Annotated in this window: 49 protein-coding genes (2 of these 49 running past the window's edge); 20 read left to right on the plus strand and 29 right to left on the minus strand. The window is 68.3% G+C overall.

Annotated elements, in window-relative coordinates; all coding sequences use genetic code 11:
- From IU452_RS04795 to IU452_RS04820, 6 genes are all read left to right on the plus strand, one after another.
- Positions 1–863 carry the 3' portion of a PucR family transcriptional regulator gene (locus IU452_RS04795; RefSeq protein WP_195107667.1) on the plus strand. It extends 325 nt beyond the left edge of the window, so 863 of the gene's 1,188 nt are visible here — the last part of the coding sequence; its start codon lies beyond the left edge, outside the window; its stop codon occupies positions 861–863.
- Positions 860–1,834 (plus strand): acyl-ACP desaturase, encoded by a 975-nt coding sequence (locus tag IU452_RS04800; protein ID WP_195107668.1) that lies wholly within the window; start codon positions 860–862, stop codon positions 1,832–1,834. Before IU452_RS04795 ends, IU452_RS04800 begins: the two co-directional genes overlap by 4 nt.
- On the plus strand, positions 1,831–2,856 hold the full coding sequence (locus IU452_RS04805) for an alpha/beta hydrolase (protein ID WP_195107669.1): 1,026 nt from the start codon (positions 1,831–1,833) through the stop codon (positions 2,854–2,856). The genes IU452_RS04800 and IU452_RS04805 overlap by 4 nt, the downstream gene beginning before the upstream one ends.
- 372 nt (positions 2,857–3,228) lie before the next feature.
- A complete protein-coding gene (locus IU452_RS04810; protein WP_195107670.1) occupies positions 3,229–4,455 on the plus strand; it encodes an esterase/lipase family protein in 1,227 nt (408 codons plus the stop codon).
- Positions 4,456–4,658: 203 nt separating this feature from the next.
- The gene (locus tag IU452_RS04815) at positions 4,659–5,783 is read left to right on the plus strand and encodes an esterase/lipase family protein (protein WP_195107671.1); all 1,125 of its coding nucleotides are present in this window, start codon (positions 4,659–4,661) and stop codon (positions 5,781–5,783) included.
- A 233-nt stretch (positions 5,784–6,016) separates the two neighbouring features.
- Positions 6,017–7,402, plus strand: coding sequence for an ABC1 kinase family protein (locus IU452_RS04820; protein ID WP_195107672.1), 1,386 nt, complete (start codon positions 6,017–6,019; stop codon positions 7,400–7,402).
- A gap of 13 nt (positions 7,403–7,415) precedes the next feature.
- Here the strand turns inward: IU452_RS04820 and IU452_RS04825 are convergent, their stop codons facing one another.
- Entirely contained in the window at positions 7,416–8,096 is a 681-nt protein-coding gene (locus IU452_RS04825) for a hypothetical protein (protein WP_195107673.1), read from the minus strand.
- 180 nt (positions 8,097–8,276) lie between these two features.
- Between IU452_RS04825 and IU452_RS04830 the strand changes: the two genes are divergently transcribed.
- From IU452_RS04830 to IU452_RS04840, 3 genes are all read left to right on the plus strand, one after another.
- Complete coding sequence (locus tag IU452_RS04830; RefSeq protein WP_324192444.1) at positions 8,277–8,597, plus strand: ArsR family transcriptional regulator; 321 nt, start codon at positions 8,277–8,279, stop codon at positions 8,595–8,597.
- 104 nt (positions 8,598–8,701) lie between these two features.
- A complete protein-coding gene (locus tag IU452_RS04835; RefSeq protein WP_195107674.1) occupies positions 8,702–10,105 on the plus strand; it encodes an MFS transporter in 1,404 nt (467 codons plus the stop codon).
- 10 nt (positions 10,106–10,115) lie between these two features.
- Positions 10,116–10,538 carry a DUF4440 domain-containing protein gene (locus tag IU452_RS04840; RefSeq protein WP_195107675.1) on the plus strand — a complete coding sequence of 141 codons (423 nt, stop codon included), beginning with the start codon at positions 10,116–10,118 and terminating at the stop codon, positions 10,536–10,538.
- Here IU452_RS04840 and IU452_RS04845 read toward each other — a convergent pair.
- From IU452_RS04845 to IU452_RS04855, 3 genes are read right to left on the minus strand one after another with little or no spacing between them, the layout of a single operon-like run.
- The gene (locus IU452_RS04845) at positions 10,519–11,664 is read right to left on the minus strand and encodes an acyl-CoA dehydrogenase family protein (protein WP_195107676.1); all 1,146 of its coding nucleotides are present in this window, start codon (positions 11,662–11,664) and stop codon (positions 10,519–10,521) included. The genes IU452_RS04840 and IU452_RS04845 overlap by 20 nt on opposite strands.
- A 36-nt stretch (positions 11,665–11,700) precedes the next feature.
- The gene (locus tag IU452_RS04850; protein WP_195107677.1) at positions 11,701–12,768 is read right to left on the minus strand and encodes an AraC family transcriptional regulator; all 1,068 of its coding nucleotides are present in this window, start codon (positions 12,766–12,768) and stop codon (positions 11,701–11,703) included.
- A gap of 49 nt (positions 12,769–12,817) precedes the next feature.
- A complete protein-coding gene (locus IU452_RS04855; RefSeq protein WP_195107678.1) occupies positions 12,818–13,876 on the minus strand; it encodes a chitinase in 1,059 nt (352 codons plus the stop codon).
- 299 nt (positions 13,877–14,175) lie between these two features.
- Between IU452_RS04855 and IU452_RS04860 the strand changes: the two genes are divergently transcribed.
- Positions 14,176–15,276: a trypsin-like serine peptidase gene (locus tag IU452_RS04860; protein WP_195107679.1), complete on the plus strand. Its 1,101-nt coding sequence runs from the start codon at positions 14,176–14,178 to the stop codon at positions 15,274–15,276.
- A 19-nt stretch (positions 15,277–15,295) separates the two neighbouring features.
- On the opposite strand, the gene IU452_RS04865 is transcribed toward IU452_RS04860, so the two are convergent.
- Positions 15,296–15,919, minus strand: a complete 624-nt coding sequence (locus IU452_RS04865) for a TetR/AcrR family transcriptional regulator (RefSeq protein ID WP_195107680.1) — start codon at positions 15,917–15,919, stop codon at positions 15,296–15,298.
- A gap of 77 nt (positions 15,920–15,996) precedes the next feature.
- Here IU452_RS04865 and IU452_RS04870 point away from each other — a divergent pair, with 77 nt between their 5' ends.
- The gene (locus IU452_RS04870) at positions 15,997–16,647 is read left to right on the plus strand and encodes a hypothetical protein (RefSeq protein ID WP_195107681.1); all 651 of its coding nucleotides are present in this window, start codon (positions 15,997–15,999) and stop codon (positions 16,645–16,647) included.
- Positions 16,648–16,656: 9 nt separating this feature from the next.
- Here the strand turns inward: IU452_RS04870 and IU452_RS04875 are convergent, their stop codons facing one another.
- Positions 16,657–16,800 (minus strand): hypothetical protein, encoded by a 144-nt coding sequence (locus IU452_RS04875; RefSeq protein WP_195107682.1) that lies wholly within the window; start codon positions 16,798–16,800, stop codon positions 16,657–16,659.
- 112 nt (positions 16,801–16,912) lie between these two features.
- Here IU452_RS04875 and IU452_RS04880 point away from each other — a divergent pair, with 112 nt between their 5' ends.
- Positions 16,913–17,326, plus strand: a complete 414-nt coding sequence (locus tag IU452_RS04880) for a hypothetical protein (RefSeq protein ID WP_195107683.1) — start codon at positions 16,913–16,915, stop codon at positions 17,324–17,326.
- Positions 17,323–17,520, plus strand: coding sequence for a DUF6186 family protein (locus tag IU452_RS04885; protein ID WP_195107684.1), 198 nt, complete (start codon positions 17,323–17,325; stop codon positions 17,518–17,520). Before IU452_RS04880 ends, IU452_RS04885 begins: the two co-directional genes overlap by 4 nt.
- Here IU452_RS04885 and IU452_RS04890 read toward each other — a convergent pair whose 3' ends face one another.
- The 4 genes from IU452_RS04890 to IU452_RS04905 form a co-directional block, all read right to left on the minus strand.
- Positions 17,521–18,414 (minus strand): sigma-70 family RNA polymerase sigma factor, encoded by an 894-nt coding sequence (locus tag IU452_RS04890; RefSeq protein ID WP_195107685.1) that lies wholly within the window; start codon positions 18,412–18,414, stop codon positions 17,521–17,523. It abuts the gene before it with no gap.
- A gap of 149 nt (positions 18,415–18,563) precedes the next feature.
- Positions 18,564–18,947, minus strand: coding sequence for a DoxX family protein (locus tag IU452_RS04895; RefSeq protein WP_195107686.1), 384 nt, complete (start codon positions 18,945–18,947; stop codon positions 18,564–18,566).
- A complete protein-coding gene (locus IU452_RS04900) occupies positions 18,944–19,429 on the minus strand; it encodes a carboxymuconolactone decarboxylase family protein (RefSeq protein WP_228816655.1) in 486 nt (161 codons plus the stop codon). Before IU452_RS04900 ends, IU452_RS04895 begins: the two co-directional genes overlap by 4 nt.
- Positions 19,430–19,522: 93 nt before the next feature.
- On the minus strand, positions 19,523–20,686 hold the full coding sequence (locus tag IU452_RS04905; RefSeq protein WP_195107687.1) for a serine hydrolase domain-containing protein: 1,164 nt from the start codon (positions 20,684–20,686) through the stop codon (positions 19,523–19,525).
- Positions 20,687–20,953: 267 nt separating this feature from the next.
- On the opposite strand from IU452_RS04905, the gene IU452_RS04910 reads away from it, so the two are divergent.
- Both IU452_RS04910 and IU452_RS04915 read left to right on the plus strand, forming a co-directional pair.
- Positions 20,954–21,955 carry a zinc-binding alcohol dehydrogenase family protein gene (locus IU452_RS04910; RefSeq protein WP_195108256.1) on the plus strand — a complete coding sequence of 334 codons (1,002 nt, stop codon included), beginning with the start codon at positions 20,954–20,956 and terminating at the stop codon, positions 21,953–21,955.
- Between the two features lie 114 nt (positions 21,956–22,069).
- Positions 22,070–22,966, plus strand: coding sequence for an expansin EXLX1 family cellulose-binding protein (locus IU452_RS04915; RefSeq protein ID WP_195107688.1), 897 nt, complete (start codon positions 22,070–22,072; stop codon positions 22,964–22,966).
- Here the strand turns inward: IU452_RS04915 and IU452_RS04920 are convergent.
- The gene (locus IU452_RS04920; protein ID WP_195107689.1) at positions 22,963–23,703 is read right to left on the minus strand and encodes a MerR family transcriptional regulator; all 741 of its coding nucleotides are present in this window, start codon (positions 23,701–23,703) and stop codon (positions 22,963–22,965) included. The genes IU452_RS04915 and IU452_RS04920 overlap by 4 nt on opposite strands.
- 146 nt (positions 23,704–23,849) lie before the next feature.
- Here IU452_RS04920 and IU452_RS04925 point away from each other — a divergent pair, with 146 nt between their 5' ends.
- Both IU452_RS04925 and IU452_RS04930 read left to right on the plus strand, forming a co-directional pair.
- Complete coding sequence (locus tag IU452_RS04925; RefSeq protein WP_195107690.1) at positions 23,850–24,326, plus strand: DUF6194 family protein; 477 nt, start codon at positions 23,850–23,852, stop codon at positions 24,324–24,326.
- Positions 24,327–24,411: 85 nt separating this feature from the next.
- Complete coding sequence (locus IU452_RS04930) at positions 24,412–25,332, plus strand: alpha/beta fold hydrolase (RefSeq protein ID WP_195107691.1); 921 nt, start codon at positions 24,412–24,414, stop codon at positions 25,330–25,332.
- A gap of 3 nt (positions 25,333–25,335) precedes the next feature.
- On the opposite strand, the gene IU452_RS04935 is transcribed toward IU452_RS04930, so the two are convergent.
- Positions 25,336–26,736 carry a WS/DGAT/MGAT family O-acyltransferase gene (locus IU452_RS04935; protein WP_195107692.1) on the minus strand — a complete coding sequence of 467 codons (1,401 nt, stop codon included), beginning with the start codon at positions 26,734–26,736 and terminating at the stop codon, positions 25,336–25,338.
- A 264-nt stretch (positions 26,737–27,000) separates the two neighbouring features.
- On the opposite strand from IU452_RS04935, the gene IU452_RS04940 reads away from it, so the two are divergent.
- Positions 27,001–27,654, plus strand: a complete 654-nt coding sequence (locus IU452_RS04940; protein ID WP_195107693.1) for a cutinase family protein — start codon at positions 27,001–27,003, stop codon at positions 27,652–27,654.
- Between the two features lie 42 nt (positions 27,655–27,696).
- Here the strand turns inward: IU452_RS04940 and IU452_RS04945 are convergent, their stop codons facing one another.
- The 4 genes from IU452_RS04945 to IU452_RS04960 form a co-directional block, all read right to left on the minus strand.
- Positions 27,697–29,394: a bifunctional metallophosphatase/5'-nucleotidase gene (locus tag IU452_RS04945; protein WP_195107694.1), complete on the minus strand. Its 1,698-nt coding sequence runs from the start codon at positions 29,392–29,394 to the stop codon at positions 27,697–27,699.
- A 59-nt stretch (positions 29,395–29,453) separates the two neighbouring features.
- Entirely contained in the window at positions 29,454–30,152 is a 699-nt protein-coding gene (locus IU452_RS04950; RefSeq protein WP_195107695.1) for a polysaccharide deacetylase family protein, read from the minus strand.
- Between the two features lie 116 nt (positions 30,153–30,268).
- Positions 30,269–32,296 carry an SDR family oxidoreductase gene (locus IU452_RS04955; protein WP_195107696.1) on the minus strand — a complete coding sequence of 676 codons (2,028 nt, stop codon included), beginning with the start codon at positions 32,294–32,296 and terminating at the stop codon, positions 30,269–30,271.
- 325 nt (positions 32,297–32,621) lie between these two features.
- Positions 32,622–33,302 carry a heme oxygenase (biliverdin-producing) gene (locus IU452_RS04960; protein ID WP_195107697.1) on the minus strand — a complete coding sequence of 227 codons (681 nt, stop codon included), beginning with the start codon at positions 33,300–33,302 and terminating at the stop codon, positions 32,622–32,624.
- 403 nt (positions 33,303–33,705) lie between these two features.
- Between IU452_RS04960 and IU452_RS04965 the strand changes: the two genes are divergently transcribed.
- Positions 33,706–42,681, plus strand: coding sequence for an amino acid adenylation domain-containing protein (locus tag IU452_RS04965; protein WP_195107698.1), 8,976 nt, complete (start codon positions 33,706–33,708; stop codon positions 42,679–42,681).
- A 44-nt stretch (positions 42,682–42,725) separates the two neighbouring features.
- On the opposite strand, the gene IU452_RS04970 is transcribed toward IU452_RS04965, so the two are convergent.
- The 11 genes from IU452_RS04970 to IU452_RS05020 all read right to left on the minus strand — a co-directional run bounded on the left by IU452_RS04970 (position 42,726) and on the right by IU452_RS05020 (position 55,872).
- Positions 42,726–43,898 (minus strand): glycosyltransferase, encoded by a 1,173-nt coding sequence (locus IU452_RS04970; RefSeq protein WP_195107699.1) that lies wholly within the window; start codon positions 43,896–43,898, stop codon positions 42,726–42,728.
- A gap of 4 nt (positions 43,899–43,902) precedes the next feature.
- Positions 43,903–45,234 carry a glutamate-1-semialdehyde 2,1-aminomutase gene (locus tag IU452_RS04975; protein WP_195107700.1) on the minus strand — a complete coding sequence of 444 codons (1,332 nt, stop codon included), beginning with the start codon at positions 45,232–45,234 and terminating at the stop codon, positions 43,903–43,905.
- Complete coding sequence (locus IU452_RS04980; RefSeq protein ID WP_195107701.1) at positions 45,227–46,561, minus strand: GNAT family N-acetyltransferase; 1,335 nt, start codon at positions 46,559–46,561, stop codon at positions 45,227–45,229. Before IU452_RS04980 ends, IU452_RS04975 begins: the two co-directional genes overlap by 8 nt.
- On the minus strand, positions 46,558–47,916 hold the full coding sequence (locus IU452_RS04985; protein WP_195107702.1) for a glycosyl hydrolase family 28-related protein: 1,359 nt from the start codon (positions 47,914–47,916) through the stop codon (positions 46,558–46,560). The genes IU452_RS04980 and IU452_RS04985 overlap by 4 nt, the downstream gene beginning before the upstream one ends.
- Positions 47,913–49,208 carry a GNVR domain-containing protein gene (locus IU452_RS04990; protein ID WP_195107703.1) on the minus strand — a complete coding sequence of 432 codons (1,296 nt, stop codon included), beginning with the start codon at positions 49,206–49,208 and terminating at the stop codon, positions 47,913–47,915. Before IU452_RS04990 ends, IU452_RS04985 begins: the two co-directional genes overlap by 4 nt.
- Positions 49,199–50,587, minus strand: coding sequence for a hypothetical protein (locus tag IU452_RS04995; RefSeq protein ID WP_195107704.1), 1,389 nt, complete (start codon positions 50,585–50,587; stop codon positions 49,199–49,201). The genes IU452_RS04990 and IU452_RS04995 overlap by 10 nt, the downstream gene beginning before the upstream one ends.
- A gap of 48 nt (positions 50,588–50,635) precedes the next feature.
- Positions 50,636–51,640, minus strand: coding sequence for a CgeB family protein (locus tag IU452_RS05000; RefSeq protein WP_195107705.1), 1,005 nt, complete (start codon positions 51,638–51,640; stop codon positions 50,636–50,638).
- The gene (locus IU452_RS05005; protein ID WP_195107706.1) at positions 51,637–53,004 is read right to left on the minus strand and encodes a lipopolysaccharide biosynthesis protein; all 1,368 of its coding nucleotides are present in this window, start codon (positions 53,002–53,004) and stop codon (positions 51,637–51,639) included. Before IU452_RS05005 ends, IU452_RS05000 begins: the two co-directional genes overlap by 4 nt.
- Positions 52,997–54,142 (minus strand): glycosyltransferase family 4 protein, encoded by a 1,146-nt coding sequence (locus IU452_RS05010; RefSeq protein ID WP_195107707.1) that lies wholly within the window; start codon positions 54,140–54,142, stop codon positions 52,997–52,999. Before IU452_RS05010 ends, IU452_RS05005 begins: the two co-directional genes overlap by 8 nt.
- The gene (locus IU452_RS05015; RefSeq protein WP_195108257.1) at positions 54,139–55,182 is read right to left on the minus strand and encodes a glycosyltransferase family 4 protein; all 1,044 of its coding nucleotides are present in this window, start codon (positions 55,180–55,182) and stop codon (positions 54,139–54,141) included. The genes IU452_RS05010 and IU452_RS05015 overlap by 4 nt, the downstream gene beginning before the upstream one ends.
- A gap of 144 nt (positions 55,183–55,326) precedes the next feature.
- Positions 55,327–55,872 (minus strand): PadR family transcriptional regulator, encoded by a 546-nt coding sequence (locus IU452_RS05020; protein ID WP_195107708.1) that lies wholly within the window; start codon positions 55,870–55,872, stop codon positions 55,327–55,329.
- A 46-nt stretch (positions 55,873–55,918) separates the two neighbouring features.
- Between IU452_RS05020 and IU452_RS05025 the strand changes: the two genes are divergently transcribed.
- A complete protein-coding gene (locus IU452_RS05025) occupies positions 55,919–56,488 on the plus strand; it encodes a peptide deformylase (protein ID WP_195107709.1) in 570 nt (189 codons plus the stop codon).
- 3 nt (positions 56,489–56,491) lie between these two features.
- Here IU452_RS05025 and IU452_RS05030 read toward each other — a convergent pair whose 3' ends face one another.
- Together IU452_RS05030 and IU452_RS05035 are read right to left on the minus strand one after the other, a co-directional pair.
- Positions 56,492–57,271, minus strand: a complete 780-nt coding sequence (locus IU452_RS05030) for an ESX secretion-associated protein EspG (RefSeq protein WP_195107710.1) — start codon at positions 57,269–57,271, stop codon at positions 56,492–56,494.
- A gap of 118 nt (positions 57,272–57,389) precedes the next feature.
- Positions 57,390–57,671: the 3' portion of a DUF4345 domain-containing protein gene (locus IU452_RS05035; RefSeq protein WP_195107711.1), read on the minus strand. The gene runs 129 nt beyond the window's last position; only the last 282 of its 411 coding nucleotides appear in the window; the start codon falls outside the window, past its right edge — the gene reads right to left on this strand; the stop codon is at positions 57,390–57,392.

A 57,671-nucleotide genomic window follows, 5' to 3' on the forward strand; every position in this document is an offset into this window, starting at 1 on the left:
AGGTCCTGCGGCTGCTGGAGACCGTCACGGTCGCCACCTCCTCGGCCTATCTCGATCAGCATCGGCGGGCCGCGCGGCATCATCAGACCGCCGCGCAGACGCTGGTGACGGCGCTGCTGAGCGGTCGCGGGCGCGCCGCGCTGGCGCGGCGCACCGGGATCAGCGTCGCCGCCGCATATCAGGTGGTGGCCCTTGCCGTTCCGCCGCACCCGGGGGAGCGCGACCCCCGCCTCGACGCCGAGGGCGTGGCCCGGCGCAAGCTGCGGCGACTGCAGAGTGCGCTGGCTCCCGTCCTGGGTTCGCGGGCGCTGTCGCTGCTGTCGGTGGACGGCGGCACCGTCCTGGTGCCGGTCGACGATCCGCCCGCGGTGACCGGCGGGCTCACGATGACGGCCGACACCCTCGACGTGTTGTCGGCGGCCGCGTCGGTGCCGCTGACCGCCACGGTGGTCACCGGGCCCACCGAGCGCATCCCCGAACTCGCCGAGCAGGCGCACGACCTGCTCGAGCTGGTGCGTGCCCTGGGCCGCGGCCCGGGACTGTACCGAATGCCGGATGTGGCCATGGAATATCAGATGACCCGGCCCGGACCCGCGCGCGAACATCTGGCCGCGGTTCTCGCCCCGCTGGTATCGCATCCGGACCTGCTGGACACGCTGCGGATGTATCTGGATTGCGGCCTGGACCGTAAGGCGACGGCCCAGCGGATGCGCATCCATCCCAACAGCGTCTCGCATCGGCTGCGGCGCATCGAACGGCTGACCGGCATCGATCCGGCGCATCCGGCCGGGATTTCGCGCGCCAGCCTCGCGCTGCTGGCCCACGACCTGGCAACCGCCTCTCGCACGAAGGAGTACGCGTGACAATCGCCATGACCGATCGGGACATCCTGCGCGAGCTGGAGCCCGTCGCCGAGCGCCACCTCGAGGAGCATCTGCGCAAGGCCAAGACGTGGAACCCCCACGACTACGTGCCCTGGGACGACGGCCGCAATTTCGAGGCCCTCGGCGGAATCGACTGGGAGCCCGGCCAATCGGGCCTGTCGGAGGTGGCGCGGGTGGCGATGGTGACCAATCTGCTGACCGAGGACAATCTGCCCTCCTACCATCGCGAGATCGCCGAAAGCTTCGGCCTGGACGGGGTGTGGGGCACCTGGGTGAACCGCTGGACGGCCGAGGAGAATCGGCATTCCATCGTGATGCGCGACTATCTGGTCGTCACCCGTGCGGTGGATCCCGTTGCGCTGGAACAGGCTCGGATGGCGCATATGACCACCGGCATCGCCAGCCCCGACGGTCCGCAATTTCTGCGCGGGGTCGCGTATGTGACGCTGCAGGAGCTGGCGACGCGCATCAGCCACCGCAACACCGGCACCGCCTGCGCAGAGCCGGTCGCCGAGCGCATGCTGCAGCGCATCGCCACCGACGAGAACCTGCATATGGTGTTCTACCGCAGCGTGTCCGGCGCCGCGCTGGACCTCACACCGAACGAGATGATGCGGGCGATCACCTCGGTGGTGACGCGATTCCAGATGCCGGGGCTGACCCAGCCCAACTTCCGGCGCAATGCGGTGCTACTGGCCAAACACGGCATCTACGATCTGCGCCAGCATCTGGATGTGGTGCTGCGGCCGGTGCTGCGGGCCTGGCAGGTGTTCGACCGCACCGACCTGACCGGTGACGGGGCGCGTGCCCGCGACGAATTGGCCGACTACCTGGACGATCTCGAGACCAAGGCCCGGCGGTTCGAGGAGCAGCGCGAACGGGTGAGGGCCCGGGAAGCCGCACGGGCGGAGGCCGCGGCCCGGCCGAGAACGGGGGTGACGGCGCAATGAGCGCACGCGCCGCATTCGGCGCCGCGGCCGTGGTGGCCGCGACCGCGCTGACGGCGGCGCCGGCGCGTGCGGACGCGCCCGTGCCCGCGGTCCCGCCGGTGATCGACCCGGCCGTGACCCGAACCGAGCTGGCTCGCGCCGAAAGCCGGGGGCCGGGATGGGAGCGGCTGTCTGTGGCCTCGGCCTCGATGCGGCGGGTGATCGCCGTGGACGTGCTGCACGGGTCGGGTGCCGCGCCGCGTCCGACGCTGTACCTGCTGGATGGTGTCGAGGCCGAATCCACCTCCGCCTGGCTCACGAAAGGGCGTGCGGCGGAGTTCTTTTCCGGCAAGCCGGTGGATGTGGTGCTCACCAGCGGCGGGGTCGGCAGCATGTACACCGACTGGGCCCACTACGACCGGACGCTGGGCCTCAACAGGTGGGAGACCTTCCTTATCGACGAACTTCCCCCGATTGTGGAGGCATATCTGCGCTCCGATGGCCGTCGGGCCATCGCGGGGGTCTCGATGGGCGCGCAGGGGGCGATGATGCTGGCCCAGCGCCATCCGGGGCGCTACCTGGCCGTCGCCGGGATCAGCGGATGCTATTCCACCGCAGACGATCTCGGGCAGGCCGTCACCCGCATCACCGTGGGCTCGCGCGGCGGTAATCCCGAGAACCTGTGGGGCCCACCGACCTCGCCGGAGTGGGCCGCACACGACAGCCACCTGGGCGCGGAAGCCTTGCGCGGCACCACGATCCACCTGTCGTCCGCCACCGGCCTGCCGAACCTTACCGACCTGACCGCCATAGCCGCCGCTCCCGACATCCTGGAGGCGCTGCGCGTCGCCGGAGGCGGCGCCGCTCTGGAGGCCGGCGCACGCTCGTGCACCGACCGATTCGCCCAACGCCTGTCCCACCTGGGCATCCCCGCCACCGTCCACTACGAGCCCGCGGGCACCCACGCCTGGCCCGATTTCGCCACCCAACTGCCCGCCGCCTGGACCACCATCTCTGCGGCCCTGGGACTTCCGCGGGAGTGATCACGCGGGCTCATTGCCGAGGCGGTCGCGGGGAACAGCGGCCGGAACGAGGAGATGTGATGGTTATGATCCGATCGATGTCCGTGATTGATTCGTGATCGTCTGCGACTCTGGGTAATTCACCGAAACCGAGTCGGCCCATTGTGATGAATACCGGCAATTCCTGTCGGCGGCATAGAAATCGGACCGGCATCGGCTGAATTGTGTACCTTCATGGCGGAGACATGGCTTTCTCGTGAGATATCGAAGAGTCGAACGGAGTTCGTATACCTCCTCGCGCCCACAGTTCTAGCGTGGCCGCAGTTTCGTGAGCCGGAAATCATTGCCCGGCAGCGAAACTGCGAACACTGTGGTTCTGCAGGAAGGCATGGAATGAGACGACGTACTCGCCGCACGCCGCTGGGCGCCGCGGTTGTCGCCGGGGTCGCATTGCTCACCGTGAGCTTCGCGGGCATCGGCGCGAATGCCGAACCGGATTCGGCATCGAGCAGACAGCAGCAGGAACGGGAACTGGCCGATTACATCGCCCAGGGCCTGAAGAACAAGGCCGCCCGCCCGATCGTCGACAGCGGTAGCGCCGGCACCGGGTCGGCGTGCACCTCCGGCAGTGGCGCAGGCTCGGGCAACGGGTCCGGCGACTGCTACGGCGGTTCCGGTTCGAGCTCGGGCTCGGCGGGCGGTACCTCCTCCGACACGGTGGGCCACGGTCCCGCCCAGAGCGCGTGGCTGGCCGCATTCGGCTACGGCCTGCTCAACCCGGACGTGGCGCCGCCGGGCACCAACGACTGGAACTGCAAGCCGACCGCCGAGCATCCCGAACCCGTGGTGCTGGTGCACGGCACCTGGGAGAACGCCTACGACAACTTCGCGTTCATCAGCCGGCCCATCCACGACGCGGGCTACTGCGTATTCACCTTCAATTACGGCCGGGCAAACCTGCTGCAGGGCGGCGGGCTCGGCTCGATCCTGCCGGGCCGTCACGGCACCGGCTACATCCAGGAATCGTCGAAACAGTTGGCGGCGTTCGTGGATCGGGTGCTCGCGGCCACCGGAGCGGAGAAGGTGAACATCGTCGGCCATTCCCAGGGCGGCACGATGTCGCGGTGGTATCTGAAATTCGACGGCGGCGCCGAGAAGGTGCATCACGAGATCACCTTCGGGGCAACCAATCACGGCACCACCCTGCTCGGCATCGGCGCCCTGGGCCGGGCCATCAACAACTTCGGTATCGATGTGCTCGGCCTGGTCGAGATCTTCGTGGGCCATTCCGGAATTCAGCAGACGGTCGGCTCGGATTTCATCAACCAGCTCAACGCGGGCGGCGACACGGTGCCCGGCGTGGACTACACCGTGGTCGGCACCCGCTACGACCAGGTCACCACGCCGTACGATCTGACGTTCCTGCGCCCGGGTCCCGGCGCGACGGTCCGCAACATCACCCTGCAGGACGGCTGCGAACAGGATGTCTCCGACCACCTGACCATCATGTATTCGCCACGGGCCCTGTCGATCATTCTCAATACGCTCGACCCGGCACAGACCCCGGCCCTGGAGTGCACGTTCAACCCGTGGCTGCTGGGCGGCGGCGGCAAACTCTGACAATTCACGCGCGCCGGGCGGTGACGTACCCCACCGCTCGGCGAACCGTCGCTCGTGGGGCCTGTAGCCGCGCCCGGCGTTTCGTGAAGCTGTGATTAACAATCGCGCGATGACGACCGCGCCTTCCTACCATGTGACGGCAAATTTCCGACCGGAAACGTTCTCCGGTTTCGGTGCGTATGGGTTGTGTAGGAAGGCATGGAATGAGACGAGGTATCCGTCGCCGGTTGTCGAGTGCCGCGGTGGCCGTGGGAGTGGCGGTGCTCGCGGCGAACGCCGGGATCGTCGGCGCGAACGCCGCGCCCGCTCCGGCGGCGAGCACGCAGCAGCTGGTCGACCGGATCGCGAGCGGAGTGCGCAACCCGGCCGCGACCCCGATTGCCGACACCGGCAGCGCCGGTGGCGGGAGCACGGCGGCGGACACCGTGGGTTACGGTCCCGCGCAGAGTGCGTGGCTGGCCGCCCTGGGCTACAGCCTGCTCCACCCCGCCGCGGCGCCGCCGGGCAGCAACGACTGGGGGTGCCGTCCGAGCGCGGCCCATCCGGAACCGGTGGTGCTGGTGCACGGCACGTGGGAGAACGCCTACGACGACTTTGCGTATATGAGCCAGCCCATCCACGACGCGGGCTATTGCGTGTTCACCTTCAACTACGGGGTCGCCAATCTGCTCCAGGGTGGCGGCTTGGGCCCGATCCTGCCCGGCCGCAACGGCACGGGCGATATCCGCGATTCGTCGAAGCAGTTGGCGGCGTTCGTGGACCGGGTCCTGGATGCGACCGGGGCCCGGAAGGTGAACATCGTGGCGCATTCGCAGGCCGGGCCGATGTCGCGGTGGTACCTGAAGTTCGACGGCGGCGCGGACAAGGTGGATCACGAGATCACCTTCGCGGGCACCAACCACGGCACCACCTTGGTCGGTATCGCGTGGCTGGGGCGGCTCATCACCAACCTGGGCATCGATGTGGTCGATCCGGCCGGGCTGTTCGTGGGCCGCTCCTCGGCGCAGCAGACGGTCGGCTCGGATTTCGTCAACCAGCTCAACGCGGGCGGCGACACGGTGCCCGGCGTGGACTACACCGTGGTCGGCACCCGCTACGACCAGGTCTCCACGCCGTTCGATCTGACGTTCCTGCGTCCCGGTCCGGGCGCGACGGTCCGCAACATCACCCTGCAGGACGGCTGCGAGCAGGATCTGTCCGATCACCTGTCGATCATGTACTCGCCGCGGTCGCTCTCGATCGTGCTCAACACCCTCGATCCGGCGCAGACCCCGCAGTTCGTGTGCACCTTCAATCCCTGGCTGTTCGGCGGGGGTGGCCGGCTCTGAGCGACATCCGACCTGCCGGAACGCCACCAACACGGTGATTCGATGCGAGAGTCGTAGACTTTGCGTCGTATACCCGAGGGACGGTAGCGTGCACGCGCGGCGCCCGGGTATGCCGAGTAACCGGCATTTTCGGACATTGGCGTTTCGAACGATAAGGACAAGGCGGTCGGAGCGGTGCAGATTAATTGGTCAGAGGGACGGGCGATCGGCGTCGGCGTCCAGGCAGGTGAGCGGTGACGGCCGCGGCGGTGGATGCCGACGCGCAGGCCGCGCCGACGCCGTTGCGGCCCGCGCTGGAGAAATTCGGCTTCGCCGAATTCCGGCGCACCGCGGTCATCGGCTCGGTGCTCGGCGGGTCGGTGACCCGCCGAGTGCTGTGGGGCGGACTCGGCCGTAAGAAGCGGCGGCGCGCCATGGCCGACGGCATGGTCGACGGCTTCGAGGTGCTGGGCCCGATGTTCGTCAAACTCGGCCAGCTGATCGCGTCCTCGCCGGGGGCGTTCCCGCGCGAGCTGGCCGACGCCTGCCTGCGCTGCCTCGACGATGTGCCGCCGTTCCCGGCCGTGGACGCCCGCGCGATCGTCGAGGCCGATCTGGGTCGCCCGATCGCCGAACTGTTCCGCGAGTTCGACGACGAGCCGCTGTCGGCGGCTTCGGTCGCACAGGTGCACGGCTGCGTGCTCGCCGACGGCCGCCCGGCCGTGGTGAAGGTGCAGCGGCCCGATATCGCCCGCCGCATGATCGTCGATCTGCGGGCGGCGTTCCGGCTGGCGCGCTGGATGGAGAAGCGGTCGGAGAACGCACGGGTCGCCAACGCCGAGGGTGTGGTGCGCGACCTGTACGAGACCACCGTCGCCGAATTGGATTTCCGCAACGAGGCCGACAACCAGACCCGCGCCCGCGCCAACCTGCGCGCCTTCGGTGACAACGCCGGAGTCGTTGTGCCCGAGGTGTATTGGGACTACTGCGGGCCGCGGGTGCTGTGCATGGAACGCATGCGCGGGATGCCGCTGGACCGCTTCGACGACATCCGTGTGGTGCATCCGGACCCGGAACTGCTGATCAGACGACTCGTCAAGGCGTGGGTGGAAAGCGTTGTGGTGCACGGGCTTTTCCACGGCGATGTGCACGCGGGCAACCTGTGGCTGCTCGAGGACGGCCGCGCGGCCATGCTGGATTTCGGCATCGTCGGCAAGATGACACCGCAGTGGCGTGATTTCGTGCGTGCGCTGTTCCACGCCAGCGCCATCGACGGCGATTTCCGGCCCGTCGCCCGCGCACTGCGCGAATTGGATCTGGTGGAGGGCGATTCCGGCGACGACGCCACCATCGGCCGTCAGCTCGCCACCGCCCTGGCCCCGGTGCTGTCGGGCCAGCTGGCCAAGCTCGATATGGGGAAGGTCGCCGCGCGCCTGGTCGAATTCGGCAAGCGCCGTGGGGCTTCCGGCCCCGAGCAGCTGATCCTCATGGGCAAACAACTCGGCTACTTCGAGAGATATGCCGTCGCCCTGGCCCCGGGCTGGCGCCTGGGGCAGGATCTGTACCTGTTCCGCAACGTCTTTCCCGACGAGGTCGCGGCCAAGGCCGCCGCGAACGGCGTCGAATTGCCCGCCGACTGAGCTCCGACTGAGCTCAGCCGACGAATTCGCGATCGCCGTAGCGGAGCGTGGCCGGATTCCACGAGGCGCCCAGGCGGGTGACGAACTGCTCGGTGAGTGGCAGGTCCGCCAGTTCGGCGACCAGGATGAGGGTCTTGTCCTCGGTGATGGAGCCGCCGCCCAGGTGAGTGCGGGCGGTGGGATCGGACAGCAGGGCGTCGTGGAACCGGGCGACGTCGACGCCGGGTACCTCGACGAGAAAGGCGTCGCGGGCGGGGGAGTCGGCGGGCAGTGGTTCGAAGGTGAGGACCGACTCCTGATGGAACCGCGTCCGCACCTGATCGGCGATGCGGTGGAGATCGGCCCCCGCGACGCAGGCCAGGTGGAAGTCCCGGGAGCGCTCGTAGGTCGCCTGCTGACGGGACTCCGACCAGAACACGCCGTCGACGAGTGCGGAACCGACCGGGAGCGAGAGGTTCTGCAGGGCGATGGCGTCGACCTGGAGTTCGAAGGCTTCGAGCCGGTTCTGTAAACGAGCGTCGGTGGGATCGGTGATCGCGTCGGTGTAATCGGTGGCGAACAGTTCGGCGGTGGGCTGCAACGGATTTCCGGCCGCACAGGACTGCGGGCCTGCCTGCGCCTGCGTCGCGCCGGACACCAAGCCCGCCGAAACCACCAGGGCGGCAATGGCTCCGGCCAGCCGCGAACGCACCATGACGACCTCCGCTCTCGTATCACCGTTGCCGACTACGAGATCACATCGCCCTGCTTCGTGCCACCGGAGCGCCCCGGTGTCAGTGATTCGTCGCCGGATGACCAGTGGGGATGTGACTGTGATGCAAGCCACATTTTGAGGCGGTTTGACTCAAATCTACGTATCTGAAAAAGTAGATGCGTGGACGAACTGGACCCGAGCCTCATCTACCGCGCGCTGGCGAATCCGGCGCGCTGCCAGATCATGGAATGGCTGAAGGACCCGGAGCGGCATTTCGACGACACGCGGTATCGGGAGCACGGCCTCGACATCCGCGACGGCGTATGCGTGCAGGACATCCAGACCAAGCTCGGCCTGTCCCAATCGGTGACGTCCACCTATCTCCAGTCGATGCAGCGCGCACAGCTGCTCACCTCGTACCGCTACAGCAAGTGGACCTATTACCGCCGCAACGAGGAAGCCGTGCGCGCCTTCGCGAAATACGTAGCCGAACAACTGTAAGTCCCACGCCTCTGGCGTGCCCTCCTGGGTGACGCCCTCCCATTCCCGGCGTGCTTTTCGCCGGGATCCACTGTCGCCTGCCCTGATTCACTCGAAGGATTTGCATGCAGTACCGCGTCAAGGTGGCCTTCGTCTACCTTCTGGGCTTTTTCATCGATCTGCTCAACATGTTCATCGCCAATATCGCCTATCCGGACATCGGATCGACCTTCCATGCCGGGGTGCGTGAATTGACCTGGGTCGGCAATGCCTATCTGCTCGGGCTCACCGTCGTCATCCCGTTGAGCGTGTGGCTCGCCGCGAGATTCGGTGACAGGCGTGTGATGGTGCTGTCGTTGTCGCTGTTCGCGCTCGCCTCGCTGGCCGCGGGATTCGCCGGTTCGCTGGGCGTCCTCATCGCCGTCCGCTTCGTCCAGGGCGCGGCGGGCGGGCTGCTGATTCCGGTCGGCCAGGCGATGACCTATCGCCACTATCCGGCGTCCGAGCGGGCGGGGCTGGCCTCGATCATCATGTGTGTCGCGCTGATCGTTCCGGCGACCTCGCCGACGCTCGGCGGAATTCTGGTCGACCACATGTCGTGGCGCTGGATCTTCTGGCTGAATATTCCGCTGGCCGTTCTCGATCTGCTGCTCGCCCTGTGGTGGCTGCGCCCCGACGACACCCGCACCGGACACCCGTTCGACACTGCCGGATTCGCGCTGGGCAGCGCTGCGATAGCCGCCCTGCTGGTCGGGCTCTCCGAACTCGGTGACTCCGGCGGCCGGATGCTCGGCGCGGCTCTGCTGGTCGTGGCGGCGGTGACCGGCGCGTTGTTCGTGCGCCGTTCGTCGAATGTCGCTGTGCCCCTGCTGAAGTTGGGCCTGCTGAAGGAGCGGATGCTGGCCACGTCGATGGTGATGTATCACTTCGTGCCCGGAATCTTCACCGGCACCAACGTCATTCTGATCATCTATCTGCAGCAGCGGCTGTCACTGTCGGCGACCGCCACGGGAATGTTGATGATTCCCTGGGCCGTTGCGTCGGCGCTCGCCATTGTGGTCACGCGCGCCGTTTTCAACCGGGTCGGGCCGAAACTGCTGTTCATCGCGGGGATGCTCGCGGAAAGTGTGGGATTGGCGCTGCTGTTCACCGTCGTGTCCTCGGCCGACCGTTTATTGTTGATCGGCGCGTTCGTTCTGATGGGTCTCGGTGGAAGTTTGACCAGCAGTGCCGCGCAGAGTGCCGCATTTCTCGAGACATCCGCCGACGATCTGGGACATGCGAGTGCGCTGTGGAATATCAACCGGCAGGCCAGTTTCGCGGTCGGCGTCGCCGTGGTGGCGCTGGTCTTCGACACCCTGTCGGCGATTCCGGGTATCACCTCGAGCGGCTCCGATTCCGCCTTCCGCTGGAGTTTCATCGCCGCCGCCGTGCTGACCCTGCTCCCCGCGCCGCTGGTGTTGCGGCTCGCCCCATCCTCGTCGTTCCGGCGCGCTCTCGGCCGGAATCCGCAGACCGTTCGATCCTGAAAGGACAATGATGGACAGCCCACAGGTATTCATCGACGAGGTCGTCGACTTCCACGTCGCCGTCACCGACGTATTGTCCGGCGCCGCCCCCGACCGCGACGCCGCAATCTCCGCACTGCTCGACCGGTTCGACCCGGAATTCACCATGATTCCCCCGTCCGGTGCACTCCTGCGAATCGCTGAGCTGCGCAACCTGTTCGAGAACGGCTTCGGCGCCAAACCCGGCCTGCAGATCGACGTCTTCGACATCGAGGTCATCGCCGCCACCGCGCAGGGCGGCCTCGTCGGATACCAAGAGCGCCAACAGGATCCGACGGGCACGACCCTGCGCCGATCCACGGCCTGGTTCGGCCTGGACGGCAACCGGGTGCGGTGGCGCCGTCTGCAGGAGACGTTCAGCCCGCAGGCGGCTCCTACAAGCTCCGTCCGATGATCAGTTTCATGATCTCGTTGGTGCCGCCGTAGATCTTTTGGATCCTGGCGTCGGTGAAGGCTCGGGAGATGGGGTATTCGGCCATGTAGCCGTAGCCGCCGAACAACTGCAGGCATTCGTCGGCGACGCGGCATTGCTGTTCGGTCAGCCACCATTTCGCCTTCGCCGCGGTGGGGACGTCCAGTTCCCCGCGCAGATGTTTGGCCACGCAGTCGTCGAGAAATGCCCACGCCACACTCTTGATCGTGTCGCATTCGGCGAGGACGAACTGCGTGTTCTGGAAGGTGAAGATGGGCTTGCCGAATGCCTCGCGCTGTTTGGTGTACTCGATGGTCATCTCGACGGTCTTCTCGATGGCCGCCGCCGCGGCGACCGCGAGAATCAGCCGTTCCTGCGGCAGCTGCTGCATCAGCTGGATGAAACCCTGACCCTCCGCGGTGCCCAGCAGATTCGACTGCGGGACGCGCACCTCGTCGAAGAACAACTCGCAGGTGTCCTGCCCGTGCTGGCCCACCTTCTCCAGATTGCGCCCGCGCCGGAAGCCCTCCCGGCCGGTCTCCACCGCGATCAGCGAAACACTGTCCGCGCCTTTGCCTTCGGCGGTCTTGGCGGCCACGATCACCAGGTCGCACAGCAGGCCGTTGGAGATGAAGGTCTTGGCGCCGGTGATGACGTAGTCGTCGCCGTCCTTGGTGGCCCGGGTGCGGATACTCTGCAGATCCGAGCCGGTGCCGGGCTCGGTCATGGCGATGGCGGCCACGATCTCACCGGTTGCCATCTTCGGCAGCCAGGCCCGCTTCTGCTCCTCGGTGCCGTAGGAGTTGATGTAGTGGGCGACGATGGTGGAGTGGACCGGATTGCCCAGGCTCGGCGCCATGGCGCGGGTCTGCTCGATCGCCGCCACCGCCTCGTGGGCGAAGGTGCCGCCACCGCCGCCGTACTCCTCCGGAATGCTCAGGCACAGCAGCCCGACCTCACCGGCCTTGTTCCAGATCTCGCGGTCCACGTGATGCTGGCGCGCCCAGCGTTCCTCGTTCGGCGCGCACTGCTTCTCGAAGAACCGGCGGGCCAGCTCGCCCAGCGCGTCCAGGTCCTCGTCCAGCCACGGGGAACGATGCAAAGACACAGCAGAACTCCTCTGTTCGAATGCCTGCCCCCGACGCTACGACCTCCGGCCAGTCGGTCCAATGACCGCACCGCTCGTTTCCTTGACCGGATCGCTCGAGCATGGTTGCCGATAGGAGCCGGGCGGACTGCCCGTCCATCGGCGAAAAGCGCGGGAGAAGGCGCTGGGCTCGGAGAAGCCGAGGCGGCGCGAGAGCGCGGTGACGGTTTCCTCGCCGCGCACCAGGCTGGCGATGGCGGCGTCGCGCAGGATCTGCTCGCGGATCTCCCGCAGCGAGGTGCGCTCCTCGCGCAGCTTGCGGCGCAGCGTCTGCGGGCTCATCGACAGCTCGGCGGCGATATCGTCGACGCCGGGCCAGCCGCCGTGCAGGCCGCGTTCGAGGATGTGGCGCACCTGCGCGGCGGGGGAGACGGCATAGTCGCGCCGCCCGATCAGGCCCGAGGGCGCATCGCGGAGGAAGTCGATCAGATCCTCCTCGGTGCGCACGAGCGGCATGTCCAACGTGGCGGCGTCGAACACCAGCGCGGGCTCGGGCGCCGAAAAAACCACGGGTGCACCGAATATCAGGCCGTAATCATCGAGACCGGAAGGCGGGTACGGCACTTCGACCCGACGCAACCGGATCCGCCCGCCCACGGCCCACCCCAGAAACCGGTGCGCGATCATCAGCATGGTGTCGATGATCAACCCCACCGGATGCCGAATCCCACTGATATCGAACGACACCCGCGCCTCATCCGCGCTCACGGTCAGTCTCAGCGGCGGAAAACCGGGCAGCGATTTCTGAAACCCGATGAACCGTCGAATCGCCGCCCCCACCGTCGCCGCCCCGAGCAGCCCGAAACACACCAACCGGAACGTCCCCCGCGGCATAGGCCGCAACCCCAACCCGAACAACTCGTCATCGGTGGTCCGCCACAACCGCTGCACCATTCGCACCGCCTGGTCCACGGTCACCCGTGCCCGCCCCTGCTCCAGCAACGCAGGCGAAATCCCCGCCTCCTCCAGCATCCCCTCGCCGTCCCACCCCCGCCGCCCCGCCAAGTCGACGATCGCTCGCACCCGCCCGATAGGCAGGGTGAATCCAGCGTCCGTCGCTCCCACGCCCCGACCGTATCAACGCCGCCACCAGCCCGGCGGCGACACCTCGCGGCTAACGGCCTTGGAGTGATTCGACGTTGTCGCCGAAGGTCCAGCCGCGGGAACCGTCCCAGTTGATGGACCAGGTCATCAGGCCCTTCAAGACGTTGCCGGAGCCGGTGCCGTAGTTGTTCCAGGCTTGTGCGACCAGATTCGGGGACATGTAGCCGCCGCCGGCGCCGGGCTGGGCCGGTAGGCCGGGGGCCTGCTTGTCGTAGGGGACGGTGATCGTGGTGCCCTGGATGGTCAGGCCCTTGTTCAGGCAGTCGGTCTGCGCGATGAAACCGCGGACGGTCCCGGCTTGGTAGGAGTCGCCGGAGCAGCCGTACATCTCGCCGTTGTAGTACTGCATGTTGAGCCACCAGAGGCGGCCGTTGTCCGCGTACTTCTTGATGATCGGCAGGTAGGCGCCCCAGATCGAACCGTAGGTGACGCTGCCGCCGGTGACGTAGGCGGTTTCGGGCGCCATGGTCAGGCCGAAGCCCGCGGGCATCTGCGCGAGGACGCCGTCGATGATCCGCACCAGATTGGCCTGCGAGGTCGACAGCCTGGTGATGTCGCCGCTGCCGACGAGGCCGGTCTCCAGGTCGATGTCGATGCCGTCGAAGTTGTACTGCTTCAGGATCGGCACGATGGTCGCGACGAATCGGTCGGCGACCGCAGGGGAGCTGAGGTCGATGCCGGCCGCCGCGCCGCCGATGGACATGAGGATGGTCGCACCGGCCGCCTTGGCCTGACACATCTCCGCCGGGGTCGCGACCTTGACGGTCGGGCTCATCCCGTCCTCCCACCGCGCGGTGCCATCCGACTCGATGACCGGGAACGCCGCGTTGATGACGTTGTAGCCGTGGTCGGCGATGCGGGCGTCGGTGATCGGAATCCAGCCCATGCCCGGGTGGACGCTCGAGTTGTCCCAGTTCTCCCAATAGCCCTGCAGCACTTTGCCTGCCGGGCGCGGTTTGATCGCGCACGCGGTGCTGTCGTTCGGCGCCGCGGCGACCGGCGCCAGCGCAGTGAGGCCCAGCGCGATTCCCAGCACGATCCCTGCCAGACGCCCCCGTCGACCTCTCATGGTCCCGCTCCTATCACCCGAGCCCGACACAACAATCATGCGGCTGAGCGGCATTGTGCGACGGCTGAATCCGCACGCCGACAGGGGGATTCGCGACGGAGTAGGGGGTCGGAATTCGGTCCGGGGCCCTCGGCTGGATTCCGAACGGAGTAGATGATCGGAGTCGCACCGGCACCCGCGTCGACATACCTGTCCGTGCTGGTAATCGGGTAGTGCGGTACTCGTGCGGGAACGGGTGGGGCGGACGGAAACTGAATATCTCACGGTGAGGGTCGGGTGTATCCAGGAGAGGACCAGAGATGACCAACCCGCTCAGCTATGAAGAATTGGAACGCAGAGAGTCGATCGCGGCAGATCCGCCGTCGGATGTGACGATCGAAGTCGTTCTCGCCGAAGCCGAAGCGGTGACCGGCGATGAGGTCAGCGTGCAGCGCGATGAGCGCACGACGCGGGTTGTGGGTCGGGTCGGCGTCGGGGGCTGGCCCGACACCCGCGACCGTCTTCGTCCCGAAGCGGTGCAGTTGACGAGAACCGACCTTGCCGAGCGCGGGCCGGTGAACGAGCTGCCCGGGTACCGCCCCGGAGGCGTCGAGACCGTTTTCCGGCCGCAACGCGCACCGCATGTCTGGCGAGACGTGCCGACCGGAGAGAAGCCGCGCAAGCGGGGCGGCTCGATCTTCGACGCCGACGACCGGTACCTGTTCCAGGACGAATCCTTCCCGTGGCGAACCACCGGCAGAGTCGCCACGGCCGGCGGCTGGGGGTCGGGAACGGTGATCGGGCCACGCCATGTGCTCACCGCGAGCCATGTCGTGGACTGGCGCCGCGATCCCCAAGGCAACATCGGCTGGATCAACTTCACCCCCGCCTACTACGACGGGCGCGGTCCATGGGGCACGTTCTACGCAACGAATGTCGTGTACTGGGTCGAGAACCCCGGCACCATGACCGACGACCAGACCGCGTTCGATTACGCGGTGCTGGTGTTCAGCGAACGCATCGGCGACGTCACCGGTTTCGCGGGTTTCCGGGCCTATGACACCGGCTGGAACGGCGGGTCCTACTGGCAGTCGATCGGTTATCCGGGGGAGCGGGCGAGCGGTGAACGGCCCGCGTACGAGGGCAACGGTGCCGTGCGCACCACCTCGTCACATTCGACGGCCGGGCAGACCGGTTACGTCATGGGCCACGCCAAAGATTTCACTCCCGGCCAGTCCGGCGGCCCCGCATGGGGGTGGTGGGACGGCGAACCCTGGCCGCGCGTGGTCGGTGTCGGCAGCACGATCGGCGACACGGTCGTGAAGCAGTCGTCCACCGTCACCACGTCGAACGACAACGAATACGGCGGCGGCCCAGCCCTCTCCGTCTTGATCGACTGGGCACGCACCAACCATCCGTAACCGTCAGGTCGGGCCGGTGTCAGCCGAGCAGTTCACGGGCGAGGGTTTCGGTCCACCACCGCTCGACCCGGTCCGGTGACCAGCCGCGTTCGACGGTCAGAGTGGTGTAGACGTCGATATTGCACAGCGCGGCGTAGATGTCGACGGCAGTAGGCAACTCGAGGCCCGGGCGGAGGGTTCCCCCGGGCCACGAGGAGAACACCTGAACGCGCGTCCGGTCGGCCACGCGCCTGCCCTGCTCGTACACAGCGGCCAAGTCGGGTTCGGCGCGGCCGGCCTCGCGCACCAGGACGATGAGATCGCCTGCGCGCTCGAACAATCGGCGGTCGTAGCCGACCATCCCGGCGAGTTGACGCTCGGGATCGGAGGTGGCTTCCAGCTCGGCGACCATCCGGGCCGGGTCGGCGGCGAGGTCGGCCGCGTCGACCAGGGCTCGGACCAAGCCCTTCTTGCTCTCGTAGGCCGCGTAGACGGTGGGCACGGACACGCCTGCCTCCCGCGCCACGTCGCGCACCGTCGTCGCCGACCACCCTCGGGAGACGAACAACCGCCGAGCGGCGTCGGCGATCTCGGCGTGCGTCTGCTTGGCCTGCGCCATCCGGCGCAGCGAGTCGTAGCGCCGCCGTCCCGTTCCCGAATCCATCATTGCCTCCTCAGCCTACCGTGCATATATTCATTATAGTTAGCGTAAAACCAAATGAGGAAGATGAGGTGGGCTCGGTGAGCTTCACTACCTGGGCGGGTCTGGGCGGGTTCGGCTTCGTGCTGTTCGCGGTCGCCCTCAACGTCGTCTACGTCCGTGGTGGATTGCCGATTCCGGGTTCGGGCAAGAACTTCGACGCCGGTGTCGAGGCCTACGGTGTCGTCGGTGAGGCGCTGAAGAAGCCATCGGTGGCCGCCCCTGCCGGATGGTTGTTCACCACCGTCTTCGCCGCGGGATTGCTGTCGGTGCTGTGGCGCGGCGGGTCGGGACCGGAGGCGTGGGCGCTGGTCGGTTTCGGGGGAGTCCTGATGCAGAACGCCACGTTCACGTGCATCGAAGCGCTGCGGTTCGGCATGGCCTCGGCCGCCGAGCGCAATCGTGATTCAATGGCGGGGTTGTGGAGCCTGAGCAACGTGCTGTTCGGGTTCAACCAGGTTTTCCTGGCGATCGCGCTGCTCGGCTTCAGCATCGCCGGATCGAGCGCCGACTTCATTCCCGTGTGGCACGCGTGGCTCGGATACCTCAGTGCCGCACTGCTTTTCGTCTCTTCGACCACCAGTCCGTACAACGCCGAGGGGACCGGTCGCACCGCACTCATCGGTCTCATCGGCTGGCTCGGCTGGGCCGGGTGGATTATCGCCTGCAGCGTCGCCCTGCTGCGCTACTAGGCAGGGGAGCTATTGCTCGTCGGCTGCTTCCTCGCCGCTGCGCAACGCCTTGTCGAGCTCCTGGCGGAGCCGGGCGGCGGTCTGTTCGTCGCCCGCGTCCTCGGCGGTGGTGATGTCCTGGCGGAGCTGGGCGATGATGTCCCGGAAAGCCACTGTTTCCTACCCTTCTCTTGTCGTGGGCCTACGGTCTGTGGATGTCCGATCCGTCAAGATCGAAACCGACCGGAGCCTGGGCTGTCACGGCACGTCGCCGTATTCTGCGACTGTGGCCGTGAATTCGGCGAAAACGGTGCGCATACCCCGGCGGCGGGCCCTGGTGGTCGTGATGTGGCTGTGCCTGGCCGGGCTCGGGGCGAGTACCGGGCCGTTCACGGGCGCGGCCACCGCACTGGTGCTGATTCCCTCCGGTGTGCTGCTGATACTCGCGCTGCGTCGGCCGACGGCCGATATCGTGCCGACGCCGCGGCTGCGGCGGGGTGTGCGCGTTTGGTCGGCGCTGCTGGTCGCGCTGGTGATGTGGGAGACGTTCGCCTATCTCCGCCAGCCGGACCGGCTGCATTCGAACAGGGAACATCCCACGCTGTCGACCCTGCTGGATCCAGGGCTGCAGGACGGGCCGCTCCGGTTCGCGGGATGGCTGGCGTGGCTGTGGGTCGGCTGGTGGCTGGTGCGGCGATGAGCGAACGAGTCGTCATCATCGCGGGATTCGTTGTGCTGCTGGTGATTACGCTAGGCACCCTCCTCGTGACGCACCTGAGGGACGGCGTGGCGAGGCTCGGCGAAACGATCGCCTACCTGACCCGGACGCGGGCCGCGACCGTAGTCGCGATCCTGATGTGGGGCTGGATCGGCTGGCATTTCCTCGCTCGATAGTCAGTCGATGATCGAGGTGAGGTCGAGGCGGGAGAGGCGGTCCGGGTCGGAGAGGATATCGATCTCGGCGATCCGGTTGTCGACGACGGTGAAGCTCATGATCGAGACGAGCGCCCCGTCGGCGGTGTTGACCAGGCCGGAGATGCCGTTGACCAGAACGGGATGGGTCGTGCAGCGCAGGGCCATGCGCTGGAAGGTCTCGGCTTGGCCCGCGACATCGGCCGCGCCGCGCAGCACCCGCATTCCGCCCGGCAGGGCGGCGCCCGCATCGGCACGCAGCACCACGTCGGGATCGAGAATTGTCAGCAGGGCGTCGAAGTCGCCGTCGCGCGCCGCGGCCAGGAAGGCGTCGACGACGCGGCGCTGGCGGGGCAGGTCGGTGTCGGGGACGGGAACCTCGCCCTGGATGCGCCGGCGCGCCTGGCTGGCCAGCTTTTTCGCGGTCTGCGGCGTGCGGTCGACGATGGGGGCGATCTGCTCGAAAGGCAGGGCGAACATGTCGTGCAGGACGAATGCCAGACGCTGTGCCGGGCTCAGCGATTCGAGCACCACGAGCAGCGCCATGCCGATCGAATCGGCAAGCAGCACTTGCTGTTCCGGATTCGCCTCACTGTCTCGGGTGATGACCGGGTCGGGCAGGTGATGCGGCTCGAGCGGTTCCTCGTGGCGAGTCCTGCGCGAGCGCAGCATGTCCAGGCACACTCGGCCGACGACCGTCGTCAGCCAGCCGCCGAGGTTGTCGATGTCGTCGGCGCCGGTGCCCGCCAACCGCAGCCACGCCTCCTGTACCGCGTCGTCGGCCTCGGTGAGCGAGCCGAGCATCCGGTACGCGACCGCCCTCAGATGGTCGCGGTGGTTCTCGAACCGGTCGGCCAGAAACTCGAGCTCGTTCACGGATGTCCTCTCGGGTGAATGCGTCGATGACAATTGTCACTGGTGCCGGAGATGCGGGGCGGCCCTCATCCGCCGCCCCGCATCCGTCAGGCGACTATCCGGTGGTCGTCCACTGATCTTCCGGCGCCCGTTTCCGACGTTTTCGGCGGCTAGGGCTTCTGCAGTTCCCGAGCAGCCAATGCGCTGGCTACGAATACCAAGGGCATCGCCCACTTGTCGGGTTTGTCGCCGACCGCGGCATGGGATGCGGCCGCGCCGCCGTAGACGAAAACCAGTCCGGCGTAGGCCCATTCCTTCGTCCGGGGGTGTCCCGGCGTGACGAGCGCGGCGACCGCTGCGAGTTTGGCCGCGCCGAGGATGGTGGCGAAGTACATCGGATATCCCAGGTGATCCATGACCTCCCGGACGAGACGGACACGCGCCAGATCCCAGTACGAACCCACCGCGGTCTCGGCCAGCAGGACGGTGGCGGGAACCCACCGGGCGGCCGTCAGCAGCCGCGAGCGACGCCGCGATGTCGCAAGACTGGTCATGAGTTCTCCAAAACGCCGTTGTCCCAGATCTGCCCGGCCGGTTCGCGAACGACGTTGTTGACGATGTTGAACATCGTTCCGCCGGCGAGCCAGAGCAGCAGTGCCGCGCGCTGCCGCTCGTCGTAATGGCGCGACAGCTCCTCCCAGAGTTCGTCGGACACCATGTCACCGCCGCTGTGCGCCATACCCGTGATGGCCTCGGCGAATGCCAGGGCGGCCCGTTCTGCGTCGTCGAAGTACGGCGAATCGCGCCATGCGGCGACGGTGGCGAGCTTGTCGTCGGCGATGCCCTCCTTCTTCGCCAACTGGACCTCGGCCCACAGGCAGGCGCTGCCTCCGTTGATCTGGCTGGCGCGCATTGCGGCGATCGCCAAAGTCGAACGGGGAATGTCGATTCCGAGAACGGCCTTTTCCAGGGCGACCGGAATGCCCTGCCCTGCCTTGGGCAGAAGGTAGAAGGGGTTCGTCATACGCAGGGTCATGAGTGAGTTCTCCTTGGATTTGTCGGGGGCGGTCGGTTTCCGCTCGCACCTGTACGTCTCGTTGACGTAGCGCGGCGGCAAAAGGTGACCGCGTCAGTGGGATCCGGTTTCCGTGGCCGCCCGATGCAGGGCGGCGGCCAAGCGGGGGTTTTCCGGAGCGTTGAATGCGAAGGCGGCCCGGCGGCGGGTGTAGCCGTAGGTGAGGCCGCTGTGCGGATCGGCGAAGCCGTCCGAGCCCGCGGATCCGGTGTGGCCGAAGGCGTGCACGCCGAGGAACGGGTACATCAGGCCCTTCGCCTCGAAGCCCACGCCATACGGTGCGTTGTCGCCGCGCACGAAATCCTTTCCGCCGGAATGGATCATGGCGACCTGGGCGATGGTGTCCAGCTTCAGCAACGGCGCACGGCCGTCGAGTCCGGAAATGGCCGCGGCATACATCGAGGCCAGACCGGTGGCGCTGCCGACGGCACCGCCGGAGGTCTGACCGAGGCGGCGCACCTTCGTGTCGTTCGGCAGGGCCATCACATCGGCGGGGGAGAACCCGCGGTAATTGAGGTTGTAGGAGATACCGGCAAGGCTGTGCGGGTTGGGCGAGTCGGCGGCGAATGCGGCCTCCATTTCGGGGGTCGCCCGCCACGGCAGGATGCTCAGGTATCGGTGATCCTGTTCCTCCGGCAGGCCCAGGTACACGTCCAACTCGTACGGCGCACGGATGCGCTCCTCGAACAACTCCTGGATCGTGGCGCCGGTGATTCGGCGCACCACCTCGCCCACGATGGCATAGGTGACGAATCCGCCGTATCCGTGTCCGGTGCGGGGCGCGAAGTAAGGACGTTGTCCCACAATGCGTTCCGCGATGACCCGGTCGTCTGCCAATTCCGCGAGGCCGAAGCCTCCGTCGACGCCGATGATCCCCGCCCGGTGCACGAGCACGTCGCGCACCGTGATGTCCCCCTTGCCGGCCGCGCCGAACTGGGGCCAGTAGTGGGCCACGGCGCGGTCGATGTCGAGGTCGCCGTCCTGAAGCAGCAGCGCCACCACCAGACCCGACGCACCCTTCGTCGACGAATGCAGACCCGTCAGCGTCTGCGCGGTCACCTCCGCTCCGGCCCACAGATCGACCACCTTGCGTCCTGTGACGAAGGCGGCCAGCTGGGCACCGGCTTCACCGTTCTCCTCGGCCACCACGGCCGCGAATTCCGCACGGACGGCATCGAATCCGTCCGCCACGGAGCCATGCACCTCGATACTGCTCATGTCGTTTTCCTTCCGGCCGAATCGGTGTTCCGATGCTCTGACGAACCGCGGAGCCGAAAGGTGACCGGAGCGCACGAATCAGTAGATGACGGGCAGCAGCGCGAGCAGGACCGCGATGATGAGAAACTGTGATCCACCTCGAGCTCGAATGATGTTCAAGTCTTGGGTTCACATGGCTGTTTGTGTCACAGGATCGGGCTCGATTCGGGTTACTCTACGAATGCAGGTGGGCGGAGAAGGGTGGTGGGTGTGGCGGAGGGTGCGACGATGACGGCCTGGTGGGTGATGCGGCCCGGGCCGATCGAGGGTGGGCCGATGGATCGGGCGCAGGTGCCGGTGCCCGAGCCGGGGGTGGGGGAGGTGCTGGTGCGGGTGCTGGCCTGTGGGGTGTGCCGGACGGACCTGCATGTGGCCGAGGGGGATCTGCCGGTGCATCGGCGTGGGGTGGTGCCCGGGCACGAGGTGGTCGGTGAGGTGGTTGCGCTGGGGAGCGGCGCCGGAACGGAATTCGCGGTCGGGGACCGGGTCGGTATCGCGTGGCTGCGGTACACGTGCGGTCGGTGCAAATACTGCCGTCGCGGTGCGGAGAACCTGTGCCCGAACTCTCGTTACACCGGATGGGACGCCGACGGCGGATACGCCGAATTCGCTACCGTGCCAGCCTATTACGCGCATCCGCTGCCGCCGGGCTACGACGATGTCGAACTGGCGCCGCTGCTGTGTGCCGGGATCATCGGCTATCGCGCGCTGCAGCGAGCGGCCGTGCCGCCCGGTGGGCGGCTGGGCATCTACGGTTTCGGTGGCAGCGCGCACCTGGCCGCGCAGGTGGCCCTGGCCCGCGGTGCCGAGGTCCATGTGATGACCCGCGATCCGCAGGCCCGCGAACTGGCCCTGGAACTGGGCGCCGCCTCGGCGCAGGGGGCGGCCGATCCACCGCCGGTCGAACTGGACGCCGCAATCCTGTTCGCCCCCGTCGGCGATCTGGTGCTCCCGGCCTTGGCGGCCCTGGACCGCGGCGCCGTGCTGTCGATCGCCGGCATTCACCTCAGCGACATCCCGGCGCTGAACTATCAGCGACACCTGTTCCAGGAGCGGGAGATCCGCTCGGTCACCGCCAATACCCGCTCCGATGCCCGCGAATTCCTGGCGTTCGCCGCCGATCACCGCCTCGAGGTCACCGTGCATCCGTACTCGCTGGCCACCGCGGACCGGGCGCTGTCGGATCTCGCCCACGGAAAGTTTGCCGGTGCCGCGGTCCTCGTGCCCTGACACGCCGCGGACACGCCGAGTTTCGCACTCCTAGTTCGCGATTCGAGTCCTGTCCGCCGGGCCCTGCTGCTTTGCTGTGAAGAAAGCGCCGTGAGGTGATCCGGAGGCAGGACCATGCATCGGGTAACACAGCAGCAACACATCCGTGCCGCTTGGCCGTGGGTGCTGGGGGCGCTGATCCTGGGGGCCGTGGTGGCGTTCGTGGTGTGGGTGGTGCGACCGCAGTCGTCCACCTGCCGGACCGTCTCGGCCACCGCGATACCCACCACGACCACCCTGGTGCCGAATTCCACCGCAGCACAGCAGATCCCAGCCGGAGAACGCCGTGACCCACCCGTCGACGGTCAGGCCCGCTACTACACGTTCAATCAGAACGTGTCCTGCTCGTTCCCGGAGCTGCCGATGGACGGCTACTACGTCGGCGTGCCGACCGAGGAATACGCGGGCGGCGCCGCCTGCGGGGCCCATGTCGATGTCGAGGGCCCGCTCGGCAGTGTGCGGGCCGTCGTCGTGGACCGCTGCCCGGGGTGCAAGCCGCACCAATACGACCTGAGCACCGCGGCCTTCACCCGCGTCGCCGATCGTCACAGCGGCGTCGCGTCGATCCGGCTGAGCCGGGTGCACGACCCTGTCCCGCCGCCCGAACTCGTCTACCGGGTGCAGGACGGCTCCTCGCCCGCATGGCTCGGCCTGGTGTTCGCCGATACCGGAAATCCGTTGAGCCGAGTGGAGATCCGTCCCGAATCGGGCGGCCGGGGCCACACCCTGATCCGGGGCATGGACAACTACTGGACGGTCTCCGGCGCGGGCCCGGGCCCGTTCGTCGCCCTGGTGACCGACTCCGAAGGCCACCAGGTGCTGGTTCCGGGCATCACCGTCACCCCGGGTGAGGTGCGGCGGACCGGCTTCACCCTCTACGGTCAGCCCGCCCCGTCCGCTATACCGCTCACCACCGCGACCACATCCCCCGCCCCGGCGCCGACCAAGACGGTCATCGTCGACTGCACCTAGGCGACGGGCCGCCCGGTGGTGTAGTAGGTGTCGAGGTAGGTGTGCACCGCGGCCGTGCCGCGCAGCCGCTGCAGGCTGCGGGCGTGCACCTGCTGGTCGCGGCGAGCCAGTTCGGCGCGGGCGCTGTCGATACTGCCGGTGGTCCGCAGATGCTCGATCGCGGCGGTGATGACCGGAAAGGGGAAGCCGCCGCGCCGGAGCACCGCAATCAGGTGAGCGACGCGCTGCTCGGCGGGGTCGAAGACCCGGTAGCCGGTGGCCGGATCCCGACCGGGCCGCAGCAGCCCGCGTTGTTCCCACAGCCGCAGCACAGGGGCGTGCACGCCCACCGTCGCCGCGACCCGGCCGATGCGGGCCGTTCGGCGTGGCGCCGGTCCGGGATCGTTGGCTGCGGCGGCGAATGCCGCGACGGCGGTGGCTATCAGCGCGCGTTCGCGGGCGAGTTCGGCATGGCTTTCATCGATGGCCGCCAGCGCCTTCGGAATATCGCCGTCGTGCACGGCACCGAGGACCAGCCGCGTGCACCCCCAGCCGTGCCCGGCCGCGAAAGCCCGCGCGGTCCGCAGCGCATCGGCGTGATGATCGGTGAATTCCCGATACCCGTTGGCGGCGCGCGGCGCCTCGGGCAGCACACCCGTATCGGCGTAGTTGCGGATCTGCTGTTCGGACACTCCGGCGAGCCGCGCCAGCTCGACGACCCGCCATCGGCGTTCCGCGCCTGTGTGACGATCGGTCATGCTCTCACTCTAGCTACAACTCCCACTTGAGGGTTTTTCACCGATTTCCGGGAATTTAATGGACGTAACGTCGAGAAAGTCCCAACCAGCAGTTCAATGAGACACTTGAATGGCGAGTTCATTCGAAAGTGGTGAGAAAGGTTGGTATGAACGCCGACGAGATGAAGCGTTATCTTCTCGACCGGTTCGAGGGAATCGAGGTGGCCGAGAACCTCGGTGACAGTTTCTTCATCTACGACCCCGACGGCAATCTGCCGCCCCAGCGTCAGATGCCGTTCGTGACCATCGTGACAGGGGACAACTACGACCAGGTCTCCGCATTGTCCGAGCCGGACACCTATCGGCTGAACATCGGATTGCCGAAGGACCGCTACACCGCCCTGTTCGGAGCCGTTCCCCGTGGCCGCGACGAACACGGCGTCTTCGACACCGGATACGACTATGCAGCCCGCGATCGGCTGATGCCCCACCCGATCTACGCCGCTCAGTACTGGGTATGCGTGGTGAACCCGGGTCCCGAGACCCTCGACACCGTCCTGCCCATGCTGACCGAGTCGTACGAATTCGCGGTCCGCAAACACACCAACTGGCAGGTGCGCCACCGGCCGGCCCCGCTGTCCTGACGCCGCCCGGGTCCGGGGCTGTGGCATCATCGATTGAAACGTGTTCTAATTCCGCCGTGTGCGGACGGCATGCGGGAGACATTCGATGACGAATCCGAACCCGGCCCCGGACCCGGCCGGGCCCCGGCGACGGCCCGGACGTCGCCTCGGCCAACGGATCTCGCGGTTGACCGAGGTGCCCTCGGGCACGATCGTGGAGCTGCCCGGCCGCGGGCGCACCTATCTGGTGGACATCCCGGGCCCGGCGGGGGCGCCGACGGTCGTCCTGCTGCACGGCGTGGTCACCACCGCCATGCTGAACTGGTTCCCGGCCCTGGCAGAGCTGTCGGAGCACTATCGGGTGGTGCTCTACGATCAGCGGTGGCACGGCCACGGAATCCGTTCGGAGCGGTTCGTTCTCGACGATCTCGCCGACGACGTGATCGCCGTCGCGGACCTGCTCGGCCTCGAGAGACCGATCCTGGCCGGATATTCCATGGGCGGCATCGTCGCCCAGCTCGCCGCGCACCGCCACCCCGGTCGCATCGGCGGACTGGTCCTGTGCGCCACCACCTATCGCTTCCAGGAGAAGTGGCGCGAGCGCGCCTTCCACCGCACGATGGGCGTGCTGGCCAAGGGGATGACGGAATTGGCGACCCGGCGGGTGGCGCTCGCGGCCCGGCGGCTACCGGAACTGCCGCAGGCATCCTGGGAAACCGGCCGGATGGACCGGTGGGCGCTGGGTGAATTGCGCACCGCCAACGGATGGGCGATGGCGCAGGCCATTGCCGAGATCGGGCGGTTCGATTCCTCGGAGTGGCTGTCGAGCCTGAAAGTGCCGGTGTCGGTGGTCATCACGGCCCACGATCGGGCGTTACCGGTCTACCGGCAGCTGGAGATGGCGAAGATGATCGACGGAGCGGAGATCTTCCTGGCCTCGGCCGGGCATGCGGCCTGCGTACTCGAGGCGGACGCCTTTGTCCCTGTGCTCCTCGAGGCCTGTGCGGCGGTGGCTGCCCGGCGGTAGCGGTCAGTCCGTGTCGCGGGCCGCTTTCAGCAGTTCGGTGATGGCGTCGTGCACGGCGTCGGCCATCGTCTCGAGGTCGGGCACGAGCTCACGGCAGGCGATGAAGCCGAAGTCCAGATGCCCGCCGGAGGACAGCACGGTGACATTGAGGCCCGCGCCGTGGAACACCGGGCCGAACGGATACATCGAGTCGATGCGATAACCCAGGAAATACAGGGGTGCCTGCGGGCCGGGCACGTTGGACACCACCAGGTTGTGCACCACCGGATGCCGTTCGGCCAGGCGGAAATTGGAGTAGACCCGCGCGGCCAGCTGGAAGGTGTTCGGCGGCGCGTACTTCGCCCAGTCCTGCAGGAAGTCCGCGCCGATCAGGTCGTGCTCGGCCTTGGCGCCGCGATTGGCCTCGGCGATCAGCCGCAACCGTTCGACCGGATCGGCCACGTCGGTGTAGAGCCGACAGAACAGCGTCGACACCTTGTTGATGCCCTGCTCGTGGCGCGAGGTGCCGTGTGTCGACACCGGCACCGACGCGAACAGCGAGGTGTCGGGCAGCTCACCGCAGGCCTGCAGGTAGTCGCGCAGCGCACCGGCCACGACGGCGAGCACCACGTCGTTCACCTTCACCCCGAATGCGGACTTGATGTCCTTGATCTCGGCCAGGCTCGCCTTGGTGAACGCGACCGAGCGGTGCGGGCTGATGGTGCGGTTGAACGGCGTGCGCGGCGCGGTGAACGGAGTCGCCATGCCCTTCTTGTCGCTTCGCCGCCGCTCCACGAAACCGCCCAGCATGCCGAGGGTTTTCGGCACCATGCCGAACGCGCCGAGCTTGGCCGGGAACCGGAGCAGGCCTTCCGCGGCGAGCTTCAGGTCGTTGGGCTCGGATTCGGTGATCCGGCGGTCCTCGTCGGGTTCGGCATAGCGCACACCCGGCTCCAGATCGCACAGGTGCATCATCATATTGGTGCCGGTGATGCCGTCCACGATCGCGTGGTGATACTTCGAGATCACCGCCACCTTGCCGCCCTCGAGTCCCTCGGCCACCCACAGCTGCCACAGCGGCCGGCTGCGGTCCAAGGGGCGACCCGCGATGTCGGCGACCAATTCGGCCAGCTCACGCCGTCCCGCGGGTGAGGGAATTCCGATGCGCCGCACGTGATAGTCGAGGTCGAAGTTCGCATCCTCGACCCAGACCGGGTGATCGAGGTCGAACGGCACCCGGTGGATGTGGCGGCGCATCGACGGCACCAGGTGCAGACGCCGGCCGAGTTCCTCCTTCAGCGCGGCGAATTCGTAGTCCATGCCGTCGGCGACGGGATCGAGAATGATCAGCGCGCACACGTGCAGGAGTTGAGTGTCGGTCTCCAAGTACAGAAAGCTGGCGTCCAGCCCGGTCATACGTTCCATGCCTACAGCCTATGAGAACGTGTTCTAGTTTGCTCGTCGAACCGGCGGGAGGTCGGTCACAGACCCGCCGGTCCTACGGCGGGGAATTGCTGTGGGGTAACCACTTTCAGGCGGATACGGTTGCGACGCGATTGGGTATCCCTCCGGCAGACTTCGTTGTCGCCCATCGGCCCGGACCGTACCGTGGGTCACAGAGGGCCGGGACAATAGTCTTTGACAAAAGTCACGCGGGCCTGCTCACAACGGCGTGAGAAGGTGAGAACAATGGGCGACCGAAAGGTGCTGCTGCCCGAAAAGTGGCGTACCGCTTGGGTATTCGGTTCCGTGCTCCTGCTGGCGGGCGTGCTGTATCCGGCCCAACCCGCACGGGCACAGGGATGTGCCGCGGTGGATGTGGTGGTGGCCAGGGGAACTCAGGAGCCCGGATATCTCGGCAGCGAGGTGGGCGATCCCCTCTTCGCGATGCTGCGGGACCGGTTGCCGATGAGCGCGAGCGCGTATCGGGTGAACTACCCGGCCGATCTGACGAATGCCTACTCGATGGGGATGGGCAGCGCGGATCTCGTTGCGCACGTGGCCGGTCGGGCCGCGGCGTGCCCGGGGCAGCGGTTCGTCCTGGTCGGGTATTCGCAGGGCGCCGCGGTGGTGCACACCGCGCTGGGCACCGGCGCCACCGAGGGGGTTCCGGGCGCGGTCCGGATGGACGGCGATCTCGCCGCGCGGGTGGCCGTGGTGCTGCTGTTCGGTGATCCGCTGCGGCTGATCGGCTGGACCGTGCCGGACGCCTACCTGTGGCGCACGGGAAACTACTGCACGCCGGGCGATCCGGTGTGCGCGGGCGGCACGAACCCGGCCTCTCACGTCGCCTACGGTGACAGCTTCGTCGGCGCCGCCAACTTCGCCGCCGACCACCTCTAGGCCCGCTGTAATCCTGGTCCCGGCAGGGTTGCGGCCGGGACCTCAGCGCTTCTCGATGCGGCCCGACGGCGGCTCGATCGGACCGTGCGTCTTCAGATAGGACTCGAAGGCATCGAGGTCCGTCGGGCCGACGCCCGCCGGGCTGCCCTGGGTGAATACGCTGAACCCATCGCCGCCGGCGGCGAGGAAGTTGTTGGTCGACACCACGTACACCGCAACCGGATTCAGTGCCTGGCCGCCGATGCGGACGGTATCGCTGAGCACCTTGTGGCCCTTGGGGGCCTTGTCGTCGTAGGCGTAGGTGATCCCGGCCACCGACAGCACGCCGGGTGTGCTCGCGTTGTCCCACTGCTGCTCCAGCAGATTCAGGATTTGCTGTCCGGTGAGCCGGACGCCGACCACCTGGTTGCCGAACGGCTGCACGGTGTAGGCCTTTTCGTAGGTGATGGGCCCGGCGCCCAGATCCGCGCGGACCCCACCGGGATTCATGAACGCCGCCACCGCCTGCTGGGGAGCGAGGGCGGCGAGCATGGCGTCGGCGATCACATCACCCAGCGGGGAGTCACCCGCGGGTGACGGTTCCCTGGACAGGGGCGCGGCCGCGGTTCCGATGACGCGTTGGCCGAGCGGTTGGGCCTGCGCGGCAAAGAAATCGACGAGAGCGGTAGCTGCAGGTTCGGGTGTGATGTCGCGGGTGACGACTCGGTTCACGGCCTCGGCGTCCACGGTGCCGTCGTGGAAGCGCAGGCGGATGTCGGTGATGATCCGGCCGAACGACGACGCCTGGGTGACGAGTTTGCCGTCGATGGTGCAGTTGTAGGCCTGATGGGTGTGGCCGGTGACCAGGACCCGGACCGCCGGATCGGTCCGGCGCGCCAGATCGGCCGCGGCGGGGGAGATGTCGGCGCAGCCGTTGTAATCGACCGGCCCGCCGTGGGTTCGCTGGGCGCCCCCGTCGTGCAGCAGGGCGACCACGGTTTCCGCGCCCGCGGCCTTCATCTCGGGCACGTACTTGTTGATGGCGTCGGTCTCGTCGCCGAAGGTGTAGCCCCGGATTCCCTCGGGCAGCACGATATTGGCGGTCGTGGGCGTGACGGTGCCGACGACGCCGATCTTGTGGCCGCCCACCTCGAGCATCGTCCACGGTCGCAGGGCGGGCGGCAGGTGACCGTTGCCGTCAGTGACGTTGGCGGCCAAATAGGGGAATTTCGCCCCGGCGAACGGTTCGCCGGGCGAGCAGCCGTCGGGCGCGCAGCCTCCGCCGGTCTGCAGGCGCGCCAACTCCTGGACGCCGTGGTCGAATTCGTGGTTGCCGACCGAGGAGGCGGCGAGCCCGATCGAGTTGAGGTAGGTGATGGTCGGCTCGTCGTGGAACAGCGCCGAGATCAGCGGGCTGGCGCTGATATTGTCCCCCGCCGAGACGACGGCGCTGTCCGGGTAGGCGGCCTTCAGTTTCGCCAGGTGTGCGCTGAGGTACGCCGCCCCACCCGCGGTATAGGTGCCGACGCGTCCGTTGCTGCCCCCGGGCGGCTGCAGATTGCCGTGTAGGTCGTTGATGCCGAACAGGTGGACCTCCCCGGGCTGCGGGGCGGGCAGATCGTCGGTGGAGACCAGCGGAATCGCCGCGGCGGTGGTCGTGGTGGGCGAGGCGGTGTCGGTCCCCGATCCACCACATCCGGCTACCGGCAGCAGGGCCAGCAGTGTCGCACAGACCCCGAGGGCACGATGACGAGCGGTCATAGGGAACGACTCTGGCAGATCCGGTTGGCGCGTGCACGGCGGCCCGGTGAATTTCCCGATCAGTGCGCGAGTAGTCCGCCCACGGTGACGAACCGATATCCCTGCGCGCGCAGCTCGCTCACGATGCGCGGGATCGCCGCGAGCGAGTTCGGCTGGTACATGGCGTGCAGCAGGATGATCGACCCGGGCCGCACGCTTGCGAGGGTGTCGGCGGCGATGCGATCGGAGCTCGCCCCGCCCTGCGAGTCCGGCTCGACATCCCACATCACCGTCGTCCGTTCATGATCGGACAGATAGGACGGCAACCCGAACAACTTCTTCCCATAGGGCGGCCGGAAGGTGATCGTGCCGCGGTAGCCGATCCGTCCGATCGCGGCGTCGGTGCGCTCCACCTCGTCTCGAACCGTATGCGGGGAGACGAAGATCAGCCGCCGGTGGGTGTAGCTGTGATTGCCGATCTCATGCCCCGCGGCGACGAGAGCCTTCCCGTACTCCGGATGCGCATCCACATCCCGCCCCACCAGATAGAAGGTCGCCGAGACCTGCTGCGCCGCAAGAGCCGCCACAATCTCCGGCGTCCGCTCCGTCGGCCCGTCGTCGAAGGTCAGTGCCACGACCTTGTCCGCGGTATCGACCCGATGAACCAGCGTCCCCGCCACCTGATAGGTCCGCGAATTCATCAGCACATACAGCCCCACCCACAATCCGACAACCACGACCAGGCCCACCGCCCCGCCGACGAGCACCCTCCGCTTCACCCGCCGCAATCTAGCAGCGCGTGCACCATTGCGCCCACCGCCGGATTCCGGCCGAGAACACGCCGGAATGACAGGGCGGACTCGGCCTCTCCGTCATCCCGGCGTGCCGGTCGAGATTACCAGTGCAGCCCGGGGATCTTGTTGGCTATGCGGGCCGCGGGGGTGGGAAGGCCCATCAGCGGCTGGACGAGTGGGGCCAGCGCCAGCAAAGGGCTGCGAGGGGCGGGCTGTTCGTCCGAGCCGGGTTCGGGCTCGGAGAGGGTCGAGGTGGCCTGGGCTGCCTTGGATTCGCCGAGCATGCGGAATCCCTGGTGCAGGATCGCCTTCTTCACCGACGGCATCACCGTGTCGACCAGTTGGGCGAACGTGCCGATGGGCGTGTCGATCCGCGCGGGACGCTCCTCCAAGGCGCGTACCACGATCGCGGCCGCCTGTTCGGGGGTGTGCACCGGGATCGAGCGGTACAGGTCGGTCGGGGCGATCATCGGGGTGCGCACCAGCGGCATCCGCACCGAGGTGAAGGTGATTCCGGCATCGGCGTTCTCGACCGCCGCGATCTCGCTGAAGGTGTCCAGCGCCGACTTGCTCGCCACATAGGCGGCGAACCGCGGCACCTTCGTCTGCACGGCAATGGAGGAGATGTTGACGAAGTGGCCGAACCGGCGTTCCCGCATCGACGGCAGCAGTGCCAGGATCAGCCGCACCGCCCCGAAATAGTTGACCGCCATGGTCCGTTCGAAATCGTGCATCCGGTCGGTGGAGTTGAGCACCGACCGGCGGATCGAGCGGCCCGCATTGTTGACGACGTAGTCGACGTGGCCGTAGTCGGCGAGCACCTGCTTCACCAGCAGCTCGACCGCCTTCTCGTCGGTGATATCGCACTGATACGCCTGTGCCGCACCGCTGTGCGCGCGCACGGCGGCCGCCGCGGCCTCGAGGTCGTCGAGGTTGCGGGCCACCATGAGCACCGTGGCGCCGCGCTGGGCGACGGCATGCGCGGTGGCCAGCCCGATCCCGGAGGACGCACCGGTGACGAGCACGATCCGGTCGCGCAGCGGATCGCCACCCACGCGGCGGCGGGCCCGATCCGGATCCAGGTGCGCACGCCAGTACTGCCAGAGCTTGTCGGCGTAGCTGTCGAACGGCGGCACGATGATCCCGCTGCCGCGCAACTGCGCCCGGGTGGAATCGGAGACGAACTCCGAGGGGAACGACACGTGCGGGGCCACCTCGGCCGGAACTCCCAGCTGCTGCAACAGGAAATCGCGCACCTGCGGCGCCCCGGGTAGATGCGACAGCGCCCGCAGCGCGGTGTGGCTGCCCGGCACCGGACCGATCCCGGTCGGTGCGCCCGCGGCCCGCGCGATGGCCGCATAGATCTCGCTGAACGGCTGCGGCTGCGGGTTGACCAGGTGGAAGGTGCGCCGGTTCAGCCCCGGCCGCAGGATGAGCTCCACCATCGCCGCGGCGACATAGTCCACCGGAACGATATTGGTGGCACCCAGATCCGGCAGCGGCACCGGCAGGTCGGACGGCAGGCCCGCCAGCCGCGCGATCGCCGGGAAGAAGTAGTACGGACCGTCGATCTTGTCCATCTCGCCGGTGCGGGAATCGCCGACGATGATCGCCGGCCGATACACCCGCCAGCGCAGGTCCTTCGCCTCGCGCACCAACTTCTCGGCCGCGAATTTCGTGCGGTGATACGGAGAAGTGAGATTCTGTCCGAGATCGAAGTCGTCCTCGAAGAACTTGCCCCTGTGATCACCGGCGACCGCCACCGACGACACGTGGTGCAGCATCGCGCCGAGCCGGGTGGCCAGCGCGATCACCGCGCGGGTGCCGTTGACGTTGGCGGCGTAGGCGGTCTCCTCGTCTGCGGTCATGTCGTAGACGGCGCCGAGGTGGATCACGTGCTGGGCCTGCGGCGGATCGTCCTGCAGCCCAAGGTGTTCCGCGGACAGATCGCCGATCAGCGGGAAGACCCGATCGCCGGCGTTCCAGCTCGCGGCGAGCTCGGCGAGTTTGGCCGCGGAGGCCTCGCGCACCAGCACGTGGACCACCGCGTCGTGGTCGTGTGCCAGCAGCCGCTGCACCACGCGCCGTCCCAGAAATCCGGTACCGCCCGTCACGATGTAGGAAACCATCGCCCCTCCTGCATTCGAACCTGTTGTCGCTCAACGCTTCTGGCTAGAAGCACAACATTGCTCGTCCGACATGCGTCGGTGGATGCGGACGTGGATGAATCGGCCCCCTAACAGAAGTCGGGCCGAAGTAGGAACAACTCCGTGCCTAACTGGTGAGTAACTTTAGCCGTCCACAATTGGTGCGCGCAACAAAAAGGCGCCCCCTGTGGTGTGGGACGTGTCACCACGTGGGAGCGCCTATTGGTCTGTGTGACAGGCGGTTTGGTGTAACCGTTCGATGCAGGTGGTAATCGATCAGCAACCTTCTGGTCGCTTGTCCAATCAATCAGCCGCGCTGCCGCACCGGGAATTCCGCCGCCAGTTCCCGGAACATCGCGGTATTGAAGTCGAAGGCGCGGCGGCACTCGCCGAGCACCCGCTGGCGTTCCAGATCGTCGACGGCCAACCGGTCGAGCAGGGTGCGGTATTCCCGTTTGAAGGCAGCCGGATTCGGGATCTGGTCGAAGACGTAGAACCGTACACCGCTGCCGCGCTTGGGCAGGTGCCACAGCTTTTCGGCGGTGCCGCGGATGACCTGGCCGCCGGACAGGTCGCCGAGGTAGCGGGTGTAGTGGTGGGCGACGTACCCGGCGGGCCAGGTGCGCGCGCACTCCTCGATGCGGGCGGCGTAGGCGGCCGTGGACGGCAGCGGCGCGAGATCGTCGCGCCAGCCGTCGCCGCCGAGGTGGGCGAGATCGTCCTCGAGGTGGGGCAGCCGGGCCAGTTCGCGCCGCACGAACGGCGCGGCGACCGGATCGTCGGCGAGGGTGTCCCAGTGCTCCTCGAGGGCGCGGTACACGTGCCAGAGCTGGCCGGTGTAGCGGTAGAACGCCGCGACACCCAGGGACCCGCCGAGCATATCGCTCATGAAGGTGGAGTTCTCCGCGTCCGCATGTTGCCGCTCGGTTGCGGTGCGGATCTGAGTGGAGAACGGCACGGTCTCCGACGGGGTGGTGGTATCCGGCATGTCTACTTCCTCGTCGCGGGTCTCGGGCACGAACTATGGGTACCCTAACTACAGTCTCGACGATACCGGCCGGACCGAGCGGGGGAATCAAACTTTCGGACGGTCCGATCCCGGCCGAAAGCGTGCCGGGAAGACGGGTATGCCGGTGCCGAAGCCGCCGTATCGGGACGAAGTACGCGAGCCGGGCATGCGTGCCGACCTGCGCGGGTGATCATGGTCACCTCGTTCGTGTGAGCCTGCTTAGAACCGGTCGGCGGCGGTTAACCATGGGCGTGCCGCACCGATAACTCCAGTGACGGCCATGTCCGAAAGCCGCGGAGGAGACCATGTTCGCAGTCCATTGCCCGACCGGAGGCGGCCGGATTCTCGCCGCAGCGACGGGTCTGCGCGGCGGGAGGCGCGGGTGACCTCTGGCGAACATCCGTCTCCGCCGGGAACTCGTCGTGCCCGGCCGCCGCGCCGACGCCGCAGCTCGGTGCCGACCCTGCCGACCCTGCTGGGGCTGGCGGTCGAGGCGAATCCGGCGGGTGTCGCGGTCGTCGACGGCCGGCGGTCGATGACCTACGCCGAGTTGGATGCGTGGTCGTCGCGGCTGGCCCGGCTGCTCATCGAGCGCGGCGTTGGCCCGGAGAACCTGGTCGCCGTGGGGATTGCGCGCTCGCTGTGGTCGGTCGCGGCGGTCTGGGCGGTGGCCAAGGCCGGTGCGGCGTTCGTGCCGGTGGATCCGAACTACCCGCCGGAGCGGGTGGCCCACCTGGTGGCCGATTCGGGCGCGGTGCTGGGGCTCGCGATCTCCGCGAGCGTGCACCAACTGCCGGGTGAGGACTGGCTGGTCCTGGACGATCCCGAGGTCGACGGATCGCTCGCGCACTTCGATCCGGGCCCGGTGACCAATGCCGACCGGGTGCGGCACCTGCTCGGCACCCATCCGGCCTATGTCATCTACACCTCCGGATCGACGGGTGTGCCGAAAGGCGTGGTCGTCACCCACGGCGGCCTGGCCGACTTCTGCGCCGAGCAGCGCGAGCGGTACCGGGTGAGCGCGTCCTCGCGCACGCTGCACTTCGCCTCCCCGAGTTTCGACGCCTCGGTCCTGGAATTGCTGCTGGCGATCGGCGCGGGCGCCACGATGGTGATCGCGCCCGCCGATCTGTACGGCGGCGCGGAGTTGGCCGAATTGTTGCGGCGAGAGCGGGTGACCCACGCATTCGTCACCCCGGCCGCGCTGGCGTCGGTGGATCCGGCGGGTCTGGACGAGCTGGGCGTGGTGGTGGTCGGCGGTGAGGCGTGCCCGCCGGAGCTGGTGCACCGCTGGGCGGTACCGGTCCCGGGCGGGCGGCGGCGCTTCCACAACGGGTACGGGCCGACCGAGGCCACGATCATGACCAATATCAGCGGGCCGCTCGAACCCGGCGCCGCTGTCACCATCGGCCCTGCCATCCGTGGAATGACCGCGCGCGTGCTCGACGATCGGCTCGCGGAGGCATCCACCGGGACGGCGGGCGAGCTGTATCTGTCCGGGCCCGGCCTGGCCCGCGGTTATCACCGGCGTCCCGGGCTGACCGCCGCACGGTTCGTCGCCGACCCCTTCGGCCCGCCGGGCAGCCGCATGTACCGGTCGGGCGATATCGCCGCCGTGGCCGCCGACGGCGACGTGGAATACTTGGGGCGCAACGACTTCCAGGTGAAGATCCGCGGCTTCCGGATCGAGCTCGGCGAGATCGATGCGACGCTGGCCGCGCATCCCGCGGTGGACTACGCGGTGACCGTCGGGCGCGACACCCCGGCGGGGGAGACCGTCCTCGTCGGCTATGTGGTGGCCGCCCCGGGCGCGCAACCGGATCCGCGCCAGGTGCGCGAATTCGTGTCGGCCACTCTGCCGGTCCATATGGTCCCGGCGGTGGTCGTGGTGCTCGACCGCATTCCGCTGACCCCGGTCGGCAAACTGGACCGCGCCGCGCTGCCGGAGCCGCCGCTGTCGATGCGCGAATACCGCGCTCCGACAACCGATGCCGAGCGGATCGTCGCCGCCGCGCTGGCCGAGGTGCTCGGTGTCGAGCGGGTCGGGCTCGACGACGATTTCTTCACCCTGGGCGGCAATTCGCTGCTGGCGGTGCGCGCTGCCGCGCGAATCGGCACCGAGCTGGGCGTGCGGGTGCCGCCGCGGGTGTTCTTCACGGCGACGACGGTGACGGAACTGGCTGCGGCGGTGGGGGAGTTGCGGGCCGAGCATCGTCCCGCGCTGGTGCGGCGGGCCCGTCCGGAGCCGATGCCGCTGTCACCGGCGCAGCAGCGGCTGTGGCTGACCAACCAATTCGACACCGCGTCACCGTCGTACAACATTCCGTTCGCGCTGCGGCTGACCGGCGCGCTGGATCCGGGCGCGCTGCGCGCGGCACTGGGCGATGTGATCGAGCGGCACGAACCACTGCGGACGGTGTATCCGGCGGTGGACGGGCAACCGGTCCAGCAGGTGCTTGCGGTGACGCAGGCGGTTCCCGCGCTCGTCCCCGAACCCATTGCCGCCGACGATCTTCAGCGACGTCTCCTGGCGGGGGCGGCGGCGGGCTTCGATCTGCGGGCCGATCTTCCCTTGCGCGCCACCCTGTTCCGGCTCGCCGACGAGGACCATGTACTCGCGGTGGTCGCACACCATATCGCCTGCGACGGCACCTCGCTGGCGCCGCTGGCCCGCGATGTGGTGCTCGCCTACCAGGCGCGCGCTGCGGGGGCCGTGCCGGACTGGGCACCGCTGGCTGTCGAGTACGCGGATTACGTGCTGTGGCAACAGGATCTGCTCGGCGACGAATCCGACGACGGCTCGGTGGCCGCCACGCAGGCGCGCTACTGGCAGCGGCAGCTCGCCGGCGTGCCGGAACTGCTGGAGCTGCCGAGCGATCGGCCACGTCCGGCGGTGCCGTCGGGGCGCGGCGCGACGGCGGAGTTCCGGGTCGATGCCGACACCGTGGCCGGGCTGCGGCGCATCGCCGATGCCCACAACGCGTCGCTGTTCATGGTCGTGCAGGCGGCGCTGGCGGTGCTGCTGGCCAGGCTGTCGGGCAGCGAGGACATCACGATCGGCACCCAGATCTCCGGCCGCGGTGAACGGGCCCTCGACGATCTGGTCGGCATGTTCGGCAACACCCTGGTGCTGCGGACCCAGGTGCCCGCCGCGCAGACGTTCTCCGAGCTCCTCGATGTGGTCCGCGATACCGATCTGGCCGCCTACGAGCACGCCGACCTCGGGATCGACCGGGTCGTGGAGCTGGTGCGCCCCGGACACAGCCTCGCCTACGCTCCGCTGTTCCGGGTGTTGCTCATGCTGCAGAACTTCGAGCAGCCGCGAATTCAGCTGCCCGGGCTGACGATCGAGCAGGTGGGACTGGATCTCACCGTGGCCAAGCTGGATCTGTCGGTCACCCTCACCGAACAGCCCGGCGGCGCGGTGTTCGGTGCGATCGATTACGCCACCGACCTTTTCGACCACGCGACGGTGGAGTCGTTCGCGCGGCGGTTCGTCGCGATCCTCACCCAGGTCGGGCATGACGAGAAAATCGCCGTCGGTGACATCCCGCTGTTGTCGCGGCGCGAACGCACGCTACTGGCCGCGCTCGGCGGACCCCAGGCCAGCCCCGGCAGCCTGCTCGACCCGTTCTACGCGCAACTCGCCCGCACTCCCGACGCCGCCGCGGTGGTGTTCGAGGATCGGCGCTGGACCTATGCCGAATTCGCGGGCTGGGTGAATCGTCTTGCCCGCCACCTGATCTCGCTCGGCGTCGGCCCCGAGACCCGGGTTGCGCTCGCGATTCGCCGCTCGGCTGACGAAGTGGCCGCCATCTACGCCGTTCTCGCCGCGGGTGGCGCCTACGTCCCGATCGATCCGGACCACCCCGCCGATCGCATTCGCTACATTCTCGACACCGCTCGGCCGGTGTGCGTGCTGACTTCCGGGGAGGACCTGGAGGTGGGGGTGCGGGTCGAGCAGGTGCGGATCGACCGGCTGGAGCTGACGAGGTATTCGGCCGATCCCGTCGCCGATCCGGATCGTCGTGCACCGCTGCGGGAGACGAATGCCGCCTACGTGCTGTTCACCTCCGGATCGACCGGTCGACCCAAGGGTGTGGTGGTGACGCATCGGGCCGTGGTGAATCAGATGTGGTGGATGCGCGAGCAATACGACCTCGGGGCGGGCGAGGCGGTGCTGCACAAGACGCCGGTGACCTTCGATGCGTCGGTGTGGGAGTTGTTCCTGGCCTTGCAGGTCGGCGCGCGGCTGGTGATCGCCCGGCACGACGGCCACCTGGATCCGGAGTACCTGCTGGCGCTCGCGCGGCGACACGACGTGGTCATGCTGGAGTTCGTGCCGTCGATGCTGGCGCTGCTGCTCGGTGACGACGCCGCGGAACTCCCTGCGGGGCTGCGGTATTTCTCGCTGGGTGGGGAGGAGCTGCCTCCTGGTCTGCTCGAGCAGGTGCGCGGGCGGCATCCGGCCATCGTCGACAACACCTACGGACCCACCGAGGCCACCGTCACCTCCACCGTGCACCGGTGCACCACCGACGCCGTGGAAAACCGGGTGCCGATCGGGCGGCCCATCCGCAATACCGGTGCGCACGTGCTGGATTCGCGATTGCACCCGGTGCCACCCGGCGTCGCGGGGGAACTGTATCTGACCGGCGTGCAATTGGCCCGCGGCTACGAGGACGCGAGCGCGCAGACGGCCGCACGTTTCCTCGCCGACCCGTTCGGCGCCCCGGGCACGCGGATGTACCGCACGGGTGACCGTGTGCGGATGCGGGCCGACGGGGCGCTGGAGTTCCTGGGCCGCACCGATTTCCAGGTGAAGCTGCGCGGCCTGCGCATCGAGCTCGGGGAGATCGAGGCGGCACTGGCCGCGCATCGGTCGGTGGGCCGGGCCGTGGTGGTCGTGGCCCGCCAGGAGCGGGTCGGTGAATTCCTCGCCGCTTACGTGGTGCCTGCGGCCGGGCATACGGTCGACACCGCCGAGCTGACCGATCGGCTCGCGGACAGGTTGCCCGCCTACATGGTTCCGCATCACGTGGTGGTGCTGGAGCGGCTTCCGCTCACCCCCAGCGGCAAATTGGATCGCCGGGCGCTGCCGCCGGTGGCCGCCGTGGCGGCGACGCCGCGGTTCCGGGCCCCGGCCGCGGGTGCCGAGCAGACGATCGCCGAGATCTTCGGTGCTCTACTCGGTGTCGAGCCCATCTGGGCCGACGACAACTTCTTCGAGCTGGGCGGTAACTCGCTGATCGGCATGCGGGCCGTCGCCCGGATCAATGCCGCGCTGGGGAGCGGCTTCGGTGTGCGCGACCTGTTCGAGGCCCCGACCGTGGCGCTGCTGGCCGACCGGTCGACGCCTCCGGTCCGGTCGGCCGGCCCGGCCCTCGCGGCCCGCCCACGCCCGCCGCGGTTGCCGCTGTCGTTCGCGCAGCGGCGCATGTGGTTCCTCAACCGGCTGGCGCCGGAGTCGGCCGCCTACACCATCCCGCTCGCGGTGCGGCTCACCGGGCAGCTGGATGTGGCGGCGCTGGCGGCCGCCGCGGCCGATGTGCTGGACCGGCACGAGGCCTTGCGCACCCGCTACCCGGCCGATGCCGAGGGGCCCTATCAGGAGATCGTGCCCGCCGCCGAGGTGCCGCTGACTCTGCAGCCGCAGGATGTCGATCCCGAGGCACTCCCGGCGCGGCTGGCCGAGATCGTCGGTGCGCCTTTCGATGTCACGGCCGAGGTCCCGGTGCGTGCTGCGCTGCTGCGTGCGGCCGCCGACGCGCACGTGCTGGTATTGGCTATCCATCACATCAATGCCGACGGCTTCTCGATGGGGCCGCTGGCCCGCGATCTGGCGCTCGCCTATGCCGCGCGCGCGGCAGGCGCGGCCCCGGCGTGGTCGCCGCTGCCGCTGCAGTACGCGGATTACGCACTGTGGCAACGGGATACGCTCGGTCCCGACAATGTTACGGACAGCCTGGCGGCCCGCCAGCTCGCGTACTGGACCGAAGCTCTCGCCGGAATTCCGGATCAGCTCGACCTGCCCTCGGATCGGCCGCGGCCGCCGGTGGCCTCCCAGCGTGGCGCCGTGCACCGCTTCGTGCTCCCGGCGGACCTGCATCGAGGCCTCGGAACCTTGGCGGCACAGGCGAATTCGACACTATTCGCGGCGGTGCATGCGGCGTTCGCGGTGCTGCTGGCGCGACTGTCGGGGAGCGGCGATATCGTCATCGGCTCGCCGATCGCGGGTCGCGGTGCCGCCGAACTGGACGATCTGGTCGGCATGTTCGTCAACACTCTGGTCCTGCGCACGGAGGTCCGTCCCGAGGTCTGCTTCCGTGAGCTGCTCGCTCGGGTGACCGCGACCGACCTGACCGCCTTCGACCACGCGGACATCCCGTTCGAACGGCTGGTGGAGGTGCTGGATCCGCCTCGATCGCAGTCCCGCAACCCGCTGTTCCAGATGATGCTGGTGCTGCAGAACCAGCAGGCGCCCCGGATGGATCTCGGCGGCCTGTCCCTCGACCTGCTGCCCGCGCACACCGGCGTCTCGCAGTTCGACCTGGGACTCACCCTGACCGAGCAATTCGACGCCGAAGGTGCTCCCGCGGGCATCGTGGCCGAATTGACCTATGCCACCGACCTTTTCGACCGCCATACCGCCGCATCGTTCGCCGAGCGCTATCACCGCATCCTGACCGCCGCGGTGACCGCTCCCGACACGGCCGTCGGCGACATCGAACTGCTCTCGGCGACCGAACGAGCCGCGCTGTCGGCGCTGTCCGCCGGTCCTGCGGCCCCGATCGACGAGACCGGCACTCTCCCCGCACAATTCACCGATCAAGTGCGCCGCACCTGCGATGCCCCTGCGGTGACCTTCGCCGACACCACCCTCACCTATGCCGAGTTCGACGCCCGCGTGAACCGCCTCGCCCGCTGGCTGATCGCGCAGGGCGTCGGCCCGGAGTCCCTGGTGGCGGTGAATATGCACCGCTCTCTCGACCTGCTGATCTCCCTCTACGCAGTCCTCGCCGCCGGTGGCGCCTACGTCCCCCTCAACCCCGACCACCCCGTCGACCGCAACCACTACATCCTCGACACCGCCCGCCCCACCCTGATCCTGAGCGCAGGCTCCGACGCTGCCCTGAATCCGGTGTCGACCGCAGGGAATCCGACCCGACGGTCCGGCACAATCGCCGACAGCGGCAATCTGGCCGCCGGTGAGGTGCGGGTGGACCGGCTGGATCTGTCTGCCTACTCGGCGCAGACGGTTACCGATGCCGAGCGGCGGGGTCCGCTGCGGCCCGGGAATACCGCCTATGCGATCTTCACCTCCGGGTCCACCGGACGGCCGAAGGGGGTGGCGGTGAGTCATCGGGCGGTGGTGAATCATCTGTGGTGGCAGCGGTCGCTGTACCCGGATCTCGGGCCCGGCGATGCGATGCTGCAGAAGACGCCGGTGACCTTCGATGTGTCGGTCATGGAGCTGTTCCTGCCGCTGCAGGTGGGTGCGCATCTGGTGGTGGCACGGCAGGACGGGCACCTGGACCCGGAGTATCTGCTGGGGCTGGCTCGGCGGTATCCGGTGGCGATGATGAACTTCGTGCCGTCGATGCTGGCCCTGATACTCGGTGACGAGGCGGCCGAATTGCCGTCGACCGTGCGGTATTTCGTCGTCGGCGGCGAGGAGCTGACACCGGCGCTGCTGGAACGCAGCCGTCGCCATCCCGGAATCGTCGACAATCACTACGGTCCGACCGAGGTCACCGTCGGCTCGGTCATGCATCGGTGCGTCGGCCCGGTCGGTGAGCGCGTGCCGATTGGGCGGCCCGCGGCCAATACCGAAGCCTACGTGCTCGATTCGCGACTGCGGCCGGTGCCGACCGGTGTTGCGGGGGAGTTGTATCTGTCCGGTGTGCAGGTGGCTCGCGGCTATGTGCACCGGCCGGGTCTGACCGCCGAACGGTTCGTCGCCGATCCGTTCTCCGGAACCGGTGAGCGCATGTATCGCACCGGTGATCTGGTGCGGTGGAATCGTGATGGTGTGCTGGAATACCTGGGCCGCACCGACTTCCAGGTGAAGCTGCGCGGCCTGCGGATCGAGCTGGGTGAGATCGAGGCCGCGTTGGTCGCGCTCCCGCAGGTTCGGCAGGCGGCCGCGGTCGTCGCGTCGGAGCCACGGCTCGGGGACCGTTTGGTCGCCTACGTCGGCACGGCATCGGATTTCGATCCGGATGCGGCGAAGCAGGCGCTGGCCCAGCGGCTTCCGGACTACATGCTGCCGAGCGCCTTCGGGGTGCTGGACGAACTGCCGCTCAATGCCTCCGGCAAGGTGGATCGTCGCGCACTGCCCGCCCCGGTGTTCGAGCAGACCACCTACCGGCCCCCGGTCACCGCACCACAGCGGCTGGTGGTGGAGGCCTTCGCCGAGGTGCTCGGGATCGAGCGAATCGGCCTGGACGACAACTTCTTCGAACTGGGCGGTACCAGTCTGAGCGCCACCCGCGTGGTGACCCTGCTGGGCGAGCGATGCGGTATCCGGCCGCAGGTGCAGTGGTTGTTCGCCGCACCGACCGTGGCGGCGCTCGCGGAGACCCTGACCGCCGCCGGAACCCGTGCCGAGGACGGTCTCGGCGTGGTGCTGCCGATCCGCACCGAGGGCCGCGGCGCTCCGCTGTTCTGCGTCGCTCCGATGATCGGATTGGCCTGGAGCTACACGGCATTGGCCGAACACCTCCCGGACCGCCCGCTCTACGGCCTGCAGTCACCGGTCATCAGTGAACCCGACACACCGGCAGACACGGTCGAGGCCCTGGCCACCCGCCTGGTGACGGCCATCCGGACGATCCAGCCACAGGGCCCCTACCACCTGCTCGGCTGGTCACGCGGCGGCGTGATCGCCCACGCCATCGCCACCCACCTGCAGTCCGAGGGTCACGAAGTCGCCACTCTCACCATGCTGGACAGCACCCGCCACACCGACCCACAGCGCTTCCGCGCCGAACTGGCCACCGCCCTGGCCGAATTCGGCCTCGACCCGACCCCCGACGACCCCACCGCCCTGTCCGACGCCCACCTCGACCAGCTGCGAAAAGCCATCCCCACAGAACTGGTCTCGCTGACCCTGGACCAGGTCCGCCGCCTCTACACATACGCGATCACCCCGATCGAATCCGCCTACCGCCCCCAAATCTTCGACGGCGCCATCACCTACATCACCCCAACCGCGGACCCCACCCCCGATGGTGGCGGTCCCACCGAATGGCATGAGTTCACCACCGGCAGCGTGACCACCCACCCGATCCCCGCCACCCACGCCACCATGCTCACCCCCGAATTCGCTTCCACCATCGCCGCCATCCTGAGGTGAGGATCCCGTCGCCCCGGCCCTGGGGGGCCGGAGCGACGGGATCTTCAGCGGTAGGGATGGGTGGTGAGGGTTTCGTCTACTACCGTGGCGATTCGGGTGCGGAAGGTAGTGGGGGAGAAGGATTCGGCATGGTGGCGGATCGTGGTGGGGTTGTAGGAAGGGGTGAAGTGGCGCATGGCGCGGGCGAATTCGGTGATGACCGTGGTGTCGTCGCCGGGTGGGAGGAGTTCGCCGGTGATGCCCGGGAGGATGGTGTCGAGGCTGCCGCCGGAGGCGGTGGCGAGGACCGGGGTGCCGCAGGCCATGGCTTCGACCGGGACGATGCCGAAATCTTCGATGCCGGGCATCAGCAGGGCGCGGCAGCGGCGGTAGGTGTCCAGGAGGACGTCGTCGGGTGCGGCGCCGAGGAACGTTGTTTCCGGGCCCGCGAGGGCTTCCAGATGAGGCCGGAAGCGGCCGTCGCCCAGGACGACCAGTCGGCAGCCCGCGCGTTGGGCGGCGCGGATCGCCAGGTCCGGGCGCTTGTAGGGGACCAGGCGCCCGGCGAACAGGAAGAAGTCCCCGCGCGGGATCGAGGGGTCGGGGGAGAAGCGGTCGATGCGCACGGGTGGGTTGATCACGGTGGCGGGCAGGCCCCACCAGTCGTCGATGCGGGCCGCGACCGCTCGCGAATTGGCGATGACGTGGGTGAGCCGGGGTGCGGCACGCAGCTCACAGCGGCGCGCCAGCCGACCGAGCGCGGCCAGGGCGAGCTGTCCGGCCCGCCCGCCTGCTTCGCGGGCGCGGAAGGCCGGATCCCATCCCCAGCGGGCCGGGCTGTGCACGTAGGCGATCACGGGAGCATCGGTGGCGAGTGCGGCTTGCGTACCGAACGAGTGGTGGCTGACAACCACCGCATCGACGTCCCGGTGCAACGGCAAACGACGCAGCGCGCGGGGAACGAAAGGGAGTAACGGCGCGTGCGAATGCCTACCGATTCCCGCGTGGGCCCGCGTCAGCCAGGTCGTGCGGAACGCATGCGGCTCATCGTGGCGACCCGGGGCCTCGGCGAAATCTCGTGCAGCAGCGGCTCGTACCGCCCCGAGGCACTCGTCCGAAACGATCGGCGCGAAGACCTGCGCCCGTGGCCAGATCTTCAGAAACTCCGCGACCACCGCCTCGGAGCCACCGTATTCGGTGAAACGCTCGTGCACCACCGCGATACGAGGGGTAGCCATCCGATCACGCTCCGGCAGGCTGGATATAGCGAGGTTCGGCATACCGCCGCAAGGCCGGGGCCACCGGCCGCCCCCGCAGCAAACCGTCCACACTGCCGTGCTCCAATGCGCGGCAATAGATTTCGGCGGCCCACCGGCATGCCTCGACGGTCCGGTCGATATCGTCGTCACCGTGGGCGGCCGAGGTCACGAACGACTGTCCCAGCACCCCGTGTTCGAGCAACTCCTGCAGAAACAGCGTGCGATAGGGCTGCGACGGCCGGCCCCGCGGATCGCGCGTGACGAAGATCAGACACGACGGCCGCCCGATCACCTGCAGATAGTCGCCGATCCCCAATCCGGCGGCGACCCTGTTCACCCCGTCGGCCAACCGTCGTCCCGCCCGCTCCATGGCGCCGATGGGATCGGTCTCCCGATACGCCCGCACGACCGCACGAAACGCCGCCAGCGACCCGGTTTCCGGGCCGTGCGTGGTCGACAGCAGAAACACCCGATCGCGCTCGGTGCGCAAACCACCCAACTCCATGAATTCCCGCCGACCGGCCAGCGCCGAGAGCGGGAACCCGTTCCCCATCGCCTTACCCCAGCACGACAGATCCGGCGTCACCCCGTACACCTGCTGCGCCCCACCGGCCGACCACCGGAAACCCGTGATCATTTCGTCGAACACCAGCAGCGCGCCGTACCGATCGCACAGCGCCCGAACCTCCCGCAGATATCCGGGCGCGGGTTCGGCCAGCGCCGTGGCCGCCTCCATCACCACGCACGCCACCGTATGCGAATCGAGCACGGCGGCAAGGGCATTCACATCGTTGTACGGGAACCGCACGGTGGCGGCGGGCCGGGCGACTCCGGCGCTCATCTCGGTGGTGCCGATGAACCAGTCGTCGACGGAGAAGAACGGCTGATCGCAGATCGCGATGGTCTCGCGCCCGGTCGCCGCGCGGGCCAGCCGCACCGCCGCGGTGGTGGTGTCGGAGCCGTTCTTGGCGAACTTCACCATGTCCGCGCCCGGCACCAGCGTCAGGAAGTCCTCGGCCGCGGACAGTTCCAGCGCCGTGGGCCGGGAGAAGTTCATCCCGTCGGCGATCGTGCGGGTGACGGCGTCCACCACCGGCCGATACCCGTGGCCGAGGGTGACCGACCGCAACCCCATGCCGTATTCGATGTACTCGTTGCCGTCGCAATCCCAGACGTGACAACCGCTGCCGCGCACCAGGATCGGCGCCATGGCTTCCGGATACTGGTCTTCGCCGCGCGCGTAGGTGTGCGCCCCGCCCGGCACCAGGTCGTGCAGCCGGGCCTGAACGGCGTTGCTGCGTGCGAAATCACGCATCGCGCACCCCCTGATGCGGTTCGGCGACGGTGGAGGCCCACAGAATGTGGTCGGCGCGGCGGCCGCACGGTCCGGCGTGATTGCGCATGATTCCCTCCTCGAGCAGTCCCGCGGAGGCGGCGACCGCGGCGGATTCGGTGTCGGCGGCGTCGATCTCCGTCGCCACCCGGTACAGACCGAGCATGTGGAAGGCGTAATCCAACAGCGCTCGCGTCGCCGCCGTGCGGACACCGATGTCGGCGCGGGCGGGGTCGGCCCAGACGAACATCCGGGCATTGCGATCGAACATGTCCAGATCGAACAACCGGGCCTCCCCGGCGTAGGCGCCACCGACCTCCAACACCAGGACGAGGCCGCCGGGCGACCGCAAACCGCCTCGGCTGCCGGCGAATTCGCGCCACCATGCCGTGCGGCTGTGCTGTCGTTCCCAGTCGCCGGGGGAGCCGCCGTCGAGCCGGTGACGGTTGTGCAGCCGTGCCTCCCGCCAGGCCGGGCCATCGGACAGTCTCCGGCTACGCAGCACGGTGTCGGAACGCCCGGGAACCGGAATCCGCACCGGGCAGCCGCCGCGCAGGAGCGCGAATCGGCGCCGGATCGCCCCTCCCAGCAGCCGGACACCTACCGTCACGATCGTCATCGGCAGCCCGAGACGAGCCGGATGTCCACCGCGCTCGCCGGGCACCTCGGGCCCCGCCGAGGCCCGTTTTGCGAGCACGTGCCGGATCCAGGCCTCGGCGAAACCGCCCTCCGGGATATCGCCGCGGGTGACCGCCCACAGCGCGTGATCGCGACGAGCGCCACCGGCATCGAAGTAGCGCACCATCAACGCTTCCCGCACGAATCCCAGTTCGGCGGCGGCATGCGCGGCCGCGGCATTGGCCGGCGAGATGGGCGCCACGACCCGTTCCAGCCCCAGCGCGTGAAAGCCGTAGTCCAGTACCAGCGCGGCGGCCAGCCCGCCGAATCCGTGGCGAGCCAGCCGCGAATCGATCCATATGCTCAATTCGGCCGTGCCGGACCGGGTATCGATCGAGCAGAGCTCGCACTGCCCGGCGAACCGGCCATCGATCTCGATCACCCCGGACAGCCGCCGTCCGCGGGCGACCTCGGCGGTGGCGACGAGATACTCACGCAGCCACTGCTTCTCGGTATGCCGCTCGTCCCAGCTCGATTCCGAGCTGTACCAGAAGGGCTCGATGAGCGCGCGGTCGCGCACCCGAAGCCGCTGCCAGTCGGCATGGTCGGTGCACCGTGGCGGCCGGATCACGACGTCGCATCCGTGCAGTCGCGCGGGCCCCAGCCGGACGCGAGTGAGTCCCGCGCTCATGATCGCGGCCGCTGTTTACCCAGCGGTGCGGTCGTCACGCTGCCGTCGGTACCCACCGACAGCCGCCAGTAGCCCCCGGCCGAATCCTTGAGCACGATACCGCCTTCGGGTCGATCGGAAAGCCAAGCGCCACTGGGTAGTACGGCCGACAGCACGTCACCCTGGCGATCCTGCACCTGCATGATGTCGGTATCGGGCGCACCGGCCTGCACAACCGTCGTCCCGGCAAAGGTGGCCCCGTGCACCTTCCCGCGCCCGATCACATGCCAGCCCTCGGGGAAGGAGCGCGGATCCACCTCGTCGTAGGAGCCCGATATCAGGTTGATCGCCGTCCCTTCGGGGCAGCCCGCGCCGTCGATCTGCACCTCGGTTGGCGGATTGTTCAGGTCGGGATCGAATTGCACATTCGCCAGATATGGTTGGCGGCAACGGTTGAGCTGCAGGCAGATTCGGCGGGCGGCGACCTTGCAGTTGACCATCCCGAACTGTGCGGGCCCGCCGCGGTCGGTGCCGACCGACAGCGCGGTCTCGGCGCCCTCGAACCAGACATTGGTGAACCACCAGTCGTTAGCGGCGCCGTCGATCAGCACATGCTTGTCGGTGGATCGCATATCGCTGTCGGAGACGAATTCCACATTGGACAGCGCGAGCCCGGCGTTGTGATCGCCGCCGGTGCCCAGCACGCCGACGCGGTTGTTGGTGAATTTGCTGGAGGTGACGTAATTCTGGATGCAGGAGGTGACCAGACCGTATCCGAAGTTGTTGATATCGCAGTCGATGAACGCGGTCCCGCCGGTATTGCCGTCCAGCACCACCCCGCGCTGCTCGATGAACCGGGGAAAGTTGTCGGCCAGGTGATTCCCGCGCAGCACCACCGCTTCGAACGAGCACCGGAAGCATTCGGTGAGGTGCGCGGCGGTCGATTTCGCGCCCGACACGTAGAATCCGATGCGGGCGAAGCGAACCCGATGCTTGCGGCGCAGCGAGATCAGTGTCCCGTCGCCGTCGTAGGTGATGGTGGTGACGTCCGCCCCGTCCCCGAGAACCGTGGCGTAGTCCGGTAATTCGGGCCATGCGGTGACGCGATAGTGTCCCGACGGCACATACAGCACCAGCGGGCGATCACCGACGGCCACCGCCGCGGCGAGGGCGGCGGTATCGTCGGCCTCGCCGTCGCCGACCGCGCCGAAGTCGCGGACATTGCGCGCCGACGGGGCATCGCTGACGTGCGGGGAACGGAATTCGATCGCCGGAGCCGGGCGTGGCGAGCAGGCCATGAGCGATCCGGCGCCCGCCGCTCCCAGGGTGACCGCCAGCAGCCGCCGTCGCCCGACCGGTCCTTGCGCCGCGTTCATGCGCGCCTCCGCAGTCGCCCCAGCAGATTTCGTATCGACCTACCGGGCCGGGAGAACACCACGACCCCGGTGAGCCGATCGTCACCGGGCCCGAACGTCGCCAGGGCACCCCGTACCTCGACGGAGGTGGTCGATCCGAGCTCCACCACACCCACCGTGGCATCGCAGCGGCGTGCCAGCACGATCGCGTCGGCGGCCGCGGTGACCGGCGCGGCCTCCACCACGATGTGGTCGAAATCGCTGCGCAGCTTGGACAGGATCTCGGTGAACCGTTCGGACGCGAGCAGATCCGGTGTGCGGGTATCCATCACGCCCAGCGGCAGTACGCTGATTCCGGCATCGGGCCACGGTGTGACGGCGTCGTCGAGCGGTGTGGATCTGCGCAGCAGCTCCGACACTCCCGCGCCGGTGGGCACCGGCACCCGGCCGGAACTGCCGTGGCCGGTGGTGTCGGCGTCGATGAGTATCACCCGATGCCCGGTATCGGCGAAGGCTCGGGCCAATCCGACCGACACCTCCGGCTGCGACCGGCGCGACAGCGACGTGAGCAGCACACTGGACGTCTCGGCGCGGTCGCCCAGCCGGGTGCGTAGCCGCCGCAATTCACCGGCGGCACCGGGTCGCCCGTCGTCGACGATTCCCAGTATCGGCACCGGCACGATCGCCGCCACATCTGCAGAGGTGCGCAACCGCCGATCGAGGCGATCGCGGGCGAGCGCCGCCCCGAAACCGATCATCAGCCCGCCCAGCAGCCCCAGGGCCAGGGTCCGCTTCCCCTGCGGCCCACTCGGCGCGGTGGGCATGGCCGCCTTGTCTACGACGGCGACGCGCGCCGCGGGTGCGGCGTCGACCTGGATCGTCTCCAACTGGCTCACCATATGCCGGAACTGCGAGACCACCTCGTCGGTCAGGCGGCGCGCCCCATCGGCGGTGCCGTCGCGCACCGAGACGACGAGGATGGTGGTGGCCGGGGGTGAGGCCGCGCTGATCCGGCCGCGCAACTCCTCCGCCGAGGTCGCCAAGCCGAGCTGATCCTTCACCCGCTGTGCCACGGTCTGGCTGGTGACCAGATCCAGATACGACCGCACCCGCTGCTGGGCGGCCAGCCCACCCTGATAGGAGTCGTTGACCGACGTGCCGGTCGCCATCGACACGTAACAGGTGCTCGAGGCGGTGTAGGTGACAGGTTGCGTCCGCACGTATCCATACGCGGCGGCGAGGCAGACCAGCACGGCGGCCACGATGATCGGCCAGCGGCGTCTGGTCAGATGCCAGAGATCGGTCAAACCCATTGCCCAGCCCTCGTTTTCCCGGCGATCGGCGGCACCGCGAGCGCCGGTGGCCCGGTCGCGTGCCGCCGAAATTCGGTCATCAACAGATAGGTGATCCAGACCAGCACCATGGCCTGCACGTATTTGCCCAGCGTCTCGACGGTGCCGAGCATGCCGCGCTCGAACAGCACCGGCACCTCGATCAGCGCCAGCGCGAATACCGCGGTCGCCACCCGCGGGCTGTACAGCCACCGCGACCAGAGCAGCAGCAGCGCGAAGGTGAGCGAAACACCCAGCGCCACACCGGCATAGCCGCCCAGGACATAGCCTTCGTTGATATTGCCCTCGGCCAGCGACACCGATACCCGGGACATGTCGACCGACTGCCCGCGCACTTCGGTCGCCCAGGCCGTGCCCGAGCGGAGCTTCTCCGAGCCCAGCAGTTGGCTGGGTATCAGGCTCTGCACGGCATGGGTGATCACCTGTGCCGGGGTCAGCCAGGAATGCGGTCCGGCGTAATAGGCGTCGGTGGCCGCTTCCAGTCCGTCGAAGCGGCGTAGCAGGCTCAGAAACGGCTGCACCACGGCGGGATAGACGGAATCGGCCTCCGCCGCTTCGGCTTTGGCCGTCTCGCTGGATTTGAACGACTGCAGCCAGCCGAAGCCCGCGATCGCCGCCACCGTGATCGCCAGCACCCCCGCCACTTTCAGCCTCGTCCACCCGGTCATCGCGCAGCGCACCGCGATCGCCAGGGCCGCGCCCATGATCGGTGTCTTGGACTGCACCGTGGCCGTCCACAGCAGCTCACCGAAGGTCAAGGCGCCGATCACCAGCATCGTGGTGCGGGGCCGGTCGGTGCGCACATAGACGATGAGCCCGACCGCGCCGATGGTGGCGAGGATCGTGATGAGGTTGATCAGGGGGTTGGGGCTTTCCAATTCCCCGGCGCGCCCGTTGTTTCCGGTGGCCACGGCCGCCAAGCGGCCCAGGGTGCCCACCGCATACACCGCGCACAGCGTCGGGACGAACACCGGATCGTGCGCGAAATGTGCCCGCGGCTCTCGTCTGCCGAGGTCCTGGGCGCGCATACGGGTCCAGAGCACGTATGCCACCACCAGACCGGCATACAGCCACAAGCCGAATGCGACCGGACGCAGCACTGCGGCGATGCCGTCGTCGTAGCCGATCGACGCCAGCCGCGGGTCGGGCACGTTGTCGCCGTAGCGCGGTTCCGGCCGGACCCACAGCAATACCACCGGACGCGCCACATACGACAGCGACCAGTGCGCGACCTGCGCGATCAGAAACACCCGAATCGGCCCGGCCAGCCAGCCGGCGGCGACCACGATGATCACCAATGCCGCTGCGACGAGGCCGACTTCGAGCTGCGCAACGCCCATCACGGTGTGTCCTTCATCACCCGTATGTCCGTTGTGGCGGGCGCGCCGTTACCCGATCGCATGGATGATCTCGCGGGCCCGGTCGACGTAGCGGTGGCTCCCGGCGAGGATGCGGTGATATCCCGCCTCGGCCACCTTCGCCGCTTCGTCGGGTCGGCGAGCGCAGCGGTCGAGAATGTCGTGGAGCTCGGCGGGGGAGGAGAACAGAAAGCATTCGCTGCCCTCGGCGAGCAGCGCGGCGTGTTCGTCGGTGCGTTCGCCGACGAAAAGCCCACCGGCGGCGGGTATTTCGAAGCTGCGGCAGGTGTGGGTGTCGCGGTTGGCCGAATTGAGCAGCACCAGATTGGCGGTGATCGCGGCGACGGCGACCGAGAAATGCTCACCGTAGACCGGTCCCCGCACCGCCGCTCTGGTCCACCACAGCGGGGGGACCCGCCGCCAGCCCGGCCCGTAAAGTGCTATGCCGCACCCGTAACGGCGGGCCAGATCGACCAGCAGGCCGCGCCGATCGGGGCGGCATGCGCCGATGAATCCGGCCAGATACCGGTCGCCGCCGCGGCGGGCCGAGGGCCGATGCCAGGCCGGATCGTAGGCGCTGGGCACGAACGCGACGGCCCGGGCGCCGCGGTGGCGCAACTCGGGCACATTGTGCCGTTTCGTGGTGACGATCAGATCCCACTGCGATTCGCAGGCAAGGTAATCGGCGGTGGTGTTCTCCGGATTGGTGACATCGTCGGGGCTGTAGTGCACGTGCAGCGCGGCCGGGACCGACAGCAGCCGCTGCTGATCCAGATGGACGGCCTTGAACGCGAACACCATATCCGGCACGAAGTCCGCGGCCACAGCGTCGATTCGGGCGTGCACGGCTGCCACATTCCAGGGTGCGCGCCGACCGGCCACCTTGGCGTACACCCAGGGCGGGGTGAGGCGGGCGGGCAGTGTCACGGGCGTGGTGTCGACGACCACGACCTCGTGACCGGCCTGGCGGAATCCGTCGGCCAGCGAGCGGGCATTGCTGCCGACCCAATCGTCGCCGAGATACAGAATTCTCACGACAGTCCCCCCTCATAGGCGGCGGTCGCGATGGGCGGGCGCGTCGACCGGGCACCCCGTTCGCGCAGCACCAGCCAGCGCATGCGCACCAGATACCACAGGGCGACGGCGATTTCGGCGCACACCGTCCCGTACACCAGTGTCCACACCGAATGTGTTTGCATCGCGATCCCGAGCGCCACCGCAGCCACGCAGGTGCCGGCCACCGCGCCGATCAGCACCCCCGCGGTGTCCTGCCGCACGGGCAGCACGGCGGTGGTGACGAAGGAGGTCACGGTCGTGGCGGGCAGGATCAAGGCCTCCACCCGCAGCAGCGGCACCGCGCCGTCGAAGGCGCTGCCGAACATGATGTGGACCACGAGCGGCGCGGTCACCCACACGGCCAGCACCGCCACGACCGCCACCGCGACGCACGCCGCCAGCGAGCGCACCGAACTGCGCCAGAACGATTCGTCGGTGCTGCGGCGCGCCATCCGCGGCAGCAGGGCGAATCCGATCGGGTCCAGCAGCGATTGGATGGCCCGCACCAAACGATCTCCAGCCGAATACAACCCGAGCGAGGCGGCGTTGAGCACCGCCGCGTACACCGCCGCCGAGCCCTGCCCGTAGCTGGTGACCAGCGCGCGTGAGGTCAGCATCGGCGCACCGATGCGCAGCACGCGCCGCACGTGCTGCGGGCGGCCCGGAATTCCGAAGGTGCGCCACGCATCCCACCAGGTGAGCGCGACGGTCAGCAGCGAGGAGAGCAGCAGGCACAGCAGCGCCGTCGAGGCGGTGGGGTAGCGGGGCAGCAGCACCACCAGCAGCACGAGATAGCCGATCCGGCCCGCCCCTTGATACAGCGTCGACGCCCCGAACCGGCCCTGCCCGATCAGCAACCAGTCCTCGGAGATCGACCAGACCCCGCCCGCGAACAGCCCGAGCAGGATCATGTGCAGCGGCGGCGGCACCCCGATCGCCAGTCCGCCCAGCAACGCCAGCCCGATGGTTGAGAGGGTGGTGGCGCGAATGGCGAGGTAGGTGCCGCGCAGCCGATCGATGTCGGTTTCGGCGCGGGCGTCGTGCACCTTGGCCGCCAGGAACGAGGTGATGCCCAGATCCACGGCCAGCGATCCGATGAAGTACGCCGACATGCCGATCGCCAGCAGGCCGACCCCGTGGGTGCCGAGCTGGCGGGCTATCAGCGGCAGGGTGACCACGGTGATGACGTATTGGCCGTATTTCCCGAAGCTGACATAGCCGATATCGCGGAGCACACCGGCTACGCCCGTCTTACCCTTCCGATGCCCACCCCCGCCGCGTCGCCCGCGTGCCCCGTCGGCGCGCCGGTGACCGCTCGGGTGGTGGCCCGCGGAATCATCCATGCCTTACTCGTTCCCGCCGCACCGAGTGCAGCAGCGCCGCTACCGTGCGGGCCGACTCGGTGATATCGAACTGCTGCGCGCGGAGCTGGGCGGCATCGGCGAGTTTCGCACGCAATTCCGGATTTTCGATGAGTCCGTCCAAGGCCTCGGTCAGCTGCCGCCGGTTCCCGGCGTCGACCAGCAGGCCGCTGTGTCCGGATTCGACGATCTCGGCCGGACCGCCGGGACGGGACGCGATGACCGCGCAACCGGCGCGCATCCCCTCGACGACGACCTGGCCGAACGGTTCCGGCAGCACCGAGCAGTGCACGAGAATGTCGGCCCGGCGGAGATGGGGTTCGGGATCGTCGAGGTGTCCGGTGAAGGTGACCGGAAGGGCGAGGTCGGCCGCCAGGCGTTCCAGTTCGGCCCGGTACGGCTGCTCGTCGAAGAAGGTGCCGCCGATCAGAAATACTTGGTGGGGACGAGTTTTCGTGTCGGCGAGCGCACGCAGGAACACGTCCTGCCCCTTCCACGGAGCCAGCCGCCCCACCATCACCACGACGGTCTGCGCGGGCGGGCGCTGCTTCGGACGGGGTTCGGTGCGCGCCTGTGGTTCCAGCCCGGGGTAGGCGACGACGGCCGCGCGGCGCCAGGTGAACAGCGACGACAGCGTGGTGCGGCTGTTGGCGATGCACGCCGGGGCCAGCACCCAGCCCAGCATGCGGATCACCGGCGCGAGCACCGGCCCGAAATAGTCGGCCGTGATGCGGTCGTGCACCTGCCAGACCAGTGGAATGCGGGCGCGCCGGGCCGCGACGGCGCCCACCAGCAGCGCCTTCGTGCTCTGCGCGATCAGCACCGAGGCCTCCAGTTCCCGTGCCGTGGCGCCCACCGCCCAGCCCACGCGCAGCAGTGCCGCCGCACCGGTGAGCAGGCGAAGCGGACTCGCCTTCTCGATGGTCATCGCGCGGCTGTCGAAATCGTTGCGCTGCACCCGGGTTTCGATGCCCCGCTCGCGCATGCGGGCCACCATCGGCCCGTCGGCGGTGGAGACGACGGCGACGTCCAGGTGCGGGCGCAGTGCCGTCACCAGGCGCAGGGTGGCGAGTTCGGCTCCCGAGGGCTCCGCGGTGTGGGTGAGGAAGACGGCCTTCACGAGTCGTCCACTTCGCGATAGAGGGCGATGTGGCGGCGGGCGGCGATATCCCAGGAGAACGACTCTGCATGGGCGCGACACTGTTTGGGCGAGGGTCGCGCACCGCCGAGGGCGTCGGCGAGGCGCTGCGCGAGCGCCACCGGATCGCCCGGCGGCACGACGAGCGAGGGGTCCAGGCCGCGCACGGCGTCGGGCAGGCCACCGCAGGCGGTGACTATCGCCGGACGTCCCGCGGCCAGCGATTCCAGTGCGATCAGGCCGAAACCTTCCAGCGCCAGCGACGGCACCACGGTGCAGTCGGCCCGGCTGTACCACTGCACGAGGCGGGTGTCGTCGATCCGGCCGGTGAAGCAGATCGAGGGCTGGTCGGCGGCGAGGGTGCGCAGCGACGCCTCGGCCGTACCGGTTCCGACGATCACCAGCCGCGCCTCGGGGAGGTGGTCAAGGACGGCGGGCCAGCAGCGGATCAGCACATCGATACCCATCCGGCGCTCGAGCCGCCGCACGCACAGCACCGTCGGTGGATGATCGTCGGACGACGGGATGGTCGCGAACCGGTCCACATCGACACCGGGCGCGATGACGGCTATCCGGTCGGGCGCAACCCGATAGTCGGATATCAGCAACTGCCGGAAATGGTCGGACAGGACGACGAAACGATCGGCGCGGGCATAACGCAGGCGTTCCAGGAGATATTTGACACGCACAGTCCGGTCGGTTTCTCCGGCGGCTCGGCTCTCCTCCGCCCAGGGCCCGTGAAAATGCACGACGAGCCGTCCTGTGGCGGGCGGACCGTACAAGCAGAAATGTCTGTCCAGTATGGTTTTGCGCGAGATATCCGCAAGATCGAAAAATGCGCGCCGGGCCCGGTGCAGCGTCTTTCCGCCCGTCGGCCCCCAGGACCGCGCCCCGTCCGGCGCCGCACCGAAAGCCGTTGCAGTAATGGCGATCTCGTCTCGTCGCCGCAGTGCGCAGTACAGTTCGGTGAAGTATCGGTTCAATCCGCCGGGTGCCGAGCGGAACCATTCCGACCCGGTCATATGCACCCGCAGCTCTTCCATGCGACCCCCGGGTCGATCGATCGTCGCGGTGACGGCGAACGTCTTTGCAGGCCACAGTCTAAGGGAATCGCCGCGCCGAAGACGGGCCAACGGAGAGCAATCCCGGTGGAATTGCGGAGTCGATCAGCGCGGCGCGTTCAGCTTGTCAAGATCGGTGAGAACTTTTTCGTGCCATTCGATTTCGGCCTGGATCCGCAGGCGGGCGTGGTCGACGATGAGGTCGTCGGCGAGGCTCTGATCGGGCCAGCGGCGGTCGAGTTGATGTTCGATGCGGGTGGCGCGGGTGCGCAGGGCGGCGATGCGGTCCTCCAGATAGCCGCGCAGCAGGTCCCGGTCCAGGTCGGCGCTCACGGCGAGCGCGAGATCGACCGGGTCGGGCCGGATGTCGACATCGGTGAAGGCCTCATCGCGCAGCGCACGCAGCTCGCGCCTGCCCTCCTCGGTGATCTCGTACACCGTGCGCGCGGGCAGGGCGCCCTGCTGCTCGGTGCGCAGCGGGCGGATCAAACCCTCGTCCTCCATGCGATGCAACGCACCGTAGAGCGAGCCCGGCTTGACCCGCGACCACAGATCGGCCCGGTCCAGGCGGGCGTCGCGGCGCAGCTGATGGCCGTGCATCGGGCCGCGCCGCGCGAGGGCGGCCAGGACGAACAACCGGGTCTCGTTCATATCCCAAGTCTGACACGACTACTCTCATTTGAGTACTCTCGTCGGCATGGCTGTTCGACCGATTCTCATCGCCGGCGATCCCCGTCTGACCACCCCGGCCGTCCCGGTGACGGTGTTCGACGAGGCGCTGGCGGCATTCGTGGACGATCTCTTCGACACCAACACCGCGGCCGACGGGGCCGGGCTGGCGGCCAACCAGGTCGGCGATCCGCGTGCGGTTTTCGTCTACGACCTGGTCGATCACGGTGTGCGCCACCGTGGTTGCGTGGTGAATCCGATTCTGGAGACCTCCGAGATCCCGGAGACCATGCCGCATCCGGACGACGACCTGGAGGGCTGCCTGTCGGTGCCGGGGGAGTGGTTTCCCACCGGCCGCGCCCACTGGGCCAAGGTCACCGGCGTGGACGTCGGCGGTCGGCCCCTCACCGTCGCGGGCACAGGGTATTTCGCCCGCTGCCTCCAGCATGAAACCGACCACCTCGGCGGGCGCCTCTACCTCGATCGGCTGATCGGCCGCAACCGCCGCGAGGCGCGCCGCATGCTCAAGGCCCGCGCCTGGACCACCCCCGGCCGCTCCTGGCTGCCGGGCCACGAACCCAAGCCCGTCCGGCAGTGACGGTCAGTGCGCGAATTCGCCCAGATCCTCGACGTATTCACGATATTCGGTCAGGGCGTGGTCCAACAGGCGGCACAGGGCCGCCTGCAGGGCATTCGGGTCGGCGGGGCGGACGGTGAGGGTGCGCGAGCCGGTCTCCAGATAGCGGCCGTCGCCGTCGATGTCGTACCAGCGCACCGAGCCGACCTTGCGCGGCGGCCGGGTGCCGCGGACGCGCGGGCCACGGAACACCGTCACCACACCGGCTCCGGTGGACGGGCGGCGCACGAGTTGCTGATATCGCTCGCGGGGACCGGTCTCGCCGCTGTGGCCGATGGCGGGCTGGTGCTGCGGGGAAAGGTCGGCGGCCTCGAACTTCTCGGCGCGATGGGTGCCGGGCGGGCGTTTGGGCAGCAGTTTGGTCAGGGTGGCGGGCAGTTTGTCGGCGCCGATGATCGACACCTCGATGCGCGGGCGCAGGGTGAACTGCACCGCGAGCGCGGCGTGGCGATCGTGGCGGGCGGCGGCGACGCGGATCGGGCCCGCCTTCTCGCACACACCGTGCATTTCCGCCCACACCTCCGGATCGGTGAGCACCGCGAACGCCCGGCGCAGCAGATCGGCCTCGTCCCAGCCGAGCCGCCCGTGCTCGGAGTACTCGTGGCGCACGCGCGCCCAGAACCGATCGCGCTCATTGATATGGCTGAATCGCGACAGATAGTCGAGCGGGTAGAGCATGCGGTCGTTGGCGGGCCCATACCACAGGGCCGCGAACTCCTCGGCTTCGAAGGACCAGGACGTCATCCACCCCCCGATCGGCCTGCCTGCGCTGCTCAGTGATGCCTGTGTTCGCACGATGTGCGCCGTGATGGGCGATTCTGCCATACGGGGGCAAGGCAGTCGCCGCGGAATGGGAAACGGATCAGCGGGTGAGTGCGGCGAGGTCGGATGAGGCCGAGCGGCCCGTAATCCGTTGCAGCAGGGGCGAGACGATGAGCGGGAGGGCCAGCTCGAACACGATCATGGTGAGGAAGAAGGCGTTCGGCCAGCCGACGTAGGCGACCGTCATCAGGCGCACCAGGCCGCCGACGAAGAACAGCAGCATCAGGAAATGGATGAGGCCCGCGTATTTATTCAGGTCGCGGGCCGCCCAGACGCAGGCGGCGCCGTAAGCGAAGAACAACACCATGATCATCCGGATATC

Source organism: Nocardia transvalensis (assembly GCF_015477765.1).
Taxonomy (GTDB): Bacteria; Actinomycetota; Actinomycetes; order Mycobacteriales; family Mycobacteriaceae; genus Nocardia; species Nocardia transvalensis_A.

What these genes read in the sequence shown, in the direction of transcription:
- IU452_RS04945 (WP_195107694.1), bottom strand. Translation starts at nt 29,394, where the DNA reads ATGACCGCTCGTCATCGTGCCCTCGGGGTCTGTGCGACACTGCTGGCC.
- IU452_RS04840 (WP_195107675.1), top strand. Translation starts at nt 10,116, where the DNA reads ATGGACAGCCCACAGGTATTCATCGACGAGGTCGTCGACTTCCACGTC.
- IU452_RS04825 (WP_195107673.1), bottom strand. Translation starts at nt 8,096, where the DNA reads ATGGTGCGTTCGCGGCTGGCCGGAGCCATTGCCGCCCTGGTGGTTTCG.
- IU452_RS04900 (WP_228816655.1), bottom strand. Translation starts at nt 19,429, where the DNA reads ATGACCCTGCGTATGACGAACCCCTTCTACCTTCTGCCCAAGGCAGGG.
- IU452_RS04895 (WP_195107686.1), bottom strand. Translation starts at nt 18,947, where the DNA reads ATGACCAGTCTTGCGACATCGCGGCGTCGCTCGCGGCTGCTGACGGCC.
- IU452_RS04915 (WP_195107688.1), top strand. Translation starts at nt 22,070, where the DNA reads ATGCATCGGGTAACACAGCAGCAACACATCCGTGCCGCTTGGCCGTGG.
- IU452_RS04925 (WP_195107690.1), top strand. Translation starts at nt 23,850, where the DNA reads ATGAACGCCGACGAGATGAAGCGTTATCTTCTCGACCGGTTCGAGGGA.
- IU452_RS04805 (WP_195107669.1), top strand. Translation starts at nt 1,831, where the DNA reads ATGAGCGCACGCGCCGCATTCGGCGCCGCGGCCGTGGTGGCCGCGACC.
- IU452_RS04985 (WP_195107702.1), bottom strand. Translation starts at nt 47,916, where the DNA reads ATGAACGCGGCGCAAGGACCGGTCGGGCGACGGCGGCTGCTGGCGGTC.
- IU452_RS05015 (WP_195108257.1), bottom strand. Translation starts at nt 55,182, where the DNA reads ATGACCGGGTCGGAATGGTTCCGCTCGGCACCCGGCGGATTGAACCGA.
- IU452_RS04960 (WP_195107697.1), bottom strand. Translation starts at nt 33,302, where the DNA reads ATGCCGGATACCACCACCCCGTCGGAGACCGTGCCGTTCTCCACTCAG.
- IU452_RS04935 (WP_195107692.1), bottom strand. Translation starts at nt 26,736, where the DNA reads ATGGAACGTATGACCGGGCTGGACGCCAGCTTTCTGTACTTGGAGACC.
- IU452_RS04885 (WP_195107684.1), top strand. Translation starts at nt 17,323, where the DNA reads ATGAGCGAACGAGTCGTCATCATCGCGGGATTCGTTGTGCTGCTGGTG.
- IU452_RS04970 (WP_195107699.1), bottom strand. Translation starts at nt 43,898, where the DNA reads ATGGCTACCCCTCGTATCGCGGTGGTGCACGAGCGTTTCACCGAATAC.
- IU452_RS04810 (WP_195107670.1), top strand. Translation starts at nt 3,229, where the DNA reads ATGAGACGACGTACTCGCCGCACGCCGCTGGGCGCCGCGGTTGTCGCC.
- IU452_RS05020 (WP_195107708.1), bottom strand. Translation starts at nt 55,872, where the DNA reads ATGAACGAGACCCGGTTGTTCGTCCTGGCCGCCCTCGCGCGGCGCGGC.
- IU452_RS04815 (WP_195107671.1), top strand. Translation starts at nt 4,659, where the DNA reads ATGAGACGAGGTATCCGTCGCCGGTTGTCGAGTGCCGCGGTGGCCGTG.
- IU452_RS04990 (WP_195107703.1), bottom strand. Translation starts at nt 49,208, where the DNA reads ATGGGTTTGACCGATCTCTGGCATCTGACCAGACGCCGCTGGCCGATC.
- IU452_RS05005 (WP_195107706.1), bottom strand. Translation starts at nt 53,004, where the DNA reads ATGGATGATTCCGCGGGCCACCACCCGAGCGGTCACCGGCGCGCCGAC.
- IU452_RS04920 (WP_195107689.1), bottom strand. Translation starts at nt 23,703, where the DNA reads ATGACCGATCGTCACACAGGCGCGGAACGCCGATGGCGGGTCGTCGAG.
- IU452_RS04940 (WP_195107693.1), top strand. Translation starts at nt 27,001, where the DNA reads ATGGGCGACCGAAAGGTGCTGCTGCCCGAAAAGTGGCGTACCGCTTGG.
- IU452_RS04930 (WP_195107691.1), top strand. Translation starts at nt 24,412, where the DNA reads ATGACGAATCCGAACCCGGCCCCGGACCCGGCCGGGCCCCGGCGACGG.
- IU452_RS04835 (WP_195107674.1), top strand. Translation starts at nt 8,702, where the DNA reads ATGCAGTACCGCGTCAAGGTGGCCTTCGTCTACCTTCTGGGCTTTTTC.
- IU452_RS04975 (WP_195107700.1), bottom strand. Translation starts at nt 45,234, where the DNA reads ATGCGTGATTTCGCACGCAGCAACGCCGTTCAGGCCCGGCTGCACGAC.
- IU452_RS04860 (WP_195107679.1), top strand. Translation starts at nt 14,176, where the DNA reads ATGACCAACCCGCTCAGCTATGAAGAATTGGAACGCAGAGAGTCGATC.
- IU452_RS04905 (WP_195107687.1), bottom strand. Translation starts at nt 20,686, where the DNA reads ATGAGCAGTATCGAGGTGCATGGCTCCGTGGCGGACGGATTCGATGCC.
- IU452_RS05030 (WP_195107710.1), bottom strand. Translation starts at nt 57,271, where the DNA reads ATGACGTCCTGGTCCTTCGAAGCCGAGGAGTTCGCGGCCCTGTGGTAT.
- IU452_RS04855 (WP_195107678.1), bottom strand. Translation starts at nt 13,876, where the DNA reads ATGAGAGGTCGACGGGGGCGTCTGGCAGGGATCGTGCTGGGAATCGCG.
- IU452_RS04910 (WP_195108256.1), top strand. Translation starts at nt 20,954, where the DNA reads ATGACGGCCTGGTGGGTGATGCGGCCCGGGCCGATCGAGGGTGGGCCG.
- IU452_RS05025 (WP_195107709.1), top strand. Translation starts at nt 55,919, where the DNA reads ATGGCTGTTCGACCGATTCTCATCGCCGGCGATCCCCGTCTGACCACC.
- IU452_RS04865 (WP_195107680.1), bottom strand. Translation starts at nt 15,919, where the DNA reads ATGGATTCGGGAACGGGACGGCGGCGCTACGACTCGCTGCGCCGGATG.
- IU452_RS04980 (WP_195107701.1), bottom strand. Translation starts at nt 46,561, where the DNA reads ATGAGCGCGGGACTCACTCGCGTCCGGCTGGGGCCCGCGCGACTGCAC.
- IU452_RS04995 (WP_195107704.1), bottom strand. Translation starts at nt 50,587, where the DNA reads ATGGGCGTTGCGCAGCTCGAAGTCGGCCTCGTCGCAGCGGCATTGGTG.
- IU452_RS04955 (WP_195107696.1), bottom strand. Translation starts at nt 32,296, where the DNA reads ATGGTTTCCTACATCGTGACGGGCGGTACCGGATTTCTGGGACGGCGC.